Raw genomic sequence first — 57,671 nt, forward strand, 5'->3', positions numbered from 1 at the left:
AAGCTACTGAGGGCGAACCCTCAGTAGGGGTTTATTGTTATGGATTAAGGTTAGGATCGTTTGGGTCAGAACCGGACAAATCCGCATTCGGATCAGGCTCAGGCACTGGGTTAGGGTCAACCACCGGATCAGGGTCAAACACTGGGTCAGGCTCAGGTGCTGGATTAGGATCAACCACCGGATCAGGCTCAGGTGCTGGATTAGGATCAACCACCGGATCAGGCTCAGGTGCTGGATTAGGATCAACCACCGGATCAGGCTCAGGTACTGGATTAGGATCAACCACCGGATCAGGCTCAGGTGCTGGCGTTATCACGCCCTGCGGTGTACCAATCATGCCGTCGCCATCAATATCAATCCCATCCGGCAAATCAGTCATCGTGCATGGCTCTAAGCTACCAAAGTAATCAAACACTAAGTTTGTTCTCACCAGCTCGACTTCATCAATATAAGAGCAACCTGTGATTTCATCCGTTTGAGGGATTTTCAAATAATCACTATAGAACTCAGCTGTGATAGGCAAACCATCCGACGGCCAACTGTTGGTGCTAAAGTTTTTACGCCACTTTTCTGGAAGCTCGCCATCCGCAGAAATGCGCACATCGACAATACTAAGCGTGGCACTACGATCACCTGTTAACCAAAATTTCAAGCCGTAAGCAGACTGATTCGTATCACGTAAAAATTCGGTGCGGATACGCTGTGGGCGATTAATAAAGCTGCGTAAAATCGATGCATTGCTAATGCGCTTGATTGTGCCGTCTGGCGCTTTCACATCAGTACAAGCATTGCCGAAAAACGCGCGCATTTTTTCGGATTGCATCAACTGTTTGAACAGCTCTTCCAGTCGTGACGGATTCACACCAGGTGTTTGCCCATTAATCAAATCGCGTAACTGTTGAAGTTGTGTGGTCAACCGCTCTTCGAGTTGGGCACGCTTCAACTCTTGACTATTCGCAAAGCAGCTCATCATCTGGCGCTTTTGCCGATCCGATGACTCTTTAAATAATTGTGTAATAACATCCCCAGTTTCAATAACGTGCGATGCAGTGCTATAACTAGCTTCGGTCATGGATAAAACTCCTAATTATTATTGTCAAAACAAGCGGTGGATACCGCCGCATTAAATTGCAATCGACTCATATACGTCGGTGCAAAATCGGATGCAAAACGCCACTGCTCAAACTCCAGTAACATCGGGCCACCGTTTAATTGTTTCAGCGCATTCAGCACCTTCACTTGCAGGGCATCGTGGCGGTCATACGCAGCTAATACGTCATGCTCGCGGGTTTCCACACTCCACAAATCCAACTGAATCGCGGTTTTAGTGTCATTCAAGTCAGGGGAGGGCAGGTCGGTGTGCATGGGATAACAGTAGATAGCATCTACTTGCGGGGTAGTGCCCCATGCGCACGGTGCGATAAACATGCCTTGTTGTAGTTCCGCCGCAAATGCACTGCGCAACTGCTCATCAATAGCCCGCATTAACTCAGCCCAGCGCATTGGCAAGTTCCTTGGTCACGATATTGCGTGCCATCACTTCAAACGCCAGCGAATCCACATACTCACGCAAAAACGGCACGGGTTTTGTGCCAAAGCGCTGCAACTGACGCGCAATCGGATATAACGCGGATTCAGGTATGCCTTTTACTCGCATCCATGCCGACAAATCGGACAAATCCTCTAAATCCGACCGATAACCTGCTTTGCGCCCATCATGCACCGCTTGCGCATAAGCCGTATCCATCAGTACATCTGCACCGGTGGCGGTGCGAATGGGTCGGATACTGCGGGCTAATTGTCCGGTGGCATGCGGGGCCAGTGGCTGCACCTGTGCTGCGGTACGTGCTGCAATCTGATACGTGCTGCGCTGCAACACCTCATTAACCAGCCAAGGCAAATGCCTAATCTGGTCTAAATCTTGCGGATTAATTTGGATACTAATGCGCACGTTTTAGCCTCTCAAACTCACCCATCAGTGCATTAAAGGCATCTTGCGGCTTGGTATAGGTGGCAGGTGTCATACCTCGATTAATCGTCACCGGTGCAACCACATGCGCCGCAATTAACTCGGTCATGAGTGACGCCAACGCGCGTACTTTTAAGAGTTCCCAGTCAGAGGGCAGGACGGTGCAGGTTTGCTCGGTTAAGACGTGGTTTTCACCATAATAAAATTCAAACTGATCACCATGCACGGCGATCATGCGAAAACTAGGGGCAGGGGAGAAGTGCAGGACACGCTTACCCATGATCTTGGTCATCTGCACCCGCGCCGGTGGCTCGTAGTCCATATCCCAAAGCGGTTGTGTCGCTTGTAAACCCCAATCAGTGCCCAGATACCTAGCGGCAAAAGGAGGGGCAGGGTATTGCGCTTGTCCAGAGACCAGTGTCAACGTCGCTTGCAGGGTAATCGGACGTGCATCGCCTTTCGACAAATCTACCAGCGCCGCATCAATCGCCAAATCCCAGCTTTTATCTGCCAGCCGGTGGCGTTCACTGTTCATGATGCGCTGCAAATCAGTGATCAATTCTGAGCGTTTAATGGCTAAGCGCTGGCAATCGGTCATTGCAACACCCGCATCCGCTGCTCTAAATCTATTTTATGTAACTGATCTTTGCGCGCTTCTTCGCGCTGTTTGCGTTTGTGTTCTTGGTGATTGAAATACAGATTGGCTCCGAACGTCAGCACGACGAATAGCAAACTTAATACACTCAGCCACAAATTAATTTGTAATCCCAGTACAACCGTTGCACCGGATGCGCCATAGCTCAAGCCGGTGGCGACTGCAATCGTATTTTGCATAGTTTCTTTATTATTATTTTGGGAATACGGAAGCGTCCTCATATCACTACCCTGTGACCGAATGTGCCCGAATGGGTTTACTGGTAAACCAAGTGCGCAATGCTATCGTCACTAAACCCTGTACAGTATTCAGTCCCGCACCAATCATGGCGACATGCTCAGGGGATAATCCCGCTATAAACGGCACACCACAACTGGCTGCCATACCGACAATCTGCACCCAATTAATCTTAGATTGGTGCGCTTTTTTGGTGTTCTTGGACTGTTCTTTTTGTGCCAACCATGCTTGATAGTCTGGATCAATCGGCGGCTGATAGCTTTTTGACTCACTAGCGCCAAATGCTTGATCATCAGAGGCTGAGTCATCGCCGGAAAAATAGTTATCCACAGCCGCCGCATCTACATCCGCATCTGGCACGCGATTTTGCCACCCTTGGCTGAACGCCTCATCTTTCGGACGTTGTTCCGCTAAATCTTGATAGTGCACCGATTGGCGACTCGCCAACATTTTGACTAAGGTATTTTCGGCAATGACTTTGCCACGTTTGGTGAACAACGCGCGCAACACATTCAAGGTTTGCACGCCCATGGCCCCATCAACGGATACATCTGGATAATACGTGCCACCGTTATTCAGCACGTTCAAAGCCCGCTGTAGCCATTTCACCGCTACACTAGGTCCCAGATTGACTGCAATATCAAATAAGCGTTCTGCCAGTTTAGGGCTAAGTGTTCCAACTTCATCTAAGCGCAAGGGATACCAGTAACCCTGCTCATAGATTTCATAAGCATCGGCTGGCGTTAATTCAGCCACATTGCGAAAACCATATTGCTGTGCAGTGGCTGCGGTAATGCCATAGTTAGTGCGACCACCTGAATCAGCACGGTGATTGGAATAACCACCTTCAATTTGCTTCACACGATTAATAATATCGCGCCGTTGTTGAGCCAATGGCAGGGGATTCATAGCCATACAATCTCCGGTGCAGTAATCGCGCTCATCCGCACATTGGTGGACGGACAATAATCGGCTTTGGACGTGCCGATTTTCAGTTTGCTGTCAGCGTGCTTAAGGTTGATATTGCGCAGCGACACATCGTGCGCCTCAGCAAGCTGCAAGCCAACTTCGTGATCCGTATCAATGTGGATATTCACCAGCTCCGCATCATGCAGTGAACCATCGCTTAAAATAATGCCCTGCATCCAACGCGAAAGCGGCGCAAAATCGCTGCGATTCTCAATATAAATGTCACGCAACTTAATATTTCTAAGACTTTTAGTGCGTTGTTCTTCAGGCAACGCCATCGGGAAAAGCTGCACACCATCGCTGTGTTCGCGTTCATCACCCCAAAATGCTTTTGCGATTTGTACCTGTGATGCTTGGGCATTATCAGACAGCAAACGCAACGCATCCGCGCTGAAACCTTCTACCGATAGCCCTAAAACACTGCAATAGGGTGCTAGCAAGCCGACACCGAAACGCACACCGGAAAGCGCACATTGCTCAATGGCACAACCATTGCCACGCAACAAAATACCTGATCGCGCGCAGCGCCAATCCAACTGCAACCACTCTTCATAGGAATTGTGATGCGTCACATTTCTAATCAGACAATCAGTAGAGTCGCGCACTTCGACTAGCGGCTGCGTTACGTGCACGGGACTGAGCGCATTGCTTGAAAAATGCACGCCCATAAAATCCAGTTCCACAGCCGCGCAATCCACCAGTAACACACCATCTAGCTCAGAATCCACCGGCAGACGATCTGCAATGGAAATAGTGCTTTTTTTCTCGCCGCGAATGGTTAGCATCACTGCACCGCCGCACGCGCCAAAATGGCTGCATTAATCGCATCAGTCACAGCTTTACGCGGCTTGTCGGCTTTGCTTTCAAGGGCCAATAACTGTTGCAATTGATCAGCGGCCAGCGCATCCAGCTTGGCAACAATTTCTTTTTCAGGAAAAGCCAAAATTGCCTGTAATACTTCATCAGGATTTGGCTTAGCTGGATTCTCTGCCGGTGCAGATGTATCAACTTTCTGCACCCACTTGGCATACGCTTTCGGAATTTCCGCTTCATGCGCCACAATCGTGGCATTCACCGAACACCATTGGCTGCCGATCATGAGCGGACGCTTGCCTTTATTGGTGAAAAATACTTGGCTCATACCTCACCCCTAGCGTGTGGTGCTGTCATAAACCAGCACTGAGGTGTAACGGTTGCGCACCGGATCAGGGGTATAAATCGAATTATATTCTTCGCCGTAAGCAATCTTTTCGCCGGTCGGTTGACCTGATGAGTTCGTTGCTTCAAAGGGTGCACCGACACTAAACGCCTTGGCGATCTTGTATGCTGTCAAACCGCGTTGCCCAATCAACACGCGCTGTGACGCTAAATCCACACCTGGCGCATCCACATTGAAAGCAGGTAAGCCTTTAATTTCCAACAAATCGCCATTCAAGTTTAAGTTGGTGCCATTTTTATTCAGCGATACTGCAAACTGTTCCGCTTTGCTGGCGGTGTTGTTTAGGACACGGCTCATTGCCGCATACTCTGGATTGACAAACCGACTAGAACTCATCATTGCCGATTGATCACCAATAGCATCCAACAAACCATTCAAATGTTTGTGGAAATCCACACCCGACGCTGGGTTTAGGTCGAACTTGACGATATTAGAAGGGGTGTAATAACTAATTGTTGCCGCCACGCCCGCTTGTGGCACACCCAATTGATTCACAATTTGGATATAACCCAAGTTCAGGTTGGCAAAACGCCAATAGTTGCCAGCAGCTAAGGTGCCGCCCGTGTAATAGGGCAGGGTAGCTGCGCCCACCTTAACCACAACAGGGCATTCAGCATTACCTTGATTCACCCCTTTTAAATTCTTCGCTTGGAAGGGGCGAACAATCGGGAATTGAGCAGTTTTTGTGATCCCCTGCGCATCAGTAGCTGCCAAGGTTTCCGCAGTAGCCAAACCCACCCCAATCGCACTCACGGTATCGGATGCACGCAACATCTCATTGGACACACGCATGTGTACCAACTCTTTCATAATGCGTGTATTAGAGGCGATGTTCTCCGCCCAAGCGTTCCAATTTACCAAGCCATTTTCACTAAAGAACATGGATTCATTGGATAAACGCATGGCCAGTTTCATGGGTGTCAAATAGGCAGACACATACTTCACTTGTGTGCCCGCCGATGGAATGCCTTGCGCTTCATACACAATGCCATCATTCGGGATCACACCCGCAAAACGATCCTCATACGGGATTTGCGTAGTTTCGGTGGCACTCGGATCGGTATCCGTCATCACCAATTGAAGAATATTCAAATTGGCGAGTGCTTCGCGAATCACCGTGCGCTGCACAGAGTAGGGCAGATACAAGTTGCTGGTGGTCATGCTGGTATTGGTAGCACTGCCCAGCATCTTGTGCTCTTCAGCCAACTGACGTGCAAAACGACGATCAAAATCAGCCAATACTTTGCTGACAAATGCCTGATTCGGCATCTTGTCAGTTTGCAAAGGCAAAATGCCGGTCTGGTGTTGCCAGCTTTGGCGTAATGCCTGATCCACGGTTTCTTGCAGTGATTTAATCGTGTTTGAGTCATCCACGGTGATGCGAGTCGCACCCGCTACGCTATAACCCATACCCGCTAATTGCTGCTGTGCCGCTTGACGATTCGCCATCGTGATAAAGCTTTCTGCCAAGGTTTTGGCGGCTTCATCCGTCATGCCTAAACTAATCGCGCTTTGATTCGCTTTTAGTTCGGTTTTTACGGCATCACTCAAGCCCGTCGCTGCATCAATGGCATCCGTAAACACTTTGCGCTTATTAGCCAAGGCCGTTTGCTGTTCTGCGAGTTTGCGCACTTGTTCCGTTTCGCGCTCTTCTAGCATCTTAGTGACATCAGTCGCACTTAAGCCTGTAGTAGAGACATTAACGACCACCGGCTGATCATTGGCTGCTTCGCCTAATTGCTTGATGGCTGCATCGGCTGATGCTTTGAACGCATCAAACAAGGTTTGCAGCTTAGCTGGATCATCGCCCAACGCCTTTGCCTCTGTTTCAAACGACGTCGCCAGCGCGTCAGTCAGTTGTTTGGATGCTTTCTTGCCTGCTAAGTATTCACGCAAGCGTTTCAAAAATTCGTTCATTGTTATTGTTCCGATAGCAGGATCAAAAAAGGTTTTAATATCGTCAGCAGTGGATTCAGAAAGGTAAACCGGCTCCATGCCCTTAATATGCGGGCGTGTCACCAATGCAGCGCCCAGCAACACCGCACCAAACACGCGCTGCGGTACTTCATTACTGACATAGTTATCGTGATATTCCGCGCTTACATAAATAAAGCCGCGCTCACGATTCGCTTTAATGCCATAAGGCGTCCAAGTGACTTGTGCTTTTAAACGGTCGCCACTCACAAATAAGCGCGTGATTTCACCAGCCGAACCTTCTTCAGGTTCATGCGCCACATCCATCAATATTTTTTGACCGTAAGCATTGGCTTGGAAATTGTTGACCAATTCCTGCAATAACTGAGGAGTGACTTCAAAGTCACCGTATTGTGAATGGGTAAATTTGCCGGTGCGTAGTACGGTAATCGTGGACGATAGCTGTTCAGGTGCGAGTTTGACTGCATCAGCTAGCACTAAACGCCGTAAATGAGCGCTTGAGGATTCTTCCAGTTTAAAGTGCCGACCTAATGCCATAACTCACTGATCTAACGAATATAGTTAGATAGCGTTATACCACGGGCTGGCGTCCAAAAGGCTGGACGCTATAAAGGGATTAAATACCGTTTATCTGTTTATGCTTGATAATCGGGCACTGTTCGCGCGGCTTGCCAAAGGTCTTGCACCAAAACTCAATTAGGGATTCGCCCTTGCTGTGAGTCGGTTCAGACTGCGTGCTTTTCCAAGCATAAAGTGTCGACTTGGCGACACAGGATTTTTTGGCAATCGTGCGCATACTAAAGCGTGTCTGTAATTGCGTTAAAATTTCAGCCCAATCGATATACATATTAAGGATCCAATCGTTTTTCTAAAACCCGCATGGGTGTATTTAACATGGCGTCCGTCAATTTCCCCTCACGTAGCCATGCCCCTTTTTGCTTGCCCAAAATAGCATCCTGATCGGCTGCTGATTGTTGTAATAACCATGCGACCCGATTCTGATCAGTTTGTTTATCATCAGGGCTTAATTCATCCTCAAACACGGCTTGGATATAGCTCGTCGTATTCGGATGCGCCGGATAAAGCCTGCGAATCACCGCAGCCGGATAAACCCCACGCCCCAAACCGTACAAATTCGCACCCGCATGCACATCGCAAATATCAGTGCGCTTGTGATTCGCCCCTAAGCGGAAACGATAGCCCACCAGCCCACTACCTTCGCCCATGCTTTCCATGGCATCGATGTACGCAAGGGTTTGCGCGCGGGCCATTTCCGTACGAAACACCCGCTGGGCGTTATCCAGCAGATTTCCTTCACGATTTAATAAGATGCTGCTGGTGAGTGTGCTAAGTTTTTCCACCGATGCAGCATGTGGCAAACCGCCTTGCACCGGCAAACCTGCCGCCGCAAATTCACGCGCCGCCGTCAGTGCATTATCACCCTGCACCAGTGCCAAACTAATTTCATCGCGCAAAATGCGAGTTGCATCCAAATCCAAGCGCCACAGCCGATCCGACAATTGCAACCCATCCGCTTGCTTCAAATGCCACACCGCTCGCACCGCTTGCGTACCATCTGCAATCAAAGGCAACTGTGCATGTTGTAAAACACCCGCCCCAATTCCCGCCGCTTGAGTAATGCCTTGCGTGATAATTTGACGCTGGTCTGTACCAACCGAACTCATCACCTCTTTAATCAGCCCCAAGATCGAATCTAAGTGCTGCACCCGCAACTGCTGATCACTCGCCATCGCCACGTAACGCTTAACCAGCCGATCACGCGCCGACTGATAAAGCAGATTTAATTCCCAAAGCTGATCCAAATTTAATTGTTTCATGGCTTTTAGCGCTTCAGCCGTACCGCGCCGAATCGCTGCACCGCGCTGATAAGTCTCAGCCATTCTTTATACTCGTGGCCGATTCCTTACCCGCTGCATTGTCGGGTGTGATAGTGATTTTCTGCGCATGGCGTTGAGCCGCTGAACCATCCAATTCATCATCCACCGTTGGAATATCAGGGTTTGGATAAGGATTTAAGCTAGCGCGTTCATCTTCCAAACGCTCTAATTCAGCCGTGGGATCAAGCCCCGCAATACTCCATGCGGTATGTTGCGATGCACCCAATGCACGCACTTTTAAGGCTCGGTCTGTGCGCTGCGTTAGGGTTTCGGTGAGTCGTTCCGCAAACTGGATCGTAAATTCTAGCGAGTCGGGATTCAGCCCATTTAGCAATAATTCCAGCTTAAACCCGTGCAGATAACTATCCGCTAACAAATCCTGCAAGGCGTCCAAATCGTCATAAAACTCGCGTTTCATATCTTCTAATACATCGCGATTTAACCCTGACACATAGCCCAGCAAGGCTTTTGGCATGGGCGTGCCCGCAAAAAACGCATCCAACAATAAGGATACATCCGCAATTTGATCCAGATTCGCATCGCCTTGCAGAGCAGTCACGGCACCATCAACGTTTGAGTAGTAATTAGTAGTTATGCTTTTCTCTTCGGCTTCGACGCGTTTTTTATACTCAGTGAGCTGTGCATCGCTTGCACCTTTTAAAACGTGTGCTGTGCGTAAGGCTGCACGGTGACGCCGCCGCACCACCATATCATCCGTGGTCATATTAATTTGCCGCCAGCGCTTGCGATTCGCATCTAATAACGGACGACCTAGGCTGCCAAAATCATCGTAATTGTCAGGATCAAGACGTGCCACATCCATTTGCCAGCGTGCAAAAAACGCCAAATCCTTACCATCTAAGAAGCTATATTGCGCATAAGCTTTCGCCGGATCGACGAATTGACCGTTGACTGCAACGAGGGGACGAATCGTTTCTGCTGGCATGCGCACACTGCGCATAACCTGAGTCGCGGTAGTATTCAGCACCCATTGCAGCACCAAATTCCCCTCTACGATCAATCCGCGTGCATCGCTAATTAATTTCTGGCGTTTATCCAACTCAGTGCGCGCAACATAAGCACGCCACAGCGTATTTAAGCGTTTGTCATTAGTAGGATTATCGAGTTGTAGCCCGCCTTTGGTGAGGCTTTTGGCGATACGGTTATGCAGCATTTTGACCTGACCATCGAGCCGGTCCATGCGTCTAACTTCAAGGATGGTGTTGTAAAGGTCATAAGGTGGCAACATGGATTCATACAGCACGCGCAACTGGGAGTCAGTCGTGCCACGTCTACCCCACTCATACACTGGCGCGTTGCTTGGGTTCAGATGCTCATCCGCAGAGAGTCCTAATTTTGTTTTTATTATCTCAAGCCAGCCCATAACCATCCCCTAAAGTTTCGGGGAATTATACTATATATAGACAATTGTTACTAAAAAACAACTATATATAGTGCTATCACGGCAGTTTTTTATGTATAATTAAGCCTCCTCTATTTGTTGTCCAAGCTTGTCCATTCTTAGAAGCCAGCCCCCAAGCTGGCTTTTTTTTATGCCCGTTCTGGTAAAAGTGCCACCAATAAAAAAGCCTGATAGATTGAAGGCCATCAGGCTTTTAGCGGTTTTTTCATGCGGTTAGATGCTGTGCAGTTTGGCGACGGTGCAGCAAAAAACCGTTCTCTTTAACAGGTCTAATTATAGTTGCTTATGATACCGTATTCTACTCCAACAACTTGTCCTGCGGCGTTTTTCCCAACAAAATCTGCGTCGGAATATCAAATGAACCTGATTTCAACGCCCAATGCGCGGCCATGAGCGCATCAAAGCCATCATCGCCCACCGACTTTTTTACCATCTTATAACTGGCATAAGTTTTGGTATTGCTCACTGTTTCAATGTTGGGCAACTGCCAATACAACACCTGCATGGCTTCCACATCCTCAAAACCAGCCTCACCTTGCTGAATACCTTCCACGGAAGGCAGTGCCATGCGCCCACCCGAAAACGATGCAGCCAATGACATAGCCATCGAATGCTTCATCATCCCTTCAAACCGCAACGGTACGAACGGCCATTCACTCCAATTACTCGCAACACTAGAACCATCACCCACCGTGCGCCGATCAATCGTTGTCAAGCCGCGTTTAAACAATTCATCACACAAGGCTTCCAGCATACCAATGCCATACGCATCACCAATCGCCGCATCAGGTTTGAAATATGCCCAAAACCCAATCAAATCGCGCTTAACCTGATCCTCATCAACTCCCAACGGCCAGCGATGCGCAAAAATCGGCACAGTAAAACCCGCCAAATCTTCCGTGACTACTAAAAAGGAGCGTGAGGATAAGAGGTTTTCACCGTGGCCGGTGTGGTCATAGCCAAACGAGACCCTACCCCGTTTTTTATACGTTTTCCCCGGTATAGGTTGTGCCTGCTCCAACCGCGCATACACGCCCAACTGCACCGCACGCTGAATCCATTGCGTCCAAATCGTATTTTTAGACACCGTGTTCACGCAAAGGAGCTGGCGCGTAAAGTCATCCGGTGGCAGTTGCTCACGAAACTGTAACAATAACGACTCTTGCAACAAGCCTAGCTTTATCCCAGTAACTAAATTACCAATCGGCACGGGATAGCGATAACTCGCCACATCCACCAGCGACGCATCCAAAAAACCTTCATCTATAAAACGCTGAATTTCGCGCCGTGCCGCATCACCATGATAAGCGCCAATCATGTAATACTTACCTGACTCAATCAGCTCAATCAGCGTATCTGCACCTTTCAATACCCCCGTAATGCGTATTTGCGGCTTATTATTGGAGTTAGATGATGCACCCAAACGCCGTGTCGCACCCATCATCAAAAGGAATCGGCTAAACAAACGATCATGCGGCATATCGTCCACTTCTTCCAAGCTCGCCGCCGTCAAATCCCCACCATCTACATTCGCCATAATGCCGTAGGCTTGCGCTTTCGATTTATTGGCAAACCGATAATAAGTATCAGCCATCTGTTTTCTCCCCGCTCTAACGTCAATATAAGCGCTCAGCACCTCGGACCGACGAATCGCCTCTAAATGATAATTAAGATTCACCACACTTTGCGCTTCACGCGGTGCGACAACGCCCAGCTCTTGGTCTGCATGTGTAGCCAAATATTTGAGCATATACAGCTCTTTTACGGCAGTCTTGCCCATCCGCCGCGAACTAAAGTCCACGGTTTGCGCATGTTCATCCATTTCCGTGCACTTCAACACCTGAATGGGATCCAATGTGACTTTATGAATGTGCTTATGCCACTGGTAGTGGTCGCCCGCAAAGCGCTGAATTTCCCGCTCTGCCTCCGACCACATTTCAATGCGCTGCGTACCGCTAATCCGTTTCGGGTTCGACATCTATCACCCTCCCTGCGGGTATCAACTTGGAGCCGCGATTCATCACCGCTAATAATTTATCCATATTCGCCTGCTGTTGGGCCATGGCATCAGCGACACTTTGCCGATCAGCCTCTTTATCATCCAAATACCCATCAAATCGTTTTTGTTCTTCCGCCGCCGCTGGTGTTAGATTCAAATCGGCCAGCGTCATCCCGTTTTTGCTCATAAGATCAATCAAAGGCTTCAACAATGGATTGGCAGATACTTCCATAATGGTCTGCTGATTGCCAAATTCATCGCGATACGTGGCTAAATCAATCCCGCCTTTATCACCACGAACAAACATAGGACGCTCTAGCTCAACGCCACGCGCTGCAATCGCACGGATCATATCGCCCGTAATCGCCAGCAAACCCGCTTGCGTGCTAGCCATCAAGCGACCCAATAAGCGACCGTCCCCTTGTTCCTGAGCCAAGGCAAACTGCACAAATAGCTCGGTACGTTTGGCACAATGCCGCATCTCAGTGCCACAACCATCCAACAAATACTCACAACCATCACAAACCGGATACTTCCCTGGTCGTGCCGGAAAAAACTTGGCCACCTCCGCCGTCGCGCCATGCGTAATCGCATTAAAACGGCTGACAGCAAAACTGGAGGGGTCGCGATTCTTAGTGGCATCAGCAATGGCTTTTAAACCTTCAGCCGTCGTAGGCCCTGGGCGACCATGATCATAAACCGCTTTCCACTGCCCAAGCTGCCAATTTGCCTGCCCAGCATCCAGCCCGCACGCTGGACACACCGCACTGTGCACATACGGATACCATTCGCGCTCAGGAAAATTGGCTGTTTGATATTGCGTGGCAGTGAAACGCTTGCCGCATCCACCTTTGGTCGTGCCACATTTAAAAGCTAGTTCCGTATTTTTATTGTTATTCATTTGCCGTCACCGCGTTTTTTTCAAAAACCCTAAATTAGTGTAGATAACTAAGTACCCACCTTACCGCTCAGCCACTTCCAACCTATTGCCAAGCCCCCACCCTACTCAATAAGCGCACCAATAGTCTTATTTCCGCCTTTCTATTTCGCTTTACCGTAAATAAGCAGCTTTAAAACCCTTGCTAATCGCCATTTAAACCCGCTTCTATTTCGCTTTTTAACATTATACGAATAAGACAAATAAGCAAACTAGAATTGTTACAATTAGGATTGCTGATTTTTTAAGCAGTTACAAGCCTTTACGTAGCTGCCCTAAAACATACATCTTTGCTTGCTCTTATAAAAGCCCATGAGCAGCATAATAAGAGTTATGTATCTCATAAACAGGAACGTGCGCGCTAAAGTTTATTTAATTTTATGTGCTGCCCTTTTCATCTTATCCGCAATCGGTTTCATCGGTGTATCCATGATATTCAAACTGGTTGAGTCACTAGCCTCAATTAACCGATCCATGGCTAAATGCAAATAAATCTCAGTTGTTCTAATATCGGCGTGCCCTAATATCATTTGGATTTCCTTTAAGTTACGACCTCGATTTAACAAATCCGTACCTAACCAATGCCGCAACGCATGGGGTCTTAATTGATCAGGTGTAATCCCTAAAGCACCACCCCGCTTTTTAATCATGCGCAACACACTACGACGTGTTAAACGCAATGCCTCCCCAAAATGCTCATGCTTCTCGACATAAGTATTAGTGGTATTAATAAAAAGAACCTTATCACCATTCGGCAAACGCCTATCCACTTCATCCAAATAGCTTTGGCCAAGATAAGCATGCAGATACAACACAGCCACATCCGGCACAGGCACAATGCGCTGCTTCTTGCCCTTTTCCGTCACGCGAATCGTGACGCGGTTCACATCCCTAAACCGCTCATAACCCAGCAAACTCGATTGATTCAGCGACAACAGCCCACTAATCCGCATCCCAGTGCCTGCCAATAAGGCAATCATCGCCGCATCACGCACATTAATAAACGAATCTAACTTAATCGACGTTAAAAGCTTTTCGAGGCTATTAGTGGTAATGGGGACAGGCAATGACTTTCCCGCCTTCGGATAGCTCAAATGCTGGGCTGGATTAGTGCCCAAATGCTCATGCTTGTGTGCCCAGGTATAAAACGCGCGTACCGCTGCCACCAGCGGCCGCCGACTGACGACTGACAATCCGGCATTGTGTGCATTAATGCCGGTGAATGCCTCCAAGTCATAACGGTTCGCCGCTAACAACACCTTATTTTTCTCACTTAAGAAACTGGCAAGCTCTCGCAAGGAGGATTCATAAGACTGGATCGTGTTTGGCTGCCTCCCCTTTGAATGCTCAAACCACGTTAAAAACTCATCAATCATGACTAACCTTTTTTTAATTTTTCACCAGTCTAATGCAAAAAACCGGCTCCGTACTTATGGCATAGGGGCAGAAATAGCAAAAAAGTCTGGAAAACCCCAAAAATAGCAGGTAACTCTATGATTTTAAAGACAATCATCTCCCAGACTTTTTAAAACACGTTTTCCTGTTTTCCTGTAGCAGCTTTGTAAGCAATTGATTTTAAATAATAAAAAAATCACGCTTTCCCAGACTTTTTCTAAAAACCTACAGGAATTTTTTTTGATCAAAAAACAACCAATCAAAAAAACCTGTAAGTGATTTTTAGCCCTTTTTCACTTATTTTTATTTTATTTATTAAATACTTACTAATAAAAAAGTATAAAAATAGACGTATATAAGCAAATAATTAAATATGGGAGTTTTTAGAAAAAACATGGGAGATTTTAAAGAAAACCTGTAGGTTTTTAGAAAAAGTCTGGAAAGGGTTTGCTTAACGAATCAATAACTTACAAAGCAGTTACAGGAAAATACAGGCTTTTCCAACTCCATGTATGGCATAAGTATGGAAAAAAGGATGCTATTTGCAGCCCAAAAACGCTAGGCAAGGCTAAAAATGGGTGGATTTCTGGGGATGTTGGGTGGAATGAGGGCAACTGACACACATCAGCACAGTATTGACACAGTGCTGACATACGTAGATTAGGTAAGTGATTGATTTAGATAGCGGCCCCAACAGGAATCGAACCTGTAGCTATCCCTTAGGAGGGGATCGTTTTATCCATTGAACTATGAGGCCAACGCGTTCGCTAGTTTACCCTAAATCTTGCATCTTGCCAGTTGGAATCGCCGCCGTGAGATTCGAATCTTCGGAAACAAAGCGTACAATGCGTTGTGGGAAGGGGATTTCAATATGTTGATCGCGGAAGGCACGCTCAATCGCGACATTTAATTCGCTGGTGACCACTAATTGTTTTTCTACATCACGAATTTGGCAGCGTAATTCGAAATTTAACGAGCTTTCACCAAAGCTTCTAAAAAATACCTGAATTTTTAATTCGCCTTGCTCTTTTAAAACCATAGGGTGCTTGGCGGCAACCGTGTAAAGTGTTTTCATCACTAAATCGACGTCCGATCCATAAGCTACCCCAATCGGAATAATAATCCGCCCATATTGATTGTTGAGCATCATATTGGTGACTTGATTGGAAATAAGCTCAGAATTAGGTACAATAATATCAGAGCGATCAAAAGTCTGAATCACTGTTGACCTAATGCTAATATCACGCACATAACCTTCGCTATTTCCAACGCGAATCCAATCACCACGCCGAATCGGGCGCTCAAATAATAAAATAAGACCGGATATAAAATTATTGACAATATTTTGTAGGCCAAAACCGATACCGACTGATAAAGCCCCAGCAATAATCGCTAGGTTGGTAAATTTAATACCTGCAACGGATAGGCCTATAAAGATAGCGAGTAAGATACCGGCATAGCCTGCGATAGTAATAGTCGCTTCGCGTGCACCACGACTCAAGTTAGTGCGGTTTAACCAATTATTAGCAAGATTGTTTTTGAGTAAATGGGTCAGGCCAATTAATAAAGTAATGGTGACAAAACCTGCCAATAAACGTACCGGTTCGAAGGTGAAGTTTCCAATAGTGATCCCATTAGACACTTGGGTGAACATGCTTTTTAAAGCCTGTCCCGACATACCCCAGAGCAGTAACATTAAGACAGCAATGGTAGTGAAGACCACAGCAAACATGAGAAGTCTTAACCAGACCAGACCCGGAATCATTTCACCATCATTTAATCCGAGTTGGTGGCGCAATTTACGTTGCCAAACGGCTGTACCCTCATCCATGCCATCAAAGATTTCAGTTGGAATACGCATCATGAGCCAGCCAACTAAGATTAGGAATAAACTGCCGAAGGTTCCAGTAAATAGGAAGTTAGAAAAATTACGATAGCCCATCCATAGCGCAGCAATCGCCACTAAAATAATAAGCGTTCCAACAATATGCAGTTTGTATTGGCGAATCCATGGCAGAGAAGGGCCGAGTAACCAAATCAATCTTACTAAGGCTAAACTGCTTAAAGTCCCTAAGCTAATGCGGATTAATCCTACTAAACTACTTTCGGGGTTAGTATTTAACAAGGGTGAGTAAAATAATGCCGATAAAAGTGTGGTAAATAAAAATAAACGTGCCCAAAAGTAGAGTTTTTTGCTGGTTTCAGGAAAGGGTGAGGTTAAGCCACCGGACTTTCTCGCTAATTGAGCGCTAGGACGTAATAAGGCACGCAAAATGGCATAGCTAATTGTGAAAACTAATAGTGTCGCCACCAGTTCATTCACCGCAGCAACACCCGATGGCTTAAAATAGAATGACAAGCTGATTAAACCAAACATCAGAATTAATGGCATGGCCTTGATAATGCTTCGCCAAACCGTTTCTAAGGTCGGGCTAGTCTCAATTAATCCTTTATACTCTTGTTTGTATTGATAGCGTTTATACTGACTCCATGCTAAGCCTGCTAGAAAACCTGCAAGGCTATATAAAAAAGCTTGCCTAATATTATTATTATTAAAAGGTAGATTAGTGAGTGTGCTGAACAGTGTTTGGCTTTCTGTTGCCCACAACATGGGTTGTTGAATTGTATTAATGATATGACTAACAATCGATTTATTCGATGCAAATAACGTTTCTTTTAATAGATTTTGCTTACTATTACGGATTTGCTCTTGCAGATTGGTAGCACGTAGATTTAATAGGCGGCATTGTGAAATTTGTTTATCAATCTCTGCCTTTTGCTTTTCAACATCGCGACGTGAGCGTTGAATAAATTGGTCTTCATTCGGACTAGGTTTGCCAAAACTTTCAAGGGTGGTTTGTAGTTTAGTTTGTTCTTGCTCAGCGCTTTTAATGCAAGCGATAGAATATTGAAGCGCATTTTGTGTATCAGCGCTAATTTGGTCTAATAGACTATTACTAGGTGCTGGTAGCTTTAGGTTTTTTTCCACCCCTTCCAATACGACTAAATAACTTTCTAAAGACTCAGCCTCGTCTAGGTCGAGCATTTCATCGGCTGCATAACTCGCACAACTTAAGGTAATGAGAAGTAGTAGGGCTATGCGTAATATTACAAGGTGAAAAGTCGGTTTCATAAAAAATCTATTTAGGCGTTAAACTGGCTTGTCTTTGTATTGCGGTTTATTGGAATTTCACTCGATAAGTGGCATCACGCTTTAAGCAGCGTCAAGACCGCCCCAGACGGTCATTTGCTACGGCTAAAAGCTAGGCACCTCATGAACGTGGACTATACCCGATCCGCAATATAACGAATTGAAAGGCGTTATGCACATTTTTGCAGCTTTGCTCACGCTAGTTCTTAATTCAAGTGATTCGATTCTGACTGCTTCTTGAGTGATTCGTATGTCTAAACCAATAGCAATTTCTAGGTGGGGAGTTTGCCGCTTGGAGTAGACGTGTTACATTGTCTTAAAAGCGCTTTGATGGCTTGGGTTTTTAACAGGAGAGGTAAGCATGACGGCTGTTTTGGATATAGAGAATATTCACAAGTCCTATAACCAACTGGAAGTCCTCCACGGTATTTCTCTCAGTGCTAATGCGGGCGATGTCATTTCCCTGATTGGCTCTTCCGGCTCAGGCAAGTCTACCTTTTTGCGCTGCATTAATTTGCTTGAAATGCCGAACCAAGGCTCAATTACCGTAGCCGGTGATCAAATTAAACTGGAAACCAATCGCAAAGGCGAGCGCGTTGCAACGGATGCTAAACAAGTACAACGCCTGCGCTCAAAAGTAGGCATGGTGTTTCAGCAATTTAATCTCTGGTCACACCTCACCATTCTAGAAAATGTCACCGAAGCCCCTATTCGCGTACAAGGTTTATCCAAAGCGGAAGCAAAAGATATTGCATTAAATTATTTGCAAAAAGTGGGGATTGCTGACAAAGCTGATGTTTATCCCACCATGCTTTCCGGCGGCCAGCAGCAGCGTGTCGCTATTGCACGGGCGTTGGCGATGCAGCCTATGGCTATTTTATTTGATGAGCCGACCTCAGCTTTAGATCCTGAATTAGTGGGTGAAGTATTGGGCGTCATGCGCAAGCTGGCTGAAGATGGTATGACCATGATAGTGGTGACCCATGAAATGGCATTTGCGCGTGATGTGTGTAGTAAGGTGATCTTTTTGCACAAGGGCAAAATTGAAGAGGCCGGTCATCCTTCTGAGGTTTTTACGCGTCCGCAGTCACCTCGTTTGCAGCAATTTTTAGCAAATACGAACTATTAATGGGCTGGGCTTTCCAAGTCAAAGACCAATCAACAACACGATATGGAGTTTAGAGTATGTTTAAAAAAGCTTTACTAAGCGTTCTGCTGGGAGCAGCTTTAGTATCTGGTTCGGTATTAGCTGAGGATAAATTACGCATCGCTTCCGAAGGTGCTTATGCGCCTTATAACTACTTAGATGATAATGGTAAGTTAGCCGGCTTTGAAATTGATTTGGGTAATGCTTTATGTGAACAGGTCAAGATGAAATGTGAGTGGGTGACTAATGCCTTTGATGCAATGATTCCGAATTTGATTGCGGGCAACTATGACGCGATCATGGCAGGTATGTCGATTACTGATGAGCGTAAAAAAACCATCACATTCAGTGATGAATACAAGCCAGTTGACCCATCACTTTATGTGACAACCAAAGATACCAAATTAGATTTTGAAAAATTGGAAGGCAAAAATATTGGTGTGCAAAGTGGTACTATTCAAGCCAAATTTGCGGAAGAAAAATGGGGCGCAAAAAATAAAATTAAGGCGTTCGAAAAGCCAGACCAATCAATTGCTGATTTAAGTGCTGGCAATGTTGATATGGTGTTGGCGGACGGTGAATTTATTCGCACGATGATTAAGGGTGCGGGTGATGCATTAGTATTGGCAGGCCCTGAAGAAATGATTGGCGGTGGTATTGGTATTGGTTTGCGCCAAAATGATAAAGAACTATTGGAAAAACTTAATGGCGGCCTAAAAGCATTAAAAGAAAGCGGCAAAGTGGATGAGCTAATTAAAAAATATTTTGATGCAGGTCCTTTTTATAAAAAGTAAGCGTTAAGCTACGAGGCTCGAACGGTTTAATTCGAGCCTTTTTCTAGTATTTGGGAAAGAGCGATTTTGCATGATAGTAATGCTCCCTGAATGGTTAACACCTTTATTAAGTGAACAAACCGTAAAGCTCTTAGAGTATCTAACCAATGGTAAGCATTTAGCGTGGTATGCCAGTTTTCGCTATACCGTGATTGCCGCCGTTGCAGGGGGCTTATTAGCTGTCGTATTTGGATTATTAGGTGCGAGCCTTAAGCAATCGAAGTGGGCGCCTTTACGGTGGATCGGTAACATTTATACCACCATGGTGCGCGGTATTCCGGACGTATTATTCTTATTGTTTTTCCCTTTAGCCTTCGAGCAATTTGTTGAGTGGATGTGGGCCTATCAATCCTGTACACCTGAAGAAAGAGCGATGGCAACAGGTTGGCCTTTGTGTGATAACGCCCAGTGGCTATTATCGAGTACCGAATATTTAATTCTAGCTTGCTTTTCATTTGGGATTGTTTATGGTGCATTCGCTGCAAACGTCATTTATGGCGCTATGCGTGCGGTGCCTAAGGGACAATTAGAAGCTGCACATGCGTTTGGCTTCTCCTCTAGCCAAGTATTTTGGCATTTCCAAGTACGACAAATGTGGGTCTATGCCTTGCCAGGTTTATCTAATGTCTGGCTATCATTAATTAAAGCGACTTCTTTATTATCACTTTTGCAAATTGTTGACATCGTGCAATGGGCGGGACGTTTGGGAGCGCCAAATTATTTACCGATGGCAGGTTTGGTACATCCTGATTGGCGTTGGAAGTATTATTTTGTTTTATTTTTGCTTTATATCTTAATGACTTATCTTTCTGAGCGCTTCTTTGCCTACCTACAAAAACGTGCTAGCCGTGGCATGGTGAGGGCAAGCTAATGGATTTAACAGCGATTCCTTTTTTTAATGATTTAGTCACTTTATTTAAACCAGCTCTTTTTAATATTTATTTTGCTTTAGCCTCGATTCCCTTTGGTTTTCCTTTCGCTATTTTACTAGCCTTGGCTAAAACAAGTTCTAAACGCTGGTTGCGCTGGCCTGCCGAAGTATTTATTTACGCTTTCCGTGGTTCACCGTTATTTATTCAATTTTTCATGTTCTATAGTTTGATGTTGTCATTTAATCAAACACTATGGAAACCTCTAGGTGTTTCTGAGTTTGTCTTGCATCCTTTATTTATTGGCCCCATTGTCTTAGTACTCAACACCAGTGCTTATGCAGCAGAAATCTTTTATGGCGCATTAAGGTCAATACCCAAAGGTGAAATTGAAGCAGCGCGTGCTACAGGCATGAATACATGGCAAGAATTTTGGGTAGTTAAATGGCCGAATATGTTACGCCTCGCTTGGCCTGCTTATACTAACGAAGTAGTGTTTTTATTTCATGCTACGGCCTTAGTCTATTTTACCCTGCCAGTTATTGATGAGCAAAAGGATCTCATGAATAAAGCCTCCGAGCTATTTAAACAGGATTATGCTTTATTTGTTCACTTTTCAGCTGCGGCTGTTTATTTCTTAATAATTTCTATGTTGATTTTTTGGGTATCTAGCTTATTTTATAAATACTTAACGCGTCATTTGAATACCAATCGATCTATTAAACTAAAACCGAATTATTTACGCTAATTGTAATAGTATTATGGGCTTACAAGCACTTAGCTACCCAATCATGGGCAATGCACCCGATCAGTTTTATACCCTGCGTGGCTATGCCTTGGGTGATGAGAAGGCGGAGAAAAAAGTTTATCTACAAGCTGCCTTACATGCCGATGAGCAGCCTGGCATGATGGTGTTACACCATCTCTTGGCTTTGTTGACACAAGCGGATGCGCGTGGCGAACTGAAGGCTCGGTTTGTGATTTTTCCCATGGTTAATCCTCTGGGCATGAGCGATTTGCAGTTTCAGCAACATCAAGGACGTTATGACCGTTTTACTGGCGTCAATTTTAATCGTCAGTGGCCGAACTTGGCGGAAGCAATTCAGGATGAGATTGCGAGCCAATTGACCAACGATGCAAGCGCTAATGTGCAAGTGATTCGCCAAGCCGTAAAAGCTTGGTTGGATTCACAGCAAGCCATAACCGCCTTACAGCAGCAGCGCTATTGGGTTATGCAGCAAGCTTATGATGCAGATCTGGTCTTGGATTTGCACTGTGACAATGATGCCTTGCCACATATTTTCACGGTGCCACAATCTGCTGATATGATGCAGCATTTGTCGGATTGGATGGGAGCAGTGGCCACTTTGACAGCCGAAGATAGCGGTGGTGGTTCTTTTGATGAAGTGTGGACATCACTCTGGTTTCGCTTAGCACAAGCCTTTCCTGATAAACCCATCCCTCAGGCTACTCATTCAGCGACCTTAGAATATCGCGGCCAGTTAGATACTTTTGATCACCTGAATCGCGATGATGCCGAGCGTTTATATGGCTTTTTACAGAGTCAAGGTTTTATTGCAGGCAGGCTGATCCGCGAGTGCCCCCCTAAAACGCCAGCAGCGACACCGTTGGAAGCGACTGAGTTTACGAAAACGCTCATGGCGGGTTTATTGGCTTATCGCGTCGAATTGGGTCAGCAAGTTAAAAAAGGCGAGGTATTGGCTGACCTCATTGCGCTAGACGGGGATGAAGCCTTTATCCAGCGCACCCCGATTGTAGCCGGTACCGATGGCATCGTGATTTCGCGTAATACCCATAAGTATGTCTGGCGTGGCTGCTCGATTGCCAAAGTGGTCGGCAAAGAGAACTTAGCGTCACGTGGGAAATATTTATTGCAGGATTAGGTCAAGCTTCGTTGGCGTAACGCCTCGTACAAACAGACGCCTGTTGCCACCGATACATTTAAGCTCGAAACTTGTCCATACATAGGAATAGAAATTAAAAAATCACAGCTTTCTTCGGTGAGGCGGCGGATACCGCTGCCTTCTGCACCCATGACTAAGGCCATTGGGCCTTTTAAATCAGCTTGATACAACGTTTTCTTTGCTTTATCGCTGGTTCCTGTCAGCCAAATCCCGCGCTGTTTTAATTGCTCCAAGGTACGCGCTAAATTGGTGACCGGAATAAATGGTACTGTTTCAGCGGCACCCGAAGCCACTTTGCGTACCGTTGGCGTAATGCTGGCTGCATTATCCTTGGGGGCAATCACTGCATGTACCCCCACACCATCTGCACTACGCAAACAAGCGCCTAAATTATGAGGATCTGTTACCCCATCCAAAACCAGCAAAAACGCTGGTTCGGTGAGCGCATCCAACAGATCATACAAGTCATTTTCGTCATAGCTTCTTAGCGAATGATATTCTGCCACCACGCCTTGGTGCTTATTTGAACCAGCTAATTTATCCAATTGCTGTTGGTCCGCCGCCATAATGCGCAAACCTTGCGCTTCAATGGCTTGTACTAAGTCTTTTAAGCGTTCATTGCGGGCGCGCTTTTCCATCCAGATTGCGCCTAGATTACCCGCATCATTGCGTAAAGCACTATCAATAGCATGAATGCCGAAAATGTAGGTTTTAGCCATTAACTTGTTTTCTTTGGTTTGGAGGTTTTGCTGGTTTTCGGAGCTGTCGCTTTAGGCTTTACAGCGGCTTTAGGTTTTTCAGCGTTAGGTGTACTAGCGTCACCGCCTGCTTTAGCTTTCGCAACTTTGGGCTTGGGAGCAGCCTTGGGCGTCTTCTCCGCTTTAAGTGTAGTCGTATTAGTTTTCGATTGTTCGGCCTTCGGTTTTGCAGAACGCTTGGGTGTGGCTTGATCCGTCTTAGGTTTAGTAACCCTCGTTACTTTTGGCTTTTCCAGCGACTCGGTTTGAGTCTTAGCAGCGGCTGTCGTTTTAGTTTTTACGACTTTAGTGGTCTCATTCACTATTTGAGATGTTTCAGCCTTGGTTCTAACTGCTTTTACCTTTTTTCCCGCAGTAGTTTTGTCTACTGCCGTGTTTGGTTTGGCCTTTGATTTGCTACGACTAGGCTGTTTTTTGCGCTTTGCAGTCTTGTTCGCTTCGTCCGCAGTTTTCTTGGCACGCCTTGGTTGCTTGGTTATCGCCGAGCTTTCTGTGCTTTTTTGAGTAGCACGCTTCGTTTTGCGGCGATTGTCAGCTTGCTCAGACTGATCTTTAGCGAGTACAAAATCCATCTTGCGCTCGTCTAAATCCACTCTGACTACAGTTACGCGAATTTTATCGCCCAAATGGAAAGTACGCCCGCTATTTTCGCCAGTCAAACGATGGCGAATGGGATCAAAGCGATAATAATCGTTAGTTAATGCGGTGACATGCACCAAACCTTCTACATAAATATCGCTGAGTTCGACAAATAAACCGAAATTAGTCACTCCAGAAATGACGCCCTCAAAACTTTCGCCCACATGATCTTGCATGTATTCGCATTTGAGCCAGGCCATGACGTCGCGTGTTGCATCATCAGCGCGTCGCTCAGTCATGGAGCATTGCTCACCTAACAGGATCATATCATTGTGCGTGTAGGGGAAGCGTTGCGCGGAGCCCTGTTGCAAAATATGGCGAATCGCACGATGAATCAATAGATCTGGGTAGCGGCGGATTGGCGAAGTGAAGTGCGCATAATCCTCTAAGGCTAAGCCAAAATGCCCAATCGAACTGTCAGGACTGTACTGTGCTTGCGATAAAGAACGCAATAATACCGTTTGAATCAAATGAAAATCAGGCCGTCCCTGAATCTGTTGTAACACTTCAGCATAATCGGCGGGTTGTGGATCTTCACCACCGCCCAGTGTTAAACCAACACCTGACAAGAAGGTTCGCAGATCAGCTAATTTTGCTGGGGTAGGGCCATCGTGAATACGGTGTAAGGCGGGAATTTCATGTTTCTTCACAAAACGTGCTGCACACACATTCGCCAAAATCATACATTCTTCAATCATGCGATGCGCATCATTGCGTTCGGTTGGCACAATATTGTTTATTTTTCGGTCAGTGCCAAAAATAATTCTTGTTTCAGTCGTATCAAAGTCAATCGCGCCTCGTCCGGTACGTGCCTTATGCAAAATCTTGAATAAAGTATGCAGATCATCTAAATGACTAACAATAGACGCATATTGCTCGCGCAAGGCTGGATCCTGCTCCACTACCATGGCAGCTACTTGGTCATAGGTTAAGCGTGCGGCGGAGTGCATTACCGCTTCCGCCATTTCATAAGAAAGAATGCTGCCATCCTGAGCAATATGAATTTCGCAGAGCATACATAAGCGGTCGACTTTGGGATTTAGCGAGCATAAGCCGTTGGATAATATTTCCGGCAACATGGGAATGACTTGGCCGGGGAAATACACCGAAGTCCCGCGTAGCGTAGCCTCTTTATCTAAGGCCATGCCTAGGCGTACATAATGCGATACGTCAGCGATGGCCACTAATAAGCGCCAATGATTGCCTTTGCGCTCACAAAAGACCGCATCGTCAAAATCTTTAGCATCCGCCCCATCAATCGTGACTAAAGGTGTGGAACGTAAGTCTTTGCGTCCTTTTTTAGCAGTGTCTGGTACTTCATAACCGAAGTGATCGGATTCTTCACGGACGGCATCAGGCCATTGATGTGGCAATTCATAGCTACGTACAGCAATATCAATTTCCATGCCCGGCGCCATGTGATTACCTAATACCTCTACAATCTTACCAATGGGCTTGGCGCGCTTAGTAGGGTATTCAATCAGGCGTGCGACAACGATTTGTCCTGCTTGAGCGCCGTTTAAGTGATCGGGTGGAATAAGGATATCCAAGGTAAGACGCTTATTATCGGGGATAACAAAGGCAAAACCGCTTTCAATCATTAAGCGCCCGACGACTTGTTCTGTGCCATGCTCGAGAACCTCAACAATGGCACCTTCACGGCGACCCCGTTGATCAATCCCACTAACGCTAGCTAGAACGCGATCACCGTGCATAACGCTAGCCATTTGCTTAGCGTGTAAGAATAAATCTGCTGATCCATCGTCGGGAATTAAAAAACCAAAACCATCAGCATGACCCAATACGCGTCCTGAAATGAGATCAGCACGTGCCACAGGAATATATTGGCGTTTGCGGTTAAACAATAATTGCCCATCGCGTTCCATCGCACGCAGGCGTTTTTTTAAAGCATCCGTATCGACTTCATCACTGAGTTGTAACGCCTCAGCAAGGCTAGCGAAGTCCATAGGATGTGGGGTTTCAGATAAGGTATGCAGTATAAGTTCGCGGCTAGGAATGGGTTTTTCGTATTTTTCAGCTTCGCGTTGTTGATAGGGGTCTTTTAGCTTCAAAGGTGTTCCTTGTATTTTATTTTACTTGTTTAAGTGTTATTAAGTTAATCAGTGGCAGCAGCATAGCAAAATCTACCACTTTGTGTTTGACAAAAAAAAGGTGGAGAGCTATTCTGCACGCCTCTCAGAGCCTTGTCCTGAGTATCTCTTTGCCGAGATGGCGGAATTGGTAGACGCGCTAGTTTCAGGTATTAGTGGGGCAACCCGTGGAAGTTCGAGTCTTCTTCTCGGCACATAAATTCGAAAGCCTTGATGCAAATTTTCATCAGGGCTTTTTTTATGCGTGGACTGTACTAGATGCTTAACGTTTTCTCAACATGCGTTGCGCCCAGTAGTTGGAAATAACCCGTGCTGCATCACGTCCTCCTAAGCCAAAGGCAATAGAGAGTGCTATAGCAATAGCGCCTAGCGTGAAGCCAAAGGCCATATTCACAATATTGTCGGCCAATCCCATAGCGCGTAAACCCATGGCTAGTACTAAGCCTAAAATAGCAAAGCGTGCAATATTGGCCACGAGCGGGCTAGTGACTGCCATCAACTTGTTATACACCAACATGCTTAAGGTATAGCCCACCATCAAAATAATACTGCCTATTAAAATATTGCCACCGAAGCTCAAAATGCGTGCAAACATATCTGAAATGACTTCAATACCTAGGGTGCTTACTGCAGCGGTAGTTGCCGTAAGCATGGCGAAAAACATTACCGCGCTGGTAATTAAACGAGTCGGTGTGAAAGACGGCGTGAAAAAGTTCTGAATACCTAATTTTTTAGGCAGTAAGTCGACTCCCAAACCAGCGAGTAAGCTTTCTAGAATGTAAATAACGAATTTCGCAGCATAATAAGAGCAGACCAAAATGATGACTGCGCCAATAATATTAGGAATGGCAGCCATCAGTTTATTGATCATAGCGGAAGCGGGTACGGTAATCGCTGGAATATTTAGGACACCTAAAGCTGCAACCATAATAGGTAGTAATAAGGCAGCAAAGATGAATGCACTACCAAAGCGGGATAATTTGATATCGCTATTACCAACACGTTTGGCAATTTGATAGTCCACTTGTTTTAAACCTACACCCGCTAGCTCAGCGACGATTTTGGCAATAATCCAACCTGCATAAGCGATAACACCGGCGCCAATAATATTGGGAATAACGGCGACGAATTTGTTGAGCATCCCTTTAATAGGTTCCATGACTCCAGTAAGACCAAAATGTTGGAGTACGGCTAATAATACAAAAATGGTCAATACTGCTTTAATTAAAGAGGCTATCGGTTTTGCTAAGTTTGAGCGCTGTAAAAAGCCGATACGATTGAGTAGACGGCGGATAAAGCCAGCGATAAAGCTTACAATAATTAGGCCAACAATTAGGATTAATAAACCAATGAGTGCATGCCCGAGTTTACTTGAAACTATGGGCCCTAGCGCATTGGTGATGGGAGCTAGAAAACTTTCCATGGGGCTGCATTCCTCTACAAATAATTAAAATGGTTGTTAAATAAAATTAAGGTAGTTATTCAATAATGCTAACTTCAATACGTCGATTTTTACTGCGCCCTTCCTCAGTATCATTCGAGGCTATTGGCTTGAGTGAACCCATACCTTCAATTTTTATGCGATTTTCAGCAATACCTTGCGCCACTAATTCTTTTTTCATGTTATTGCTGCGGGTTAAAGACAAGAGCGTGTTTTGATTCATGTCGCCAATATTGTCTGTAAAACCTTGAATAAGAATTCTGGCAGCAGGGTATTGTTTTAATAACTCGGCTAATTTTTTGACTTGTTCTTTTGACTGAACAGTTAATTGATTAGAGCCCATTTCAAAATGAATATTGTCAAAAATCAGGGGTGTATTAGTTTTTTGCTGAGCCAACAGATTGTTCAACTGCTGTTCAAACGGAATGGAACTGGTTTCAGTTGGTGCGCTAATGGCTTGTGCAGCTTCAGGCTTAATAGGGGTAGTTATAACAGCAGCTAGTGCAGCCTTAGCTTGCTCTTCGACTTTTGCTTGAGTAGCAGCGAGTTCCGAGCGTAAGGAAGCGAGGTCGCTTTGGTATTTTCCTTCCAGCTCAGCACGTAATTTTGTTAACTCCGTTTGCTGTTGGGTGGTCATTTCATCGCGCAAACTGATTAACGCGTTTTGTTGTGTATTTTTGAGGTCTAGTAATGTTTGTTTATCGTTCTCAACGCTGATACCAAGATCATTATTGCTGTTATTTGTTATTGAGGGAGCAGCAATGGGTTTTAAGCTTTCCGTGATAGAAGTATTGTCCAATGGGTTAGCATTTACGCTTAAAGGCGCTAGGCTTAATGCGGTGTGATTGGGTAGGACTGGTGTGGCGGCGAACCATGGGGTAGAGCGTGTAGTGGAAATAGCTTTAGGTGACATTTCACCGAAGAATCCACCATTGAGGTAATGATAGAGTACGCCAAAAAATAACACCGTAAAGGCCGCTACGAGATAATCTAAAATAGAATCATCATCTAAGCGTTTATCCGCTGTTTGTTGTGGGTTTGGAGTGGTTGACATGAATCTTTTCCCAGCTGGAAGTGTGTAATACTCAAATAAACACAAGCTTGATAGGAGCTATAAGCCAAAGCCCTAGGTGCAATGTATCAATTTGGTTTATCTAGGGATTGTGATGAATGGATATGCGTCTGTTTAATGGGGATATTCGCGAGTTAGCGTGAAAGAGTGTTGATTTTTTAAGCTAATTATTTGGTGCTTGCTAAGCTTGCAAGGCAAAATACTGAATAATAAAGTCTGCAATTTCAACAGGTTTATTTAAATCTAAAAAAGGCAGGGCGTTTGGTGAGTTAGTAAGATCACATTTAAAATCGCTCGCAAGCGCAATAATGCTAGGATCTTCAGGATAAAGTAGCGGCTTTTGGAGAGCAGGGCGGTGCAATTCAATTTTGGGCAGGGCCTCGTGTTTAAAACCTTCGACCAAAATTAAATCGCATTGATTTACTTGAATGTGCGCTAAAATACTTTCTAATTTGGCTTCAGTTTGGTTAGGCGTTTCTAGTAATGAAACAATGCGTTGGCTGGAGGCTAATACCACCTGTTGTGCCCCCGCTTTGCGAAAGCGATAGCTATCTTTTCCCGGTTGATCCATATCGAAATGATGATGCGTATGTTTGATCAGTGCGACACGTAACCCTTTAGCGTTCAAGAGTGGGATCAATTGCTCTATTAAAGTGGTTTTTCCCGTACCACTCCAAGCGCAAAAACCTAAGATTGGCGTGTGGCTTTTGATCATGAGGGCAGTACCACTAAATCATTAGGCGTATTCACATTATGAAACGCCGAGGCTGAGTTGGAAAAATCAACAAAGCTCACGGGATGCGCATCATACCATGCTGCCACTTTACGCTCACCACGCGTTAAGTAATCCCTTAAGTCAGCGACCAAGTTCGTGCGAATCAGAGCATGTAAATATTGTGGGCGGATACCATCATGCGCGATAGCAATAGCCGTGGATTCATGGTGGCAGGCAGCATAGAGGCGTTGTGCCAAATCGTTTGGCAGCAGGGGCGCGTCGCACGTGGCTATCAAGGCAAACGGCGTGTGTACCGTCGCTAAGGTACAAGCAATACCTGCCAAAGGGCCTTGAAAATCACTTAATTGATCGGGTATTACGCTTAGCGCAAAGGCTTGATAGGCGGCCATGTTGCGATTTGCGTTAATGCAGAGCGTAGCCACTTGTGGTTTTAAACGCTCAATAATGTGTTCGACTAAAGGCCGACCCTGCCAAGCGATGAGTCCCTTGTCTTGGCCGCCCAAACGTTGCCCACGGCCACCTGCTAGAATGACACCTGTGATTTCAGTACGGGCTTGGGCGGCATTCATGCTTAACGTGCCGCTAATAATTGGCGTGCAAATTCAACTTGTTGGCGCACTTGATTCGGAGCCGTACCACCTAAATGGTCACGCGCTGCCACTGAACCTTCTAAGGTCAATACGGCGAAGACATCTTCTTCAATCACTGGTGAGAAGCTTTGTAGCTCTGCTAAAGTCATTGCGCTCAAATCGCGCTCGGTTTTCACTCCTAAACCTACAGCTTTGCCAACAACTTCATGGGCATCACGGAAGGGTAAGCCTTTACGCACTAAATAATCGGCTAAATCGGTCGCCGTCGAGAAACCTTGCAAGGCAGCGCGACGCATTTTTTCAGGCTTAGGTTGAATATGCGGCATCATATCGGCGAAAGCACGCAAACAACCAAATAAGGTGTCCACTGTATCAAATAGCGGCTCTTTGTCTTCTTGATTATCTTTGTTGTAAGCCAAGGTTTGGCCTTTCATCAGTGTTAACAGGGCGATTAAATGTCCGAATACACGCCCACTTTTGCCACGGACTAATTCTGGTACATCCGGATTCTTTTTCTGCGGCATGATCGAGGAGCCAGTGCAAAAGCGATCCGGCAAGCGCACAAAATCAAATTGGGCTGAGGTCCACAGAATCAGTTCTTCTGAGAAGCGCGACAAATGCATCATGATTAAGGATGCTACAGACAAAAACTCAATCGCAAAATCACGATCACTTACGGCATCCAACGAATTGCGCGCTGGATAATCGAAACCCAGTAAACTTGCGGTATAGTTACGATCAATCGGATACGTGGTCCCCGCCAAGGCTGCTGCACCCAAAGGCATCACATTGAGACGTTTACGGCAATCTTGTAGGCGTTCGTAATCACGCTGCAGCATTTCAAACCACGCGAGCATATGGTGACCAAAGGTAATCGGTTGCGCTACTTGCAAGTGAGTAAAGCCAGGGAGAATAGTAGCAGCTTCGCGCGCGGCCAACTCTACTAAGGCGCTTTGCAAACGCGTCAGTTCGTGCGCCAAGCCATCGATTTGCTCACGTAACCAAAGACGAATATCGGTAGCGACTTGGTCATTGCGTGAGCGTCCAGTGTGCAGGCGTTTACCGGCCATACCAATCCGATCCGTGAGGCGCGATTCGACATGCATATGAATGTCTTCCAGCGACACTTTCCATTCCATGTGCCCCGCTTCAATTTCGCTTTCGATCACTGCTAAACCGCTCAGGATGGCGTCCACATCTTGCGGTGACAATAGGCCTGCTTTGCCTAGCATTTGGGCGTGAGCACGTGAGCCTTGAATGTCATGCTTGTATAAGCGCTTATCAAACGGAATCGAAGCAGTAAAGGCTTCCACGAAAGCATCCGTGGATTCAGTAAAGCGTCCACCCCATGGTTTATCGGCTGGGTTTGACGAGTGGTCGGTGTTTTGCGTCATAATCGCGAGGCTGCCAAAAGATAGAATGGGCGAACATTATGCACTGTGGCGAAACTGATTCAAAGCCTTCAGCATACAGTAAGCCGTTTGTCTATAGTATCTTTCGCAGACAGCCGTGAAAGCGCTGGAACCAATGAGACATACAATAATAATAAACGTGACGTTCCGGTGGTAGGTGAGGGCCTGCCCACGACCTCGTCAGGTCGAGACGAAAGTGAAAAATAATAATGTCAGCATCGACAATTAAAACATTAGCTTACTTGCCTAACCTCTGTAACGCTCAAGCACTCTGGCGCGTATTAGCAGGGACACTCCTCTTAGCGGCCATACTAGCGCTGGGAGTAGCCACTTCTTTGGTGGATTTCTTGCTAAAACTAGGCTTGCACTCCTTATTTGCGGCTTGGGTCGTTTTTTCTTCTTTGTTAACTATCTGCCTAGTTAATCGTTTTTATCACCCCACCTCCGTAAAAGCGGCAACCATTATTATTGTTGCTATTGTGCTCTTTTTTACACTCGCTGCTTCATTAATGGGCTTATTGGCTATGCACGGCCAATCACCGAATAAACAATTAATTGATATTATTTTTTTCTTTGTTAAGAACTTAATTACTAGCCTTGGTATTACCTTATTACTATTGCGTTACTTCTATATTCAAAATCAATGGGAGGCCTCTGTAGAAGCTGATTCCAGCGCTAAATATGAAGCCTTGCAATCGAGAATGCGCCCACACTTTTTATTTAATAGTTTAAATACCGTAGCGCATTTAGTTCATAAAGATCCTGAGCAGGCGGAAGAAGCCATTCTTGACCTTGCCGATATTATGCGTACCACCCTAGATCGTCGGACTCGTATTTCTTTGCAAGAAGAGCTTGATGTGACCATGCGTTATCTTCGGATGGAGGGTCTGCGTTTAGGTAAAAGAAGACTAACAGTAGTCTGGGATATGGATAGAAATACCTTGCCATTTGACATGCCTATCCTACCGCTCATCTTGCAGCCTTTAGTCGAAAACGCCATCTATCATGGTATACAGCCCAGAAAAGACGGAGGAACACTCGGGATCAGTTTGTACGATGCTGGCCCAGAGTTAATTGTTTCAGTGACCAATCCACTGCCTCCAGAAAATGCGAATGCACATCAAAAGGGTAATCATATTGCCCAAGAAAATATGAAAAATCGCCTCAAGTTAGCTTATGGAGATCGCGCTAATCTGCAAATTCAAAAAACTCCCCAGCAGTACCGCGTCTCTTTTTCCATCCCCAAGGAGTAAATAATAAATGTCTATTAAGATTTTAGTAGTTGATGACGAAGAATATGCTCGCGAGCGGATTAAAGGATTAATTGCACGTTGTGCAGATTATTCAGTTTGTGCTGAAGCCGAAAACGGGGCTGAAGCTGTCGTAATGGTGGAACGTTTCCAACCCGATATTGTGTTGATGGATATTACCATGCCGGGAATGGATGGTCTGGAATCTGCAAGACATATTGCCAAAATGGAAACGCCACCTGCCGTCATATTTACCACAGCGTATGGTGAATATGCTCTAGAAGCCTTTTCAACAAAAGCAACAGGGTATCTTATGAAGCCGATAAGACAAGAACAATTATTACAAAGTCTAGAACAGGCCCGCTCATTGAACCGTGCACAGCGCTTAGAAATGTTAGAGCAACGTACTGGCGGCCAACGCTCAGCACGCAAGCATATCTGCGCGCGTATGCGTGGTAATTTGGAGTTAATCCCTATCGAAGATGTCGTTTATTTCCAAGCAGACCAAAAATACGTCACAGTGCGCCACAATGGCGGTGAAGTCATCATTGAAGAATCACTCAAATCACTTGAAAACGATTTAGCGGATCGTTTTATTCGTATTCACCGCAATGCCTTAGTCGCTAAGAGCCGTATTACGGGTTTAACCAAGTCTGATGTGGGTCGTACCCAAATCACCTTGGATAAAGTCCGCGATCAACTAGAAGTCAGTCGCCGCCATTTAGCTGAAGTGCGCCGTTTTGTGCGTGGTCGCTAATTAGGATGTGGTTTTTATTAAAGGCCGACTTGTTCGGCCTTTTTTATGAGTACACTTACTAGGTTTACAAGCTAAGCGTTTTTTCAGCCTGCACAATCGTCTTATCTAAGTTCAGCCCATCCTAGTCAGGTGTGTTATAGCCGACTCAGCCTGTTGCCACTTCAATTGAACAGACGCTTAAGAATGATCTTGTTCAATCCTTACCAAAATGGCGTCTTAAGTGCCGTTTTATTCAGTTTGGTTTGTTAAAATTTACTTATTGTTCAGCTATCACTCGATAGACTGTTGACCCTATATTAGTCTATCTCTATACTCCACGGGCATTTAGTTAGGGTCTACCCCTCAAGTCTGGGAACGCATGCAAAGCGTACTGATTATTCAAGCTACTTTGATACTACTAAGCACGATTGGTTTCGTGTTTTATCAAGGCGAAGCAGCATTAACGCCTGCCCTATATGGCGGCGCTATTGCATTAGTGAGCACTCTGTTACTGAAAAGTCGTGGTGCTCAGGTGGAGGAAATAGCAAAAACTAACCCACAGCAAAGCTTATATCACCTATACGGGGTGATAGTGCTGCGTTTTGTGTTGGTTTTGGGTGGTTTGGGTTTTGGATTGGGATATCTGAAATTTCCTGTCACTCCACTATTAGTTACCTTCATGGTAGCTCAAGTAGCTTATATGTTGGCGGGATCGCGTCAAGCGGCGCGATAACGACGATAACACAGGTTTTTTAACTTTAGCGTACGGGGTAAATTGTGAGCAGCGTTGAGCCAGCAATATCAAAACCTGTTGAGTACATCCAGCACCATTTGAACAATTGGAGCCTTGGAGTAGAGCCCGGTCAGCAAGTAAACATTGTTGACTTTGGTGTATTCCATCTCGATGTGTTTTTATTTAGTGCTGCACTCGCAGGTATTTTCGCCTATGTAGCTTGGAAGATTGGTTCGAATCTCAGCGCAGATAAACCTTCAGGTGCACAAAATGCAGTTGAAGCTGTGGTCGAGTTCGTCAATCAACAAGTTCAAGATATTTTTCCGGGTGCTGACCGCAATGTAGGCCCGATTGCTATTACCATCTTCATTTGGGTTATCCTGATGAACTCGATGGACTTATTGCCAGTTGATTTATTACCAGGCTTGAAAGCAGGTATCTACGCTTGGTTCGTTGGCGATCCGCATCATTCTTATTTGAAAGTCGTTCCAACCACGAATCTAGATGGTACGTTTGGCTTAGCCATTTGTGTATTCTTCTTAATCATCTATTACAACATCAAGTCTAAAGGTGTAGTGGGTTATCTGAAGTCTTTCTTGTATCACCCTTTCGGCAAATACGCGATGCCGTTCAACATTATTATGACCGTGATCGAAGAGATCGCCAAACCCGTTAGTCTTGGCTTACGTCTCTTCGGAAACATGTTCGCAGGCGAATTGTTGTTCCTCTTGATTGCTTTATTAGCTTTCTCCGTGTGGGCAATGCCAGCACAAATCGCTTTAGGAACCTTGTGGGCGATCTTCCATATTTTGGTAGTTAACCTCCAAGCCTTCATTTTCATGTTGTTGACGATTGTGTATTTAAGTTTGGCTAGCCAAGGCGGCCACGACGAGCATCATTAAGTTGTGTAGAGCAGCGTTCAGGCGTTGCTCTTAACACAACAGCAGATTTACTTTACATTTTTTGATTTTCTTTAATTTTTAGGAGACTCCAAATGGATCCACAATTACTTGCCGGTATCTACTCAAGCACTGCTATCGTTGTTGGTATCGTGTTGGCAGCCGCTGCATTCGGTTCTGCATTAGGTTGGGCGTTAATCTGCTCTAAGTTCCTCGAAGGTATTACCCGTCAGCCAGAAATGCGCGCTCAATTAACTGGCCAGATGTTATTTACTGGTGGTTTGATGGAAGCGTTCCCGATGATCGTCTTAGGTATCTCTATGTGGTTCATCTTCGCTAACCCATTTGCTAGCGCATTCCAAGCAGCGATTGGCGGCTAATCACCCGATTGTTAATTGTTGTTCCTTAACATTCGGAGATTAACATGAATATTACAGCTACACTGATCGGCCAAGTTATCGTGTTTGCGATCTTGGTTTGGTTCATCAAAGGCGTACTTTGGGAGCCAATGATGAAAGTGCTGGATGATCGTAAAGCTCGTATCGCCTCTGGTTTAGCCGCTGCTGAAAAAGGTAAGCAAGAGGAAGAAGTTGCTCGTCAAAAAGCAGCGGATGAACTCAAAAAAGCTAAACAAGAAAGCGCTGACATCATTGCTCAAGCGCAACGTCGTGCGACAGAGATCGTTGAAGAAGCTAAGAATACTGCCTTGGAAGAGGCAAATCGCGTTAAGTCCGCTGCTACTGCTGAATTGGATCAGGAAGTTTCACGTGCGCGTGAAGGTTTGCGTTCCCAAGTGGCTGCTTTAGCGGTTGATGGTGCGCAAAAGATTCTTGGCAAAGAAATCGATGCAAAGGTGCACGCGAAAGTATTGGATGAACTGGCCGCGCAAATTTAAGGTGGTGAACCATGTCTGAATTGACAACCGCTGCCCGTCCTTACGCGAAAGCTGTGTTTGAGATGGCGCAGCAAGACGGGACGTTGGCAAACTGGTCGGCACAATTAGCTGCCATGTCTGCGGTAGTGTCAGCAGAGGGTGCTGCCAAGCTGCTTGCAAACCCACGTTTGAGTAAAGAGCAAAAAGTGGACTTGATTGCGGATATCGCAGGTGATGCGTTATACGACAAAGGCCATAATTTGCTGAACGTGCTAGCAGAAAATGATCGTTTTGCCTTATTGCCTGAAATCTCGGTTCTGTTTGAGCAGATGCGAGCTGATGCAGAAGGTACGGTCGACGTTGATATTGTTTCAGCTTACAAGCTAGATGATAAGCAGCAAAAGATGCTCACTGCGGCGCTCCAAAAACGCTTTGGACGTAATGTCAAGCTCACGACGAGTGTGGATAGCTCTTTAATGGGCGGTGCTATCATTCGTGCCGGTGACCTCGTGATTGACGGTTCGATTCAAAGTCGTCTGAAAGATATGAAGGCGGCCTTGAGCCGATAACTGAGGAATTAGTAAATGCAACTTAACCCAACTGAAATCAGTGATCTGATTAAGAAGCGCATCAGTAGCTTCGAAGCAAGCGCTGAAGCACGTACAGAGGGTACCGTTGTTTCCGTTATGGACGGTATCGTCCGCATCCACGGCTTAGCTGATGTTATGTCCGGCGAGATGATTGAATTTTCAAGCGGAACCTTTGGTCTAGCTCTGAACTTGGAGCGTGATTCTGTCGGTGCGGTCGTTCTGGGTGACTATAAAGTCATTACAGAAGGTGACACCGTTAAATGTACGGGTCGTATCTTAGAAACCCCAGTAGGCCGTGGCTTGCTAGGTCGCGTCGTTGATGCCTTAGGTAGACCTATCGATGGTAAAGGCGCGGTAGAAAACGATGGTTTCGCGCCTGTTGAGCAAATCGCCCCTGGCGTTATCGATCGTCAATCGGTTGACCAACCGTTAGAAACCGGTATTAAAGCGTTAGACGCGATGGTTCCTGTTGGCCGTGGTCAGCGTGAATTGATTATCGGTGACCGCCAAACCGGTAAGACGGCGGTCGCCATTGACACCATCCTGAACCAAAAAGGTAAGGGTGTTAAATGTATCTATGTTGCGGTGGGTCAAAAGGCTTCTTCCGTAGCAGCGGTGGTACGTAAGTTAGAAGAGCATGGCGCCATGGACTATACCATTGTCGTGGCCGCCAATGCTTCTGACCCAGCCTCTATGCAGTTCTTAGCGCCTTATGCGGGCTGTGCGATGGGTGAGTATTTCCGTGACCGTGGTGAAGATGCACTGATCGTTTATGATGACTTAACCAAGCAAGCGTGGGCATATCGTCAAGTGTCCTTGTTGTTACGTCGTCCACCCGGTCGTGAAGCTTATCCCGGTGACGTTTTCTACTTGCACTCGCGTTTGTTAGAGCGCGCATCACGCGTAAATGCGGCTTATGTTGAGCGTCTTACTAAAGGTGCAGTAACAGGTAAAACGGGTTCTTTAACAGCATTGCCGATTATTGAAACGCAAGAAGGTGACGTATCGGCATTCGTTCCGACCAACGTTATCTCCATCACTGACGGTCAAATCTTCTTAGAAACCGATCTGTTCAACTCGGGTATTCGTCCTGCGATCAATGCGGGTCTGTCAGTATCACGCGTTGGTGGTTCGGCACAAACGAAGATCGTTAAGAAGCTGGGCGGTGGTGTACGTTTGGACTTAGCACAATATCGTGAATTGGCAGCGTTCTCACAGTTCGCGTCAGATTTGGATGAGTCTACTCGTAAACAATTAGAGCGTGGTCAACGGGTTACTGAACTGATGAAACAGCCTCAGTATTCACCTATGTCTACTGCTGAAATCGGTATTGCTTTATATGCAGCTAACAACGGCTATTTAGACGATGTAGCGGTAAATAAAGTCGTGGATTTCCAGGCTGCTTTATTGAGCTACCTGCGTTCTAGCCAGTCAGAGTTACTGAATAAAGTTAACGATGGCGGCAAATTTGATGACGATATTGCGAAAGCAATAGGTAAAGCGTTAGACGATTTTAAATCTAAGAACACTTGGTAAGGGGAGGTTGATCCCATGTCAGGTGCTAAGGAAATAAAATCGCAGATCAAGAGTATCAAGAATACTCGAAAGATCACCAAAGCTATGGAAATGGTCGCTGCTTCTAAAATGCGCCGTGCGCAAGACAGAATGCGGGCTAGTCGGCCCTACGCTGAAAAAATGCGTCAGGTAGTCGGCCATTTAGCGAAGGGACATCTGGAGTATAAGCATCCTTACACCCTCGAACGCCCTGTCAAACGCGTAGGATACATTATTGTATCTTCTGATCGTGGTTTGGCTGGCGGCTTAAACGTAAACTTGTTCAAAACTGCCTTACAAAGTATGGCTGCGTGGCGCGAACAAGGTGTGGAAGTCGACATTGCGGTGTTCGGTAATAAAGGTGTTGCAGCATTTCGTCGTTATGGCCTAGTGGCTGAAAAGAGTCATTTAGGTGATGCGCCCAAACTCACTGATTTAATCGGTGTGATTAAGGTAATGCTGGATGCGTATGATGCTGGCAAGATTGATCGTCTTTACTTGGTCGAAAATGAATTCGTCAACAGTATGACGCAGAAACCTCAAGTGACTCAGTTGATTCCGATTCAGGCGTCCAACGAGCAAGAAATTAGCTACCATTGGGATTATATCTATGAACCCAATGCGGAAGAGATCGTCGATACCCTGATGGAACGCTACATTGAATCCTTGGTTTATCAAGGGGTTGTTGAAAATGTAGCGTGCGAAATGGCGGCGCGGATGGTAGCAATGAAAAGCGCTTCCGACAACGCGGGCAAACTGATTCACGAGCTGCAACTGGTCTATAACAAAGCGCGTCAAGCGGCAATCACGCAGGAAATCTCCGAGATTGTAGCGGGTGCTGCGGCAGTTTAAGACTGGGCCAGCTGTTAAGAACTTACTTTTATAGAGGTACTAGTCTCAATGAGTACTGGAAACATCGTTGGAGTTATCGGTGCGGTCGTTGACGTGGAGTTTCCACGTAACGCTGTGCCAGCCGTCTACGATGCTCTCACAGTAGCTGAGCATGATGGACTGACACTGGAAGTCCAAATTCAGTTAGGTGATGGTGTTGTGCGTACTATCGCGATGGGTGCATCGGATGGTTTGAAACGTGGTATGTCGGTGGCCAATACTGGAAAGCCGATTTCGGTTCCGGTCGGTAAAGGCACTTTAGGCCGTATCATGGACGTGTTAGGCCGTCCGATTGATATGCAAGGTGATGTGGCAGCGGAAACGTTGTGGCCCATCCACCGCGCTGCCCCTTCTTATGAAGATCAATCTTCTTCGATTGATATCTTAGAAACGGGTATCAAAGTTATCGATTTGATCATGCCTATTGCTAAGGGTGGTAAAATCGGTCTGTTCGGTGGTGCGGGTGTCGGTAAAACCGTAACCCTGATGGAATTGATCAATAACATCGCGAAAGCGCACTCGGGTTTGTCTGTATTCGCGGGCGTGGGTGAGCGGACTCGTGAAGGTAACGACTTCTATCATGAAATGAAAGAAGGTGGCGTTATCGACAAAGTAGCCCTCGTTTATGGTCAGATGAATGAACCACCGGGTAACCGTTTACGGGTCGCTTTGACCGGTTTGACCATGGCGGAATACTTCCGTGATGAGGGTCGTGACGTATTGTTATTCGTGGATAACATCTATCGTTATACCTTGGCGGGTACAGAAGTATCAGCCTTGTTAGGTCGTATGCCATCAGCGGTAGGGTATCAGCCGACCTTGGCGGAAGAGATGGGTGTTCTGCAAGAACGTATCACGTCTACCAAAACAGGCTCTATCACCTCATTCCAAGCTGTTTACGTCCCAGCGGACGACTTAACTGACCCGTCTCCTGCTACTACTTTCGCGCACTTAGACGCGACCTTAGTATTGTCACGTAACATTGCGGAATTAGGTATCTATCCTGCGGTAGATCCTTTAGCTTCGACCTCGCGTCAGCTCGATCCACAAATCATCGGTGATGACCATTACACCACCGCTCGTGGCGTACAAGGTGTATTACAGCGTTATAAAGAGCTGCAAGACATCATCGCGATTTTGGGTATGGATGAATTGTCGGAAGATGATAAGAAAGTGGTAGGACGTGCGCGTCGTATCCAACGTTTCTTGTCTCAGCCTTTCCATGTGGCGGAAGTGTTCACCGGTTCTCCGGGTAAATACGTCCCATTGAAAGAAACGATCGCGGGCTTTAAAGCTATTTTGAATGGTGATCACGATAGTTTGCCAGAGCAAGCGTTCTACATGGTCGGCAATATCGACGAAGCCATCGAAAAGGCTAAGAAGCTCTAATTAGGAGGGCAGTCTGATGGCCAATACGATACAGCTAGACGTAGTAAGTGCCGAAGCACGTATGTTCTCAGGCACTGTGTTAGATGTAGTCGTACCGGGTGTTTTAGGTGCGATGGATATTTTACCACGTCATGCGCAATTGGTTTCTAAATTAAGTCCGGGCGAATTGCGTTATCGTGCGGCTGATGGAAGCCAAGGGTCTATGTTCGTCTCGGGTGGAATGGTTGAAATTCAACCGCACGTAGTCACTGTATTAGCAGATACAGCGATTCGTGCTGACGATCTGGACGAAGCCAAGGCGAGTGAAGCTGTTAAGCGTGCGAAAGATGCTTTAGAAGGAAAAGATCCTGCGGATCTCAACTATGAGGCATTACAAGCTGAGCTGGAAGCTGCTAAAGCGCAAATGGAAATGTTGCGCCGTATCGGCAAATCACGCCAAGGTTAATCGCTTAACCATTACCCTGAAAAGGCTCCTTAAGGAGCCTTTTTTATGTGAGACTAAGCGACAGTGTGGAATAAACTCGGTCTTTCTAAATTGCGCTGATACAACACTGCCACATTACCAATTTTTTGAATGAGTACTGCCCCACTGGCATGGGCTAAAATCGCCTCCAAAACCTCATCTCGTGCTTCACGATCACCTACGCTAATTTTGATCTTTACTAATTGGTGATATTCCAACGCCTTATCCAGTTCGGTAAGTATGGTATCCTTCAAGCCATGCTGTCCCACCATCACAATAGGATTGAGTGTGTGGGCGAGACTTTTTAGGTGTTTGCGTTGTGCGTCCGTGAGTTCCATCAGATTTTCCAGAGAAATGGTGTGATAAAGTTATAGTATGGCAAGAAGTAAGAGTAGTAACCAATGGTTGCGTGAACATTTTGATGACGAGTATGTCAAAAAAGCACAACAAGAAGGCTATCGTTCACGCGCTGTATACAAATTAAAAGAAATTCAAGAGAAAGATCGGATCATTCAACCGAATTTCAAAATTATTGATTTAGGTGCTGCCCCCGGCGGATGGAGTCAGTATGCAGCCCAATTAATAGGAAAAAACGGACGGATTGTGGCGAGTGATATTTTACCGATGGATCCTTTGGCTTTTGTGGAGTTTGTGCAAGGCGATTTTCGTGAAGAAAGTGTCTTAAACCAGCTGCTTGAATTATTGGGTGACGATAAAGCGCATCTTGTTATTTCGGATATGGCACCCAATATGAGTGGTATGGATACGGTTGACCAGCCACGTGCTATGTACTTATGTGAATTAGCCTTGGATATGGCTATCAAAGTGTTACGCCCGCAAGGTGCTTTCTTAGTCAAACTGTTTCAAGGTGAGGGCTCAGAGGCGTTTTTGCGCGACATGCGTCAACACTTTAAAACCGTAAAAATTCGTAAGCCTAGCGCCTCAAGACCCCGTAGTCGTGAAGTTTATGTGCTTGCCCAGGGCTTTATGGTTTAATATTGAGAAACAAGCAGGGTAGCGATGGGCGCTTACCTGTGGAAACGGAGAAATTTCTTGAACGATTTAACAAAAAATTTACTGATCTGGGCCGTTATTGCATTTGTAATGATCGCAGTGTTCAGCAAGTTCAGTGCGCCCGTTCAGTCTGCAACCACGGTCTCTTACTCAGAATTTATTAATAGTGCACGCAGTGGTGCTATTAAAGAAGTGGATATTAGAGGCCAAAAAATTATTGGTAAGACCCAAGATGGCGTGCCTTTTATGACTTATATGCCACCCGATGATCCCCAGATGATCACCGATTTGTTGGCACATAAAGTAGTGGTGAATGCAGCTCCACCAGAAGAGCGTTCTATTTTGTGGGACATCGTTGTTAATTCAGTGCCTTTATTGCTGATTATTGGCTTATGGATTTATATCATGCGCCAAATGCAAGGCGGTGGAAGTGGTCGTGGGGCTATGTCCTTCGGTAAAAGCCGTGCACGCATGATGACCGAAGACCAAGTTAAAGTCACCTTTAACGATGTTGCAGGCTGCGAAGAAGCCAAAGAAGAAGTCGGTGAGTTAGTTGAGTTTTTACGTGATCCGGGCAAATTCCAAAAATTGGGTGGTAAAATTCCACGCGGTGTTTTAATGGTTGGCTCACCGGGCACAGGTAAGACTTTATTAGCAAAAGCGATTGCGGGTGAAGCAAAAGTTCCTTTCTTTAGTATTTCCGGCTCTGATTTCGTCGAAATGTTTGTGGGCGTTGGTGCATCTCGCGTGCGCGATATGTTCGAACAAGCTAAGAAACACGCGCCTTGCATTATTTTCATTGATGAAATCGATGCTGTGGGGCGCCAACGTGGTGCTGGTTTAGGTGGTGGTCATGATGAGCGCGAGCAAACCTTAAACCAATTATTAGTCGAGATGGATGGCTTTGAGGGGAGTGAAGGCATTATCGTTATTGCAGCGACCAACCGTCCAGACGTACTAGACCCAGCCTTATTGCGCCCGGGCCGTTTTGACCGTCAAGTAGTTGTTCCATTGCCTGATGTGCGTGGCCGTGAGCAAATTTTACGTGTGCATATGCGTAAAGTCCCTTTAGGCGATGATGTAAAGCCATCATTAATTGCACGGGGTACACCTGGCTTTTCTGGTGCGGATTTGGCGAATTTAGTGAATGAGGCGGCCTTGTTTGCAGCACGTTCTAATAAGCGCACTGTCGATATGATCGAGTTTGAAAAAGCGAAAGATAAGATCATGATGGGTGCTGAGCGTAAGTCCATGGTCATGAAGGATGAGGAAAAGTTAGCGACTGCTTATCATGAAGCGGGCCATGCGATTGTGGGTTTGAATGTGCCTGAGCATGATCCCGTTTATAAGGTGAGTATTATTCCGCGTGGCCGTGCCTTAGGTGTGACCATGTATTTACCGCAGGAAGATCGTTACAGTGCGAGTAAGCAACGTTTGGAAAGCCAAATTTCAAGCCTGTATGGTGGTCGGATTGCTGAAGAGCTGATTTATGGCTTTGAAGGGGTAACGACTGGCGCTTCGAATGATATTGAGCGTGCTACCAATATTGCGCGCAGCATGGTCACGAAATGGGGCTTATCTAGCAGCATGGGGCCTTTGGCTTATTCCGAAGATGAAGGTGAGGTGTTCTTAGGGCGTTCAGTCACTCAGCATAAGCATATGTCAGATGACACTGCCCATGCGATCGATAAGGAAATCCGTGAAGTGATTGATCGTAACTATAGCCGTGCTAAAACGATTCTAGTCGAGAATATGGATAAACTTCATGCGATGGCTCAAGCATTAATGAAATATGAAACCATTGATCAAGAGCAGATTGCGGCGATTATGCGAGGTGAAGAGCCAAAACCACCGGCGGATTGGACTGATGATGAAAAAGGCGGTAAGCCTTCTGCACCAAACCGTCCCCAAGCTGAGCCTGATGAGCCAGTTTTAGGTGGAACGGCTAGTCTCCATTAACTTGTTTCATTCGTTAATTTATTCAAGGCGTGGTCATCCACGCCTTATTTTTTGGTAAATCCTTATGCTAGATCTTTCTTCGAAGCGCCCTCAAGTGATGGGTATTTTGAATGTTACTCCCGATTCTTTCTCCGATGGTGGCCATTTTAATCAAGTCGATAAGGCGCTGTATCACGCCGAGCAATTAATCCAAGAAGGTGCTGATATTATTGATATTGGTGGAGAGTCAACACGCCCAGGTTCAGAGGGAATCTCAGTGCAGGAAGAACTGGATCGCGTGATGCTTGTCCTGCAAGCTTTGCGAAGTCGATTTGATATTACACTCTCAGTGGACACCAGTAAGCCTGCTGTAATGAAAGAGGCTATTGCTGCTAAAGTCGATATGATTAATGATATTTATGCCCTGCAAGCGTCTGATGCTTTGGCGGTGTGTGCTGCGAGTGATGTGTCTATCTGCCTGATGCATATGCTGGGTGAACCCCGCACCATGCAACACCAGCCGCACTACCATGATGTTGTGCAAGAAATTATTGATTTTTTTAAGCAGCGCATAGCAGTTTGTGAAAAAGCCGGTATTACCGTTGATCGCTTAATCCTTGATCCTGGATTTGGATTTGGTAAAAGCTTAGAGCATAATCAAAAACTCTTAAAACACTTGAACCAGTTGCAGGTCTTAGATCGACCCATTCTAGCTGGTTTATCACGAAAATCTATGATAGGGGCTTGGCTTGGCAACAAACCGGTATCAGAGCGCCTGCACGGGAGTGTAGCAGCTGCTTTACTAGCTGTTATGCAAGGGGCTTGCATAGTTCGTGTTCATGATGTGGCTGCTACCGTAGATGCCCTAAAAATTGCCCAAGTTGTACTAGAATAAATTTAGCTCTTTAAAATTGAATGGTTTTTAAGCAATGACTCGTAAGTATTTCGGCACTGATGGTATTCGTGGCAAGATCGGCCAATATCCCATGACTCCAGATTTTGTGTTAAAGCTTGGCTGGGCAGCCGGTAAGGTATTAGCAGGCGATGGGCATCCTTTAGTATTAATTGGTAAAGATCCACGAATTTCAGGTTATATGTTGGAGTCTGCGTTGCAAGCAGGGTTGGCAGCGGCTGGGATTAATATCCGTCTCTTGGGACCCATGCCAACGCCAGCAGTGGCTTATTTGACACGCGCTTTTCGTGCAGCGGCTGGCATTGTAATTAGCGCATCGCATAATCCTTATGATGATAATGGGGTGAAATTTTTTGGTCCTAATGGTACCAAATTATCTGATGAGCTTGAGTTAGCCATTGAGGAATATGTCGAGCGTGATTTAGTGACCGTTCCTTCTGCGGATTTGGGTAAATCGGTACGTATCGAGGATGCAGCAGGACGTTATATTGAATTTTGTAAGCGCGCTTTTCCGTCTGATAGATCGTTGGCAGGCCTAAGAGTTGTAGTGGATTGTGCGAATGGAGCGACTTATCACATTGCGCCTAATGTGTTTAGCGAATTGGGTGCTGAAGTAATTGCGATAGGTAATACTCCGAATGGTTTTAATATTAATGAGGAGTGTGGGGCAACTTCTGTTGGAGCTTTGCAAGCGGCGGTATTAAAGTATCGCGCGGATTTAGGGATTGCGCTTGATGGTGATGGTGATCGTCTCATTATGGTGGATCATGTAGGCGAGTCTGTCGATGGGGACGAGGTTCTTGCCATTATTGCCCAAAGCCGTGCCCAAGAGGCCGTGTTACGCGCTGGTGTGGTAGGCACACAAATGAGTAATTTAGGCTTGGAAAAAGCGATGCAGCGCTTGGATTTGCCATTTTATCGCGCCAAAGTAGGCGATCGGTATGTTATGGAACTCATGAAAAAACATGACTGTATCTTAGGTGGGGAAGGTTCCGGTCATGTGATTGTGCGTGATCATATGCCTACGGGCGATGGCATTATTGCCGCACTACAAGTCTTAAAGGCAGTATTGAATTCGGGGCGTAGCTTGAATGAACTCAAACACGTGATGATTAAATATCCACAAAAGCTAATTAATGTACCCATTAAGCAACGTATTGATTTTAATCAGTCTCCTAAAATCCAAGAAGCAGTACGCTGGGCTGAACAAGGTTTAGGTGAGCGTGGCCGTGTGCTATTACGCGCTTCCGGTACTGAACCTTTGATTCGTGTCATGGTTGAAGGCGAGGATGCTGCGGAAACCGCTGATTTTGCCCAAGTTATTGCTGAAGCGGTTAAGGCAGCAGCCTAAGACTTTATAAAACCATTGATTTCTGCTTAGACAATAGGTAACCTTTCGCGCTTGCTTAAGAGAGGTAAGGCATGAGACAACCCATGGTTGCGGGTAATTGGAAGCTTAACGGTTCTCAATCCAGTATTAAATCATTAATTGATGATATTTGTTCGGGTGCGAGTGAATTAAGTGAAGTTGCTATAATGGTTTGTCCACCTTATGTCTATTTGCCCTTAGTCGCTGATTTATTGCAAGACTCAAGTATCACCTTAGGTGCGCAGAATGTGAGTGAGCACAGTTCAGGAGCATTCACCGGCGAAGTTGCTGCGGGTATGCTTAAGGATGTCGGTTGTGCTTATACGTTGATAGGGCATTCTGAGCGGCGCGCTATTTATGGCGAACAAGATGCTGTGCTTGCACACAAGTTTGTGGCCGCGCAAAAAGCGGGCTTAACGCCAGTGTTATGTGTTGGCGAGACGTTAGCAGAGCGTGAAGCGGGTCAGACGGAATCAGTTGTACAGACACAATTAGATGCAGTGCTGAAGATAGCAGGGGTTCAGTCGTTTAATCAGGCAATCATTGCTTATGAACCCGTTTGGGCTATAGGTACCGGCCAGACCGCAACGCCAGAGCAAGCACAAGCTGTGCATCAGTTTATTCGCGAGCACATAACGCAATTGGATACGGCTGTTGCGCAAAAAGTAAGGATTCTATACGGCGGTAGTGTCAAAGCTGATAATGCTGCCGAATTGTTTGCAATGCCAGATATTGATGGTGGGCTAATTGGCGGGGCTTCGTTGAAAGCTCAGGACTTCTTAGCTATTTGCCGTGCGGGACACGAAAGCGCCCGTGCTACTTAATTAGAAGTGAAAGATGCTTTATAATATTTTATTAATTGTTCAGATTGTGGTGTCGGTTGCGATGATTGCATTGATTCTAATGCAGCATGGCAAAGGTGCTGATGCAGGTGCGGCCTTTGGTAGTGGATCTTCTGGAACCGTATTTGGTTCGCAGGGCTCAGCCAATTTCTTGAGTCGCACCACGGCTATTTTAGCAACAGTTTTCTTTCTGAACTCGTTGGGCTTGGCTTGGATTGTAGCGCATAATAATCCACGAGCGCCGAGTAGTATTATTGATAAGGTTCAGCAGAGTGCTCCGGAAACAACACCTACAGCGCCTGTGACCAGTAGTAGTGTTCCAGCAGCACCAGCGGTAGAGTCGCAAACGGCAACTCCTGCGGTAACGGCGCCAGCAACAACACCGAGTGGGGAAACACCAGCGGCAGAGCCAGCAACTGCTACACAACCTGCGACACCGGCTGAAAAGCCTGCTCCATAAAATCTATTCGCCGACGTGGTGGAATTGGTAGACACGCTATCTTGAGGGGGTAGTGGCCTAGGCTGTGCGAGTTCGAGTCTCGCCGTCGGCACCATTTAAAAAAGCCTGTTAATGTAGATTGACAGGCTTTTTTTATTGCTCAATTAAAAGTACTCTGCCCAAACTGCTTATTCACTTTTGAGTCAAATCAAAAAAGCATTATGAATAAGCAATTATGAGTTGGTGTTTTTTGTGCGAGTGCTATATAGTCTGCACCGAATTCTATGACGGGACTTCTGCTTCCCAAATGGACATCACGGCAGCCTATACCACCATCTTTCAGGGCGGCCCGAAAGGAGTTAGTTAATATGCTAGAAACGTATTTGCCCATTTTAGTCTTTCTTGGTGTGGGTGTTGCTCTTGCCATTGTACTGCTGGGTTTAGGCTTGCTAATGGGGCCAAACCGTCCTGATACTGCAAAAAATTCTCCTTTTGAATGCGGCTTCGAAGCTTTCGAAGATGCACGTATGAAGTTTGATGTGCGGTATTATTTAGTTGCCATTCTTTTTATTATCTTTGACCTCGAAATTGCCTTCTTGTTTCCGTGGGCAGTAGTGCTGGACAAAATTGGTAGTGCAGGTCTGATTGCGATGGCATTTTTCTTGCTCGTGCTGATTATTGGTTTTATCTATGAATGGAAAAAAGGAGCACTGGAATGGGAATAGAAGGTGTTCTAGAAAAAGGCTTTATCACGACATCCGCCGATAAGCTCATCAACTGGGCGCGCACGGGTTCGATGTGGCCTATGACTTTTGGCTTAGCGTGTTGCGCTGTCGAAATGATGCACGCTGGTGCTGCACGTTATGACTTAGACCGCTTCGGTATTATTTTCCGCCCTAGTCCACGCCAATCGGATGTAATGATTGTCGCCGGCACGCTCACTAATAAAATGGCGCCTGCTTTGCGTAAGGTCTATGACCAAATGGCCGAGCCGCGTTGGGTTATTTCTATGGGTTCTTGCGCCAATGGTGGCGGTTATTATCACTATTCCTATGCGGTAGTGCGTGGCTGTGACCGAATCGTGCCTGTTGATGTTTATGTGCCGGGTTGTCCACCTACGGCTGAAGCCTTGTTATACGGAATTATGCAATTGCAAAGCAAAATCCGTCGCACTTGTACTATTGCACGGTGATCTGCATGACTGCGACTCTTGAATCCTTATACACTTATCTCTCCGAAAAGCTTCACGATAAAGCAACCTCGACCCTGACCCCTCAAGGCGAGCTGACGGTCGAAGTACAGGTACGAAATTGGTTAGATGTTTGTAATTTCATGCGCCATGATGAAATGACCAAATTCACCTTGCTCATTGATTTATGTGGCGTTGATTATTTGACTTATGGCCACAGTGAGTGGTCAGAAAATGCTAGCTCGACCGGCTTTAGTCGTGCGGTAGAGCGTTCTGACCCGGATCCATTTGCATTTGAGCCTGAACCAGCAACGCTTGAAATGACTGGGAAGCGTTTTGCCGTGGTTATTCATTTGCTTTCTGTTGAGCATAATCAGCGGATTCGCTTACGGACTTTCGCAGAAGATAATGATTTTCCAGTGGTTCCTTCGGTATTTGGGATTTGGAACTCTGTCAATTGGTATGAGCGCGAGGCATTTGACCTCTTTGGCATTATGTTCCCAGGACACCCTGATTTACGTCGAATCTTGACTGATTATGGTTTTGTCGGGCATCCCTTCCGTAAAGATTTTCCGCTCATTGGGCAAGTTGAAATGCGTTATGATCCGCTGCAAAAGCGTGTCATTTACGAACCTGTGTCCATTGAGCCTCGTGTATTAGTGCCACGTGTTATCCGTAATGACAAGGATAATGCCAGCACTTCTCAGCAAGGAGCTCAGTAAGCCCATGCCTGAAATTCGTAATTTTACCTTGAACTTCGGCCCCGCTCACCCTGCGGCACATGGTGTATTGCGCCTTGTGTTGGAAATGGATGGTGAGGTTATTGTTCGTGCTGACCCACATATTGGCCTTTTGCATCGTGGTACTGAGAAATTAGCTGAAAGCAAACCCTACAACCAAAGCATTGGTTATATGGATCGTCTCGACTATGTTTCGATGATGTGCAATGAGCATGGCTATGTGCTTGCGATTGAGCGTTTGATGGGTATTCAAGCGCCTCTTCGTGCTCAATACATCCGTACTTTATTTGATGAAATCACGCGTATTTTGAACCACTTGTTGTGGATCGGCGCACACGGTTTGGACGTTGGTGCGATGACTATGTTCATCTATGCCTTCCGTGAGCGTGAAGATTTGATGGATGCTTATGAGGCAGTTTCTGGTGCTCGCTTACATGCGACTTATTATCGTCCCGGTGGTGTGTATCGCGACTTACCGAATGAAATGCCTAAGTACAAAGAGTCGCGTTTGCGTAGTGCCGCTGAAGTGAAGCGCTTAAACGCCAACCGTGAAGGGAGTTTGTTAGATTTCTTAGAGGATTTTACTAACCGTTTTCCAAAAATGGTGGATGAGTACGAAACCCTACTCACCGAAAATCGTATTTGGAAACAACGTTTAGTTGGTATCGGTGTGGTCACCCCCGAACGCGCTTTGCAAATGGGCTTTACCGGCGCGATGTTACGCGGTTCTGGTATCGAGTGGGATATTCGTAAGAAGCAACCTTACGCAGCTTATGACAAGGTTGAGTTTGATATTCCAGTGGGTACTAATGGCGATAGCTATGACCGCTATTTGGTACGTATGAATGAAATGCGTCAATCCAATCGCATCATGCGTCAATGTATTGATTGGCTGAAGAAGAATCCAGGCCCTGTCATGTTAGAAGACTCCAAATTCACGCCACCTAAGCGCGTGGATATGAAGCAAGACATGGAAGCCTTGATTAATCATTTCAAGCTCATGACTGAGGGTTATGTATTACCGGCGGGTGAGGTCTATGCCGCTGTTGAACATCCTAAAGGCGAGTTTGGCTGCTACTTGATGTCCGATGGTGCAAATAAGCCTTACCGCTTGAAGATTCGTGCCCCTGGTTTTGCGCATTTATCAGGTATGAATGAAATGGCGAAAGGCCACATGCTCGCTGATGTGGTGGCTTTGATTGGAACGCAGGATATCGTATTTGGAGAGGTGGATCGCTAATGACTGAGCTTCATTCCACTAATAATTCCGTGCTTAGCCATCATGAGCGCGAAGAAATTGACCATTGGTTAGCCCGTTATCCTGAGGATCGTAAGCAATCTGCTTTGCTAGGTGCATTGCGTGCGGTGATGCACGGTGAAAACTACGTGTCGGTTGAAAAAATGGATGCGATTGCTGAGTACTTAGGTTTGCCAGCGATTGCGGTTTATGAAGCAGCTAGCTTCTATTCCATGTTTGAAACGGATCCGAGTCATGCTGCACGTTATAGTATTTCGGTCTGCACCAATGTGTCTTGTATGTTAAATGGCAGCGATAGCATCCTGTCTCACATTGAGAAAAAGTTAGGGATTAAAGCAGGGCAAGCTACGCCTGATAAAAAATTCTTTATTAAAGTTGAAGAAGAATGTTTAGCCGCTTGTTGTAATGCCCCAATGATGCAGGTAAATCATGTCTACCACACGGATTTAACTGCTGAAAAAGTTGATTCAATTTTGGACGGACTGGAGTAAGCACATGGCGAATCAAGTCTGTTTTGCGACCCGTCAATTTGGTGATCAATCACATACCCTAGAGAGCTACCTGAAAATCGGTGGCTATAATGCGTGGAAAAAAATCGTCGCTGAAAAAACGCCAGCGGATGAAATTATTGCTACGGTTAAAGAATCGGGTTTGCGCGGTCGTGGTGGTGCAGGTTTCCCAACCGGTATGAAGTGGAGTTTTATGCCACGTAATATGCCGGGGCAAAAATATATTGTTTGTAACTCGGATGAATCTGAACCGGGTACTTGTAAAGACCGCGATATTTTACGTTTTAACCCTCATGCCCTTGTTGAGGGTATGGCGATTGCTGGCTATTCGATCGGTGCAACGGTTGGTTATAACTATATGCGTGGCGAGTTTATGGATGAGCCATCGATTCGTTTCGAGCAAGCAGTCAGAGAAGCCTACGAAGCAGGTTTACTGGGTAAAAATATTCAGGGCTCTGGCATTGATTTCGACCTGTATGGTTCGTTAGGTGCAGGGGCGTATATCTGTGGTGAAGAAACTGCTTTGCTGGAGTCTTTAGAAGGTAAAAAAGGCCAACCACGGTTTAAGCCGCCTTTCCCAGCAAGCTTCGGTTTATATGGTCGTCCTACTACCATCAATAATACTGAAACCTTATCCTCTATCCCAACTATCTTGCGCAATGGTGGCAAGTGGTTCGCGGAGTTAGGTGTCGCGAATTCCGGCGGTGAGAAATTATTTTCCATGTCGGGACATTTGAATAAACCGGGCAATTTTGAAATTCCCATGGGTACACCTTTCCGCGAGTTATTAGAAATGGCCGGTGGGGTACGTGCAGGCCGTAGACTAAAGGCGGTTATCCCGGGTGGTTCATCGGTGCCTGTATTGCCGGGTGATGTCATGCTGGGCTTGAACATGGATTACGACAGCATCTTTAAAGCGGGCTCTTTTTTAGGCTCAGGTGCTGTGATTGTGATGGATGAAACCACGGATATGGTGAAGGTTCTTCAACGTATTTCACGTTTCTATAACGCCGAATCTTGTGGGCAGTGTACACCTTGTCGTGAAGGGACAGGTTGGTTATATCGGATGTTGACTCGCATCGTGGAAGGTAAAGGTCGCATGGAAGATATAGACCGGCTAGAAAATGTGTCACATAAGATTGAAGGTCGTACGATTTGTGCTTTGGGTGAGGCAGCAGCGATGCCGGTGTGGAGCTTTATTAAGCATTTCCGCCCAGAGTTTGAGCATTACGTCAAGCACGGACGTAGTATGGTGGAGGGAGCATCATGAGCCAAGAACTGGTCACCCTAGAAATTGATGGTCAAACCTTACAAGCACGTCCCGGTAGTATGTTAATTGAGGCGGCTGATGCTGCGGGCATTTCCATTCCGCGCTTCTGCTACCACAAAAAACTGTCGGTTGCTGCCAATTGCCGTATGTGCTTAGTAGAAATCGAAAAAGCGCCAAAGGCGATGCCTGCTTGTGCAACGCCTGTTAGTGCCAATATGAAAGTGCATACGCGCTCTGAAAAAACGCGTGCAGCACAGCGCGATATTATGGAGTTCTTACTCATCAATCATCCTTTGGATTGCCCGATTTGCGACCAAGGTGGTGAATGTGAGTTACAAGATGTGGCAATGGGTTATGGGAATAACCAGTCCAATTTCCAAGAAATTAAGCGTGTTGTACCGGACAAAGATATTGGCCCCTTAATTGAAACCGCTATGACGCGTTGTATTCAGTGTACACGTTGTGTGCGTTTCGGCGAAGAGGTTGCTGGTTTACGTGAGCTAGGTGCAACCGGTCGCAGCGAAAGAATGGAAATTGGCACTTATGTGTCCAAAGCGGTTGTGTCAGAGCTCTCCGGTAATGTGATTGATATTTGTCCGGTCGGCGCCTTAACAGCCAAGCCTTCTCGCTATACCGCGCGAGCATGGGAAATGCGTGCGCATCCTAGTATTGCGCCACATGATGCAGTTGGCTCAAATATTGAGTTTCATAGCTTTGATGGTCGGATTATTCGCGCTGTACCACGTGACAATGAAGCAGTTAATGAGTGTTGGATTTCAGATCGTGATCGTTTTAGTTATGAAGGCTTATATGCACACGACCGTTTGACCCAGCCACAAGTCCGTCAGGAAGATGGTTCGTGGCGTGTGGTGAGTTGGCAAGAGGCTTTGGATGCCGTTGCCACTATTTTACATCATATCGATGCCAATCGCTCAGCAGCCTTTGTTTCTCCAACCGCTAGTGTAGAAGAAGGTTACTTGCTGCAAAAGCTGATGCGTGGCTTGGGTGTTAATAATATTGAACACCGTTTGCGTCAAGTTGACTTCAATCATGCTGATAGTAGTAGCGCTAGCTTAAACTTAGCCGAATTAGAGCAACAAAATCTAATAGTATTGCTCGGCGCAAATTCTCGCTTTGAAGCTCCGCTTTTGAATCATCGTATTCGCAAAGCAAGTTTAAAAGGTGCGAAGGTCGTTGCGATCAATCCGCAAGCGCTTGATTACAATTTCGATGTTCAACAAGTGGTAGTTGATTCGGCTAATTTGCTAAACGCAGTCGCTAGTTTGGCGCTTGCAGTGGCTGAAAGTGCGGGTGGTCTGCCACAGGCGCTGCGTAATTTGAACGTACAAGCGACTGATGAAGCGCGTGCTTGGGCAGAGCAACTAAGGTCAGCCGAAAAGAAAACCATTCTTGTGGGTGGTTTGGCAGCACAGCATCCGGCTTTCGGTGCGTTAAAAGCATTATCGAATTACATTGGCGAGCAAACGGGCGCAGTAGTCAGTGTATTGCCCAGTGCCAATAGTGTTGGCTTAAGTTTGGCAGGGGTTGTGCCAGCACCTAATGCCGAGACAGATCTAAACCGTTTGTTGGCGAGTGATTTAAATACGCTGGTTTTGGTGAATGTGGAGCCGGAAGATTTTGCTTATCCAGAGCAGGCTTTAAAAGCTATGCAGGCAGCTGATCAGGTGATTGTCATTGCACCTTTTGCCGATGATCGTGCGCGTGAATATGCCAGTGTATTATTGCCGGCGGCAACCTTCGCTGAAACAGCGGGCACTTTCGTCAATATTGAGGGGCGTTGGCAGAGTTTCAAAGGCGCTATGCAGCCTAAGCAAGAAGTTCGTCCGGTATGGAAAATCTTACGTGTGATTGGAAATTCCATGAATTTATCCGCGTTTGATTACATGAGTGCCGAAGAAATAGTGGCTGAAGTAAAACTTGAGACCCAAGGCGGTAAAGCGGCTAAGACAAGCGGTCTACCCGAGCAATTAGTCACCTCTACGCTCAGTCAGTTGCCGCAGCCAGTTCATATGTATCGTACCGATTCTTTAGTGCGCCGTGCCAAGGCCTTACAAGAAATGGTTGCCTTAACACCTAATGCCGTGAGTGGGGTGTAAGCTATGGGATTTTTAGCCAGTATGTGGGACCTGGTCCCCGATGTGCTGCAAACCATCATTGTGATCTTATTGAAGATTGTGGCGATTTTGCTGCCCCTGATTTTAGCAGTAGCTTACACCACCTTAGCCGAGCGTAAGGTTATTGGCTTTATGCAAGTCCGTTTAGGGCCTAATCGTGTCGGGCCACGAGGCTTATTCCAGCCGTTTGCTGACGTCTTAAAGCTTTTAATCAAAGAAGTCGTTATTCCGGCTGAATCGAATCGCTATCTCTTTTTATTAGCACCAATGTTGGCGTTAGTGCCTTCTTTTGTAGCATGGTCAGTGATTCCTTTCTTTGATGGTGGAGTGCTAGCCAATATCAACGCGGGTTTATTATTTTTGCTGGCGCTGACCTCCTTAGGGGTGTATGGCATTATTTTAGCGGGCTGGGCTTCCAACTCTAAATACGCGATGCTCAGTGCCTTACGTGCAGGCGCTCAGGTGATTTCGTATGAGATCGCGATGGGTTTTGCCTTAGTCGGTGTATTAATGGCCGCCGGCGATTTGAACCTGACTAAGATTGTGAATGCGCAATCAGGCAGCATTTTCTCGTGGTTTATTTGGCCTTTGTTCGGCTTATTCTTGGTGTATTTTATTTCTGGTGTTGCCGAAACGAATCGTGCGCCTTTCGACGTAGCGGAAGGTGAGTCAGAAATCGTCGCAGGTTTCCACGTAGAATATTCCGGGATGGGTTTTGCGCTGTTCTTCTTGGCTGAATACGCCAATATGATTTTGATTTCCGCCTTAACGTCTTTAATGTTCTTAGGTGGTTGGTTATCGCCATTCCAAGGTTTAACTTTCTTGACCGATACGCCGGTGATTGGCTGGGTGTTTGGTAATGGTATTCACTGGTTATTCTTCAAGATATCCATCTTCTTATTCTTATATCTCTGGTTTCGTGCCACTTTCCCCCGTTATCGCTATGACCAAATCATGCGTTTGGGTTGGAAAGTATTGATACCAGTGACAATCGTTTGGATTTTTGGCGAAATGATCGCAGTTGGCCTTGGTTGGAAACCTTGGTTGTAAGGAGTGAGCGATGGGATTTAATGTTCAGGAACACCTAAAGCATTATCTGAAAGCGTTCTCGCTTCAAGAATTGCTAAAAGGCATGGGCGTGACCGGCAAGTATTTCCTTGCTGATAAAATTACGGTGCAATACCCCGAAGAGAAAACGCCAATGTCGCCTCGTTTTCGAGGGCATCATGCCTTGCGCCGTTATCCAAACGGTGAAGAACGTTGTATCGCTTGTAAGTTGTGCGAAGCGGTTTGCCCAGCTTTGGCGATTAAGATTGAATTACAGGAGCGTCCCGATGGTACGCGCCGTACGACGCGTTATGACATTGATATGTTCAAGTGCATTTACTGTGGCTTCTGTGAAGAAGCTTGTCCGGTAGATGCCATTGTTGAAACGCCGATTTTCGAATATCACTTTGAGAATCGTGGCGAAAATATCATGACCAAAGAGCGTTTATTGGCTATGGGTGATCGTTATGAAAGCGAGATTGCCAAAGTCAAAGCCGCTGATGCGCCGTATCGCTAGGAGAATGACGCATGACCTTTGTGCAATTTTTGTTTAATATTTATGCAGGCATTACGATTGCAGCAGCAATCGGCGTTGTGACAGTGCGCAACTCTGTATACGCGGCCTTATGCTTGATTTTGACCTTCTTTTCCAGTGCTGCCATTTGGATTTTATTGGAAGCTGAGTTCTTAGGCATTGTACTGGTATTAGTTTATGTTGGCGCGGTAATGGTGTTGTTCTTATTCGTGATTATGATGTTAGACATTAATCGCGAACAGTTAGTAGAGCGCTTTATAAAGTACTTGCCAGCCGGTATTGCAGTGGCTGTCATCATTGCGATAGAAATGATTGTAGTGATTCAGCGGAGTGCTTTTGATACGAGCGAGCAGTACAAGGCAGTGGCTCAGAATGCACCGGACTACAATAATACCGAGGCTTTAGGAGAGTTGTTATATACGCAATATCTCTATCCTTTTGAAATTGCTGCCGTGGTTTTATTGGTGGCGATTATTGCAGCAATTATGCTCACCTTGCGTAAACGCGCTGTGAATGTGCGCTCACAAGATATTGAGAAACAATTGCGTGTTCGCCCAGAAGACCGAGTTCGCTTGGTTAAGATGAAGTCTGGACAATAAGTCGCCCAACTCGTGACGGAAGCCCCATGATACCTTTGTCGCATACCTTAATTGTCGCCGCGATTCTGTTTTCCATCAGTCTCGCTGGCATGTTTCTTAACCGCAAAAACGTGTTAATTCTCTTGATGTGTATTGAATTAATGCTGTTGTCGGTCAACTTGAATTTTATTGCTTTCTCACATTATCTGAATGATCTAGGTGGGCAGCTCTTTGTATTCTTTATTCTTACAGTTGCTGCGGCTGAAGCAGCGATTGGTTTGGCGATTCTGGTGACCATGTTCCGCAATCGTCGCACGATTAATGTTCAAAATCTCGATAGCTTGAAGGGGTAGTCATGGGTACGCTTTATCTATTGATTCCGCTCGCTCCGCTATTGGGTGCGATTTTAGCGGGATTTTTCGGCAAACAACTGGGACGTAAAGGCGCGCATTTTGTAACGAGTGGCTTAGTTGCATTCTCGTTTATTTTATCTGTCATTGCCTTTATGCAGATGGATGCCAACGAGGTTTACAACCAAACCGTCTATCAATGGGCTGTGATTGATAATATCAAAATGGAAGTGGGTTTCTTAGTAGACCATTTGACCATTATGATGATGTTGGTCGTGACCTTTGTATCGTTGATGGTACATATCTATACCATCGGTTACATGCATGATGATCCGGGCTATCAACGCTTTTTTAGCTATATTTCGCTATTCACCTTTTCGATGTTGATGCTCGTGATGAGCAATAACTTCCTGCAGCTATTTTTTGGTTGGGAGGCGGTGGGCTTAGTCTCTTATTTGCTGATCGGCTTCTGGTATAAGAAAGATACGGCTATCTATGCCAATATGAAGGCATTCTTGGTGAATCGAGTCGGTGATTTTGGTTTTTTACTAGGGATTGGTGTGATCGTAATTTATGCTAATTCACTAGACTATATCACTGTCTTTGAGCGCTTAGGCGTCGCGATGGGCGGCGACAATAATATGTTGCCCTTAGATGCACTCACTCAAGCTTGGGGCTTAAACCATCAAGATATGATTGCACTATTGCTCTTCATTGGCGCTATGGGTAAATCGGCCCAAGTACCATTGCATGTGTGGTTACCCGACTCCATGGAAGGCCCGACCCCGATTTCTGCTTTAATTCATGCAGCAACCATGGTTACAGCCGGTATCTTCATGGTGTCTC

General features: G+C 46.0%; 58 protein-coding genes and 3 tRNA genes (1 of these 61 running past the window's edge). 36 read left to right on the plus strand and 25 right to left on the minus strand.

All coding sequences use genetic code 11. From position 1 onward, the window contains the following. Positions 1–37 precede the first annotated feature (37 nt). The 17 genes from A3IE_RS22165 to A3IE_RS22170 all read right to left on the minus strand — a co-directional run bounded on the left by A3IE_RS22165 (position 38) and on the right by A3IE_RS22170 (position 17,769). The gene (locus tag A3IE_RS22165) at positions 38–1,072 is read right to left on the minus strand and encodes a hypothetical protein (RefSeq protein WP_020396104.1); all 1,035 of its coding nucleotides are present in this window, start codon (positions 1,070–1,072) and stop codon (positions 38–40) included. Positions 1,073–1,083: 11 nt separating this feature from the next. Continuing rightward, positions 1,084–1,503 carry a hypothetical protein gene (locus A3IE_RS0113250; protein ID WP_020396105.1) on the minus strand — a complete coding sequence of 140 codons (420 nt, stop codon included), beginning with the start codon at positions 1,501–1,503 and terminating at the stop codon, positions 1,084–1,086. Beyond that, complete coding sequence (locus tag A3IE_RS0113255) at positions 1,490–1,951, minus strand: hypothetical protein (protein WP_020396106.1); 462 nt, start codon at positions 1,949–1,951, stop codon at positions 1,490–1,492. Before A3IE_RS0113255 ends, A3IE_RS0113250 begins: the two co-directional genes overlap by 14 nt. Then, positions 1,941–2,567, minus strand: a complete 627-nt coding sequence (locus A3IE_RS0113260) for a hypothetical protein (RefSeq protein WP_020396107.1) — start codon at positions 2,565–2,567, stop codon at positions 1,941–1,943. Before A3IE_RS0113260 ends, A3IE_RS0113255 begins: the two co-directional genes overlap by 11 nt. Then, positions 2,564–2,845, minus strand: coding sequence for a phage holin (locus A3IE_RS0113265; protein WP_083900645.1), 282 nt, complete (start codon positions 2,843–2,845; stop codon positions 2,564–2,566). Before A3IE_RS0113265 ends, A3IE_RS0113260 begins: the two co-directional genes overlap by 4 nt. Positions 2,846–2,849: 4 nt before the next feature. Further along, positions 2,850–3,776 (minus strand): glycoside hydrolase family 108 protein, encoded by a 927-nt coding sequence (locus A3IE_RS22540; RefSeq protein ID WP_020396109.1) that lies wholly within the window; start codon positions 3,774–3,776, stop codon positions 2,850–2,852. Next, positions 3,767–4,615: a hypothetical protein gene (locus A3IE_RS0113275; RefSeq protein WP_020396110.1), complete on the minus strand. Its 849-nt coding sequence runs from the start codon at positions 4,613–4,615 to the stop codon at positions 3,767–3,769. The genes A3IE_RS22540 and A3IE_RS0113275 overlap by 10 nt, the downstream gene beginning before the upstream one ends. Further along, a complete protein-coding gene (locus A3IE_RS0113280; protein ID WP_020396111.1) occupies positions 4,615–4,971 on the minus strand; it encodes a hypothetical protein in 357 nt (118 codons plus the stop codon). Before A3IE_RS0113280 ends, A3IE_RS0113275 begins: the two co-directional genes overlap by 1 nt. Positions 4,972–4,980: 9 nt before the next feature. Beyond that, complete coding sequence (locus A3IE_RS20700) at positions 4,981–7,521, minus strand: hypothetical protein (protein WP_020396112.1); 2,541 nt, start codon at positions 7,519–7,521, stop codon at positions 4,981–4,983. 79 nt (positions 7,522–7,600) lie between these two features. Continuing rightward, positions 7,601–7,831: a hypothetical protein gene (locus A3IE_RS20705; RefSeq protein ID WP_020396113.1), complete on the minus strand. Its 231-nt coding sequence runs from the start codon at positions 7,829–7,831 to the stop codon at positions 7,601–7,603. 1 nt (position 7,832) lies between these two features. Continuing rightward, positions 7,833–8,885: a hypothetical protein gene (locus A3IE_RS0113295; RefSeq protein ID WP_020396114.1), complete on the minus strand. Its 1,053-nt coding sequence runs from the start codon at positions 8,883–8,885 to the stop codon at positions 7,833–7,835. After that, complete coding sequence (locus A3IE_RS0113300) at positions 8,878–10,266, minus strand: hypothetical protein (protein ID WP_020396115.1); 1,389 nt, start codon at positions 10,264–10,266, stop codon at positions 8,878–8,880. The genes A3IE_RS0113295 and A3IE_RS0113300 overlap by 8 nt, the downstream gene beginning before the upstream one ends. Before the next feature lie 337 nt (positions 10,267–10,603). After that, entirely contained in the window at positions 10,604–12,283 is a 1,680-nt protein-coding gene (locus A3IE_RS0113310) for a hypothetical protein (protein WP_020396117.1), read from the minus strand. After that, entirely contained in the window at positions 12,261–13,205 is a 945-nt protein-coding gene (locus A3IE_RS20710) for a hypothetical protein (protein ID WP_020396118.1), read from the minus strand. Before A3IE_RS20710 ends, A3IE_RS0113310 begins: the two co-directional genes overlap by 23 nt. 404 nt (positions 13,206–13,609) lie before the next feature. After that, a complete protein-coding gene (locus A3IE_RS0113320) occupies positions 13,610–14,617 on the minus strand; it encodes a tyrosine-type recombinase/integrase (RefSeq protein ID WP_020396119.1) in 1,008 nt (335 codons plus the stop codon). A gap of 704 nt (positions 14,618–15,321) precedes the next feature. Continuing rightward, a tRNA-Arg gene (locus A3IE_RS0113325) sits at positions 15,322–15,393 on the minus strand. A 15-nt stretch (positions 15,394–15,408) separates the two neighbouring features. Continuing rightward, entirely contained in the window at positions 15,409–17,769 is a 2,361-nt protein-coding gene (locus A3IE_RS22170; protein ID WP_020396120.1) for a mechanosensitive ion channel domain-containing protein, read from the minus strand. Between the two features lie 379 nt (positions 17,770–18,148). Between A3IE_RS22170 and A3IE_RS0113335 the strand changes: the two genes are divergently transcribed. The 5 genes from A3IE_RS0113335 to A3IE_RS0113355 all read left to right on the plus strand — a co-directional run bounded on the left by A3IE_RS0113335 (position 18,149) and on the right by A3IE_RS0113355 (position 22,540). Further along, a complete protein-coding gene (locus A3IE_RS0113335) occupies positions 18,149–18,916 on the plus strand; it encodes an ABC transporter ATP-binding protein (RefSeq protein WP_020396121.1) in 768 nt (255 codons plus the stop codon). Positions 18,917–18,972: 56 nt separating this feature from the next. Continuing rightward, positions 18,973–19,728 (plus strand): transporter substrate-binding domain-containing protein, encoded by a 756-nt coding sequence (locus A3IE_RS0113340; RefSeq protein ID WP_020396122.1) that lies wholly within the window; start codon positions 18,973–18,975, stop codon positions 19,726–19,728. A gap of 70 nt (positions 19,729–19,798) precedes the next feature. Continuing rightward, the gene (locus A3IE_RS0113345) at positions 19,799–20,638 is read left to right on the plus strand and encodes an ABC transporter permease (RefSeq protein WP_020396123.1); all 840 of its coding nucleotides are present in this window, start codon (positions 19,799–19,801) and stop codon (positions 20,636–20,638) included. Continuing rightward, a complete protein-coding gene (locus tag A3IE_RS0113350; protein WP_020396124.1) occupies positions 20,638–21,384 on the plus strand; it encodes an ABC transporter permease subunit in 747 nt (248 codons plus the stop codon). Before A3IE_RS0113345 ends, A3IE_RS0113350 begins: the two co-directional genes overlap by 1 nt. A gap of 13 nt (positions 21,385–21,397) precedes the next feature. Further along, complete coding sequence (locus A3IE_RS0113355) at positions 21,398–22,540, plus strand: succinylglutamate desuccinylase/aspartoacylase family protein (RefSeq protein ID WP_020396125.1); 1,143 nt, start codon at positions 21,398–21,400, stop codon at positions 22,538–22,540. Here the strand turns inward: A3IE_RS0113355 and rlmB are convergent. Further along, positions 22,537–23,280 carry a 23S rRNA (guanosine(2251)-2'-O)-methyltransferase RlmB gene (gene rlmB / locus A3IE_RS0113360; protein ID WP_020396126.1) on the minus strand — a complete coding sequence of 248 codons (744 nt, stop codon included), beginning with the start codon at positions 23,278–23,280 and terminating at the stop codon, positions 22,537–22,539. The two genes, A3IE_RS0113355 and rlmB, sit on opposite strands and share 4 nt — an antisense overlap. Then, on the minus strand, positions 23,280–26,030 hold the full coding sequence (gene rnr, locus A3IE_RS0113365) for a ribonuclease R (RefSeq protein WP_020396127.1): 2,751 nt from the start codon (positions 26,028–26,030) through the stop codon (positions 23,280–23,282). The genes rlmB and rnr overlap by 1 nt, the downstream gene beginning before the upstream one ends. A gap of 151 nt (positions 26,031–26,181) precedes the next feature. Here rnr and A3IE_RS0113370 point away from each other — a divergent pair. Then, positions 26,182–26,263: transfer RNA gene (locus A3IE_RS0113370), tRNA-Leu, on the plus strand. Positions 26,264–26,331: 68 nt separating this feature from the next. Here the strand turns inward: A3IE_RS0113370 and A3IE_RS0113375 are convergent. The 5 genes from A3IE_RS0113375 to argH all read right to left on the minus strand — a co-directional run bounded on the left by A3IE_RS0113375 (position 26,332) and on the right by argH (position 31,302). Next, positions 26,332–27,492 carry a mechanosensitive ion channel gene (locus tag A3IE_RS0113375; protein ID WP_020396128.1) on the minus strand — a complete coding sequence of 387 codons (1,161 nt, stop codon included), beginning with the start codon at positions 27,490–27,492 and terminating at the stop codon, positions 26,332–26,334. A gap of 55 nt (positions 27,493–27,547) precedes the next feature. Next, the gene (locus A3IE_RS22175; RefSeq protein ID WP_020396129.1) at positions 27,548–28,564 is read right to left on the minus strand and encodes an OmpA family protein; all 1,017 of its coding nucleotides are present in this window, start codon (positions 28,562–28,564) and stop codon (positions 27,548–27,550) included. A gap of 199 nt (positions 28,565–28,763) precedes the next feature. Continuing rightward, positions 28,764–29,297: a molybdopterin-guanine dinucleotide biosynthesis protein B gene (mobB, locus tag A3IE_RS0113385; RefSeq protein WP_020396130.1), complete on the minus strand. Its 534-nt coding sequence runs from the start codon at positions 29,295–29,297 to the stop codon at positions 28,764–28,766. Next, a complete protein-coding gene (mobA, locus tag A3IE_RS0113390) occupies positions 29,294–29,887 on the minus strand; it encodes a molybdenum cofactor guanylyltransferase MobA (protein WP_020396131.1) in 594 nt (197 codons plus the stop codon). The genes mobB and mobA overlap by 4 nt, the downstream gene beginning before the upstream one ends. 2 nt (positions 29,888–29,889) lie before the next feature. After that, positions 29,890–31,302: an argininosuccinate lyase gene (gene argH / locus A3IE_RS0113395; protein ID WP_020396132.1), complete on the minus strand. Its 1,413-nt coding sequence runs from the start codon at positions 31,300–31,302 to the stop codon at positions 29,890–29,892. A 227-nt stretch (positions 31,303–31,529) separates the two neighbouring features. Here argH and A3IE_RS0113400 point away from each other — a divergent pair, with 227 nt between their 5' ends. The 11 genes from A3IE_RS0113400 to A3IE_RS0113450 all read left to right on the plus strand — a co-directional run bounded on the left by A3IE_RS0113400 (position 31,530) and on the right by A3IE_RS0113450 (position 40,681). Then, entirely contained in the window at positions 31,530–32,573 is a 1,044-nt protein-coding gene (locus tag A3IE_RS0113400) for a sensor histidine kinase (RefSeq protein WP_020396133.1), read from the plus strand. A 7-nt stretch (positions 32,574–32,580) separates the two neighbouring features. Continuing rightward, a complete protein-coding gene (locus A3IE_RS0113405) occupies positions 32,581–33,327 on the plus strand; it encodes a LytR/AlgR family response regulator transcription factor (RefSeq protein ID WP_020396134.1) in 747 nt (248 codons plus the stop codon). 358 nt (positions 33,328–33,685) lie between these two features. Next, on the plus strand, positions 33,686–34,039 hold the full coding sequence (locus A3IE_RS0113410) for an ATP synthase subunit I (RefSeq protein WP_020396135.1): 354 nt from the start codon (positions 33,686–33,688) through the stop codon (positions 34,037–34,039). A 44-nt stretch (positions 34,040–34,083) separates the two neighbouring features. After that, a complete protein-coding gene (gene atpB, locus A3IE_RS0113415) occupies positions 34,084–34,941 on the plus strand; it encodes a F0F1 ATP synthase subunit A (RefSeq protein ID WP_026154939.1) in 858 nt (285 codons plus the stop codon). Positions 34,942–35,033: 92 nt separating this feature from the next. After that, a complete protein-coding gene (gene atpE, locus A3IE_RS0113420; protein WP_020396137.1) occupies positions 35,034–35,318 on the plus strand; it encodes a F0F1 ATP synthase subunit C in 285 nt (94 codons plus the stop codon). A gap of 44 nt (positions 35,319–35,362) precedes the next feature. Next, positions 35,363–35,833 (plus strand): F0F1 ATP synthase subunit B, encoded by a 471-nt coding sequence (locus A3IE_RS0113425; RefSeq protein WP_020396138.1) that lies wholly within the window; start codon positions 35,363–35,365, stop codon positions 35,831–35,833. Positions 35,834–35,844: 11 nt separating this feature from the next. After that, positions 35,845–36,381, plus strand: coding sequence for a F0F1 ATP synthase subunit delta (locus A3IE_RS0113430; protein WP_020396139.1), 537 nt, complete (start codon positions 35,845–35,847; stop codon positions 36,379–36,381). A 15-nt stretch (positions 36,382–36,396) separates the two neighbouring features. Beyond that, positions 36,397–37,938: a F0F1 ATP synthase subunit alpha gene (gene atpA, locus A3IE_RS0113435; protein WP_020396140.1), complete on the plus strand. Its 1,542-nt coding sequence runs from the start codon at positions 36,397–36,399 to the stop codon at positions 37,936–37,938. A 15-nt stretch (positions 37,939–37,953) separates the two neighbouring features. After that, entirely contained in the window at positions 37,954–38,808 is an 855-nt protein-coding gene (gene atpG, locus A3IE_RS0113440) for a F0F1 ATP synthase subunit gamma (protein ID WP_026154940.1), read from the plus strand. A gap of 48 nt (positions 38,809–38,856) precedes the next feature. Further along, positions 38,857–40,236 carry a F0F1 ATP synthase subunit beta gene (gene atpD / locus A3IE_RS0113445; protein ID WP_020396142.1) on the plus strand — a complete coding sequence of 460 codons (1,380 nt, stop codon included), beginning with the start codon at positions 38,857–38,859 and terminating at the stop codon, positions 40,234–40,236. Positions 40,237–40,252: 16 nt separating this feature from the next. Beyond that, the gene (locus A3IE_RS0113450; RefSeq protein ID WP_020396143.1) at positions 40,253–40,681 is read left to right on the plus strand and encodes a F0F1 ATP synthase subunit epsilon; all 429 of its coding nucleotides are present in this window, start codon (positions 40,253–40,255) and stop codon (positions 40,679–40,681) included. Between the two features lie 53 nt (positions 40,682–40,734). Here A3IE_RS0113450 and yhbY read toward each other — a convergent pair whose 3' ends face one another. Next, positions 40,735–41,037 carry a ribosome assembly RNA-binding protein YhbY gene (gene yhbY / locus A3IE_RS0113455; protein ID WP_020396144.1) on the minus strand — a complete coding sequence of 101 codons (303 nt, stop codon included), beginning with the start codon at positions 41,035–41,037 and terminating at the stop codon, positions 40,735–40,737. A gap of 37 nt (positions 41,038–41,074) precedes the next feature. Between yhbY and rlmE the strand changes: the two genes are divergently transcribed. From rlmE to nuoL, 19 genes are all read left to right on the plus strand, one after another. Next, positions 41,075–41,695, plus strand: a complete 621-nt coding sequence (rlmE, locus tag A3IE_RS0113460; RefSeq protein WP_020396145.1) for a 23S rRNA (uridine(2552)-2'-O)-methyltransferase RlmE — start codon at positions 41,075–41,077, stop codon at positions 41,693–41,695. Positions 41,696–41,752: 57 nt separating this feature from the next. Continuing rightward, positions 41,753–43,672 (plus strand): ATP-dependent zinc metalloprotease FtsH, encoded by a 1,920-nt coding sequence (gene ftsH, locus A3IE_RS0113465; protein WP_033407212.1) that lies wholly within the window; start codon positions 41,753–41,755, stop codon positions 43,670–43,672. Between the two features lie 64 nt (positions 43,673–43,736). Beyond that, positions 43,737–44,546, plus strand: a complete 810-nt coding sequence (folP, locus tag A3IE_RS0113470; RefSeq protein ID WP_020396147.1) for a dihydropteroate synthase — start codon at positions 43,737–43,739, stop codon at positions 44,544–44,546. A 34-nt stretch (positions 44,547–44,580) separates the two neighbouring features. After that, the gene (gene glmM, locus A3IE_RS0113475; RefSeq protein ID WP_020396148.1) at positions 44,581–45,915 is read left to right on the plus strand and encodes a phosphoglucosamine mutase; all 1,335 of its coding nucleotides are present in this window, start codon (positions 44,581–44,583) and stop codon (positions 45,913–45,915) included. Between the two features lie 71 nt (positions 45,916–45,986). Next, on the plus strand, positions 45,987–46,757 hold the full coding sequence (gene tpiA, locus A3IE_RS0113480; RefSeq protein ID WP_026154941.1) for a triose-phosphate isomerase: 771 nt from the start codon (positions 45,987–45,989) through the stop codon (positions 46,755–46,757). A 13-nt stretch (positions 46,758–46,770) separates the two neighbouring features. Beyond that, positions 46,771–47,235, plus strand: a complete 465-nt coding sequence (secG, locus tag A3IE_RS0113485) for a preprotein translocase subunit SecG (protein ID WP_020396150.1) — start codon at positions 46,771–46,773, stop codon at positions 47,233–47,235. A gap of 9 nt (positions 47,236–47,244) precedes the next feature. After that, positions 47,245–47,329 (plus strand) — tRNA-Leu (locus A3IE_RS0113490). Between the two features lie 253 nt (positions 47,330–47,582). Beyond that, positions 47,583–47,939: an NADH-quinone oxidoreductase subunit A gene (locus A3IE_RS0113495; RefSeq protein ID WP_020396151.1), complete on the plus strand. Its 357-nt coding sequence runs from the start codon at positions 47,583–47,585 to the stop codon at positions 47,937–47,939. Further along, positions 47,930–48,406 (plus strand): NuoB/complex I 20 kDa subunit family protein, encoded by a 477-nt coding sequence (locus tag A3IE_RS0113500; RefSeq protein ID WP_020396152.1) that lies wholly within the window; start codon positions 47,930–47,932, stop codon positions 48,404–48,406. Before A3IE_RS0113495 ends, A3IE_RS0113500 begins: the two co-directional genes overlap by 10 nt. A 5-nt stretch (positions 48,407–48,411) precedes the next feature. Next, on the plus strand, positions 48,412–49,125 hold the full coding sequence (locus A3IE_RS0113505) for an NADH-quinone oxidoreductase subunit C (RefSeq protein WP_020396153.1): 714 nt from the start codon (positions 48,412–48,414) through the stop codon (positions 49,123–49,125). A gap of 4 nt (positions 49,126–49,129) precedes the next feature. Next, positions 49,130–50,383: an NADH-quinone oxidoreductase subunit D gene (locus A3IE_RS0113510; RefSeq protein ID WP_020396154.1), complete on the plus strand. Its 1,254-nt coding sequence runs from the start codon at positions 49,130–49,132 to the stop codon at positions 50,381–50,383. After that, positions 50,383–50,892, plus strand: coding sequence for an NADH-quinone oxidoreductase subunit NuoE family protein (locus tag A3IE_RS0113515; RefSeq protein WP_020396155.1), 510 nt, complete (start codon positions 50,383–50,385; stop codon positions 50,890–50,892). The genes A3IE_RS0113510 and A3IE_RS0113515 overlap by 1 nt, the downstream gene beginning before the upstream one ends. Before the next feature lie 4 nt (positions 50,893–50,896). Further along, positions 50,897–52,180, plus strand: coding sequence for an NADH-quinone oxidoreductase subunit NuoF (nuoF, locus tag A3IE_RS0113520; RefSeq protein ID WP_020396156.1), 1,284 nt, complete (start codon positions 50,897–50,899; stop codon positions 52,178–52,180). Beyond that, positions 52,177–54,297: an NADH-quinone oxidoreductase subunit NuoG gene (gene nuoG / locus A3IE_RS0113525; RefSeq protein ID WP_020396157.1), complete on the plus strand. Its 2,121-nt coding sequence runs from the start codon at positions 52,177–52,179 to the stop codon at positions 54,295–54,297. Before nuoF ends, nuoG begins: the two co-directional genes overlap by 4 nt. Positions 54,298–54,318: 21 nt before the next feature. Continuing rightward, the gene (gene nuoH / locus A3IE_RS0113530; RefSeq protein ID WP_026154942.1) at positions 54,319–55,365 is read left to right on the plus strand and encodes an NADH-quinone oxidoreductase subunit NuoH; all 1,047 of its coding nucleotides are present in this window, start codon (positions 54,319–54,321) and stop codon (positions 55,363–55,365) included. 10 nt (positions 55,366–55,375) lie between these two features. Beyond that, on the plus strand, positions 55,376–55,879 hold the full coding sequence (gene nuoI / locus A3IE_RS0113535) for an NADH-quinone oxidoreductase subunit NuoI (protein WP_020396159.1): 504 nt from the start codon (positions 55,376–55,378) through the stop codon (positions 55,877–55,879). Between the two features lie 11 nt (positions 55,880–55,890). Then, positions 55,891–56,496, plus strand: a complete 606-nt coding sequence (locus A3IE_RS0113540) for an NADH-quinone oxidoreductase subunit J (protein ID WP_020396160.1) — start codon at positions 55,891–55,893, stop codon at positions 56,494–56,496. A 26-nt stretch (positions 56,497–56,522) separates the two neighbouring features. Further along, a complete protein-coding gene (nuoK, locus tag A3IE_RS0113545; protein WP_020396161.1) occupies positions 56,523–56,828 on the plus strand; it encodes an NADH-quinone oxidoreductase subunit NuoK in 306 nt (101 codons plus the stop codon). Between the two features lie 2 nt (positions 56,829–56,830). Further along, positions 56,831–57,671, plus strand: the 5' portion of a protein-coding gene (nuoL, locus tag A3IE_RS0113550; RefSeq protein WP_020396162.1) for an NADH-quinone oxidoreductase subunit L. Its footprint extends 1,172 nt past the window's final position; 841 of the gene's 2,013 nt are visible here — the first part of the coding sequence; its start codon is at positions 56,831–56,833; the stop codon falls past the right edge of the window.

Source organism: Thiolinea disciformis DSM 14473 (genome assembly GCF_000371925.1).
Classification (GTDB): domain Bacteria; phylum Pseudomonadota; class Gammaproteobacteria; order Thiotrichales; family Thiotrichaceae; genus Thiolinea; species Thiolinea disciformis.

Coding starts and splice junctions, on each gene's coding strand:
- A3IE_RS22165 (WP_020396104.1), bottom strand. CDS start 1,072: ATGACCGAAGCTAGTTATAGCACTGCATCGCACGTTATTGAAACTGGG.
- A3IE_RS0113250 (WP_020396105.1), bottom strand. CDS start 1,503: ATGCGCTGGGCTGAGTTAATGCGGGCTATTGATGAGCAGTTGCGCAGT.
- A3IE_RS0113260 (WP_020396107.1), bottom strand. CDS start 2,567: ATGACCGATTGCCAGCGCTTAGCCATTAAACGCTCAGAATTGATCACT.
- A3IE_RS0113265 (WP_083900645.1), bottom strand. CDS start 2,845: ATGAGGACGCTTCCGTATTCCCAAAATAATAATAAAGAAACTATGCAA.
- A3IE_RS22540 (WP_020396109.1), bottom strand. CDS start 3,776: ATGGCTATGAATCCCCTGCCATTGGCTCAACAACGGCGCGATATTATT.
- A3IE_RS0113275 (WP_020396110.1), bottom strand. CDS start 4,615: ATGCTAACCATTCGCGGCGAGAAAAAAAGCACTATTTCCATTGCAGAT.
- A3IE_RS0113280 (WP_020396111.1), bottom strand. CDS start 4,971: ATGAGCCAAGTATTTTTCACCAATAAAGGCAAGCGTCCGCTCATGATC.
- A3IE_RS20700 (WP_020396112.1), bottom strand. CDS start 7,521: ATGGCATTAGGTCGGCACTTTAAACTGGAAGAATCCTCAAGCGCTCAT.
- A3IE_RS20705 (WP_020396113.1), bottom strand. CDS start 7,831: ATGTATATCGATTGGGCTGAAATTTTAACGCAATTACAGACACGCTTT.
- A3IE_RS0113295 (WP_020396114.1), bottom strand. CDS start 8,885: ATGGCTGAGACTTATCAGCGCGGTGCAGCGATTCGGCGCGGTACGGCT.
- A3IE_RS0113300 (WP_020396115.1), bottom strand. CDS start 10,266: ATGGGCTGGCTTGAGATAATAAAAACAAAATTAGGACTCTCTGCGGAT.
- A3IE_RS0113310 (WP_020396117.1), bottom strand. CDS start 12,283: ATGTCGAACCCGAAACGGATTAGCGGTACGCAGCGCATTGAAATGTGG.
- A3IE_RS20710 (WP_020396118.1), bottom strand. CDS start 13,205: ATGAATAACAATAAAAATACGGAACTAGCTTTTAAATGTGGCACGACC.
- A3IE_RS0113320 (WP_020396119.1), bottom strand. CDS start 14,617: ATGATTGATGAGTTTTTAACGTGGTTTGAGCATTCAAAGGGGAGGCAG.
- A3IE_RS22170 (WP_020396120.1), bottom strand. CDS start 17,769: ATGAAACCGACTTTTCACCTTGTAATATTACGCATAGCCCTACTACTT.
- A3IE_RS0113335 (WP_020396121.1), top strand. CDS start 18,149: ATGACGGCTGTTTTGGATATAGAGAATATTCACAAGTCCTATAACCAA.
- A3IE_RS0113340 (WP_020396122.1), top strand. CDS start 18,973: ATGTTTAAAAAAGCTTTACTAAGCGTTCTGCTGGGAGCAGCTTTAGTA.
- A3IE_RS0113345 (WP_020396123.1), top strand. CDS start 19,799: ATGATAGTAATGCTCCCTGAATGGTTAACACCTTTATTAAGTGAACAA.
- A3IE_RS0113350 (WP_020396124.1), top strand. CDS start 20,638: ATGGATTTAACAGCGATTCCTTTTTTTAATGATTTAGTCACTTTATTT.
- A3IE_RS0113355 (WP_020396125.1), top strand. CDS start 21,398: ATGGGCTTACAAGCACTTAGCTACCCAATCATGGGCAATGCACCCGAT.
- rlmB (WP_020396126.1), bottom strand. CDS start 23,280: ATGGCTAAAACCTACATTTTCGGCATTCATGCTATTGATAGTGCTTTA.
- A3IE_RS0113375 (WP_020396128.1), bottom strand. CDS start 27,492: ATGGAAAGTTTTCTAGCTCCCATCACCAATGCGCTAGGGCCCATAGTT.
- A3IE_RS22175 (WP_020396129.1), bottom strand. CDS start 28,564: ATGTCAACCACTCCAAACCCACAACAAACAGCGGATAAACGCTTAGAT.
- mobB (WP_020396130.1), bottom strand. CDS start 29,297: ATGATCAAAAGCCACACGCCAATCTTAGGTTTTTGCGCTTGGAGTGGT.
- mobA (WP_020396131.1), bottom strand. CDS start 29,887: ATGAATGCCGCCCAAGCCCGTACTGAAATCACAGGTGTCATTCTAGCA.
- argH (WP_020396132.1), bottom strand. CDS start 31,302: ATGACGCAAAACACCGACCACTCGTCAAACCCAGCCGATAAACCATGG.
- A3IE_RS0113400 (WP_020396133.1), top strand. CDS start 31,530: ATGTCAGCATCGACAATTAAAACATTAGCTTACTTGCCTAACCTCTGT.
- A3IE_RS0113405 (WP_020396134.1), top strand. CDS start 32,581: ATGTCTATTAAGATTTTAGTAGTTGATGACGAAGAATATGCTCGCGAG.
- A3IE_RS0113410 (WP_020396135.1), top strand. CDS start 33,686: ATGCAAAGCGTACTGATTATTCAAGCTACTTTGATACTACTAAGCACG.
- atpE (WP_020396137.1), top strand. CDS start 35,034: ATGGATCCACAATTACTTGCCGGTATCTACTCAAGCACTGCTATCGTT.
- A3IE_RS0113425 (WP_020396138.1), top strand. CDS start 35,363: ATGAATATTACAGCTACACTGATCGGCCAAGTTATCGTGTTTGCGATC.
- A3IE_RS0113430 (WP_020396139.1), top strand. CDS start 35,845: ATGTCTGAATTGACAACCGCTGCCCGTCCTTACGCGAAAGCTGTGTTT.
- atpA (WP_020396140.1), top strand. CDS start 36,397: ATGCAACTTAACCCAACTGAAATCAGTGATCTGATTAAGAAGCGCATC.
- atpG (WP_026154940.1), top strand. CDS start 37,954: ATGTCAGGTGCTAAGGAAATAAAATCGCAGATCAAGAGTATCAAGAAT.
- atpD (WP_020396142.1), top strand. CDS start 38,857: ATGAGTACTGGAAACATCGTTGGAGTTATCGGTGCGGTCGTTGACGTG.
- A3IE_RS0113450 (WP_020396143.1), top strand. CDS start 40,253: ATGGCCAATACGATACAGCTAGACGTAGTAAGTGCCGAAGCACGTATG.
- yhbY (WP_020396144.1), bottom strand. CDS start 41,037: ATGGAACTCACGGACGCACAACGCAAACACCTAAAAAGTCTCGCCCAC.
- rlmE (WP_020396145.1), top strand. CDS start 41,075: ATGGCAAGAAGTAAGAGTAGTAACCAATGGTTGCGTGAACATTTTGAT.
- folP (WP_020396147.1), top strand. CDS start 43,737: ATGCTAGATCTTTCTTCGAAGCGCCCTCAAGTGATGGGTATTTTGAAT.
- glmM (WP_020396148.1), top strand. CDS start 44,581: ATGACTCGTAAGTATTTCGGCACTGATGGTATTCGTGGCAAGATCGGC.
- tpiA (WP_026154941.1), top strand. CDS start 45,987: ATGAGACAACCCATGGTTGCGGGTAATTGGAAGCTTAACGGTTCTCAA.
- secG (WP_020396150.1), top strand. CDS start 46,771: ATGCTTTATAATATTTTATTAATTGTTCAGATTGTGGTGTCGGTTGCG.
- A3IE_RS0113495 (WP_020396151.1), top strand. CDS start 47,583: ATGCTAGAAACGTATTTGCCCATTTTAGTCTTTCTTGGTGTGGGTGTT.
- A3IE_RS0113500 (WP_020396152.1), top strand. CDS start 47,930: ATGGGAATAGAAGGTGTTCTAGAAAAAGGCTTTATCACGACATCCGCC.
- A3IE_RS0113505 (WP_020396153.1), top strand. CDS start 48,412: ATGACTGCGACTCTTGAATCCTTATACACTTATCTCTCCGAAAAGCTT.
- A3IE_RS0113510 (WP_020396154.1), top strand. CDS start 49,130: ATGCCTGAAATTCGTAATTTTACCTTGAACTTCGGCCCCGCTCACCCT.
- A3IE_RS0113515 (WP_020396155.1), top strand. CDS start 50,383: ATGACTGAGCTTCATTCCACTAATAATTCCGTGCTTAGCCATCATGAG.
- nuoF (WP_020396156.1), top strand. CDS start 50,897: ATGGCGAATCAAGTCTGTTTTGCGACCCGTCAATTTGGTGATCAATCA.
- nuoG (WP_020396157.1), top strand. CDS start 52,177: ATGAGCCAAGAACTGGTCACCCTAGAAATTGATGGTCAAACCTTACAA.
- nuoH (WP_026154942.1), top strand. CDS start 54,319: ATGTGGGACCTGGTCCCCGATGTGCTGCAAACCATCATTGTGATCTTA.
- nuoI (WP_020396159.1), top strand. CDS start 55,376: ATGGGATTTAATGTTCAGGAACACCTAAAGCATTATCTGAAAGCGTTC.
- A3IE_RS0113540 (WP_020396160.1), top strand. CDS start 55,891: ATGACCTTTGTGCAATTTTTGTTTAATATTTATGCAGGCATTACGATT.
- nuoK (WP_020396161.1), top strand. CDS start 56,523: ATGATACCTTTGTCGCATACCTTAATTGTCGCCGCGATTCTGTTTTCC.